This is a genomic window from Pseudomonas sp. IT-347P, assembly GCF_949768005.1.
Lineage (GTDB): Bacteria > Pseudomonadota > Gammaproteobacteria > Pseudomonadales > Pseudomonadaceae > Aquipseudomonas.
In genome coordinates this window covers 1-57671 of record NZ_CATKPQ010000022.1, presented here as the reverse complement: position 1 = coordinate 57671, position 57671 = coordinate 1, and the positions used below count along the sequence as shown (strand labels likewise).

Annotated in this window: 41 protein-coding genes (1 of these 41 running past the window's edge); 17 read left to right on the top strand and 24 right to left on the bottom strand. The window is 58.5% G+C overall.

Annotated elements, in window-relative coordinates:
• Together ACM6IV_RS09060 and ACM6IV_RS09055 are read right to left on the bottom strand one after the other, a co-directional pair.
• Positions 1-25 carry the 5' portion of a DUF4123 domain-containing protein gene (locus ACM6IV_RS09060; RefSeq protein WP_414869667.1) on the bottom strand. 800 nt of this gene lie to the left of the window's left edge, so the window shows 25 of its 825 coding nt (coding positions 1-25); its start codon is at positions 23-25; its stop codon lies off the left edge, out of view.
• Positions 22-2094 (bottom strand): type VI secretion system tip protein VgrG, encoded by a 2073-nt coding sequence (locus tag ACM6IV_RS09055; RefSeq protein WP_414869666.1) that lies wholly within the window; start codon positions 2092-2094, stop codon positions 22-24. The genes ACM6IV_RS09060 and ACM6IV_RS09055 overlap by 4 nt, the downstream gene beginning before the upstream one ends.
• A 374-nt stretch (positions 2095-2468) precedes the next feature.
• Here ACM6IV_RS09055 and ACM6IV_RS09050 point away from each other — a divergent pair, with 374 nt between their 5' ends.
• Complete coding sequence (locus ACM6IV_RS09050) at positions 2469-3770, top strand: OprD family porin (RefSeq protein WP_414869665.1); 1302 nt, start codon at positions 2469-2471, stop codon at positions 3768-3770.
• 143 nt (positions 3771-3913) lie between these two features.
• On the opposite strand, the gene ACM6IV_RS09045 is transcribed toward ACM6IV_RS09050, so the two are convergent.
• From ACM6IV_RS09045 to ACM6IV_RS08985, 13 genes are all read right to left on the bottom strand, one after another.
• Positions 3914-4534 carry a hypothetical protein gene (locus ACM6IV_RS09045; RefSeq protein WP_007912129.1) on the bottom strand — a complete coding sequence of 207 codons (621 nt, stop codon included), beginning with the start codon at positions 4532-4534 and terminating at the stop codon, positions 3914-3916.
• A gap of 45 nt (positions 4535-4579) precedes the next feature.
• The gene (locus ACM6IV_RS09040; protein WP_414869664.1) at positions 4580-5518 is read right to left on the bottom strand and encodes a carbohydrate kinase family protein; all 939 of its coding nucleotides are present in this window, start codon (positions 5516-5518) and stop codon (positions 4580-4582) included.
• Positions 5519-5531: 13 nt separating this feature from the next.
• Complete coding sequence (gene xylB, locus ACM6IV_RS09035) at positions 5532-7028, bottom strand: xylulokinase (RefSeq protein ID WP_414869663.1); 1497 nt, start codon at positions 7026-7028, stop codon at positions 5532-5534.
• 330 nt (positions 7029-7358) lie between these two features.
• Positions 7359-8831, bottom strand: coding sequence for a mannitol dehydrogenase family protein (locus ACM6IV_RS09030; protein ID WP_414869662.1), 1473 nt, complete (start codon positions 8829-8831; stop codon positions 7359-7361).
• Positions 8832-8846: 15 nt separating this feature from the next.
• A complete protein-coding gene (locus tag ACM6IV_RS09025; RefSeq protein ID WP_414869661.1) occupies positions 8847-9950 on the bottom strand; it encodes an ABC transporter ATP-binding protein in 1104 nt (367 codons plus the stop codon).
• A gap of 158 nt (positions 9951-10108) precedes the next feature.
• Complete coding sequence (locus tag ACM6IV_RS09020; protein WP_034154211.1) at positions 10109-10939, bottom strand: carbohydrate ABC transporter permease; 831 nt, start codon at positions 10937-10939, stop codon at positions 10109-10111.
• An 8-nt stretch (positions 10940-10947) separates the two neighbouring features.
• Complete coding sequence (locus ACM6IV_RS09015; RefSeq protein ID WP_414869660.1) at positions 10948-11874, bottom strand: carbohydrate ABC transporter permease; 927 nt, start codon at positions 11872-11874, stop codon at positions 10948-10950.
• A gap of 61 nt (positions 11875-11935) precedes the next feature.
• Complete coding sequence (locus tag ACM6IV_RS09010; RefSeq protein WP_414869659.1) at positions 11936-13246, bottom strand: ABC transporter substrate-binding protein; 1311 nt, start codon at positions 13244-13246, stop codon at positions 11936-11938.
• Between the two features lie 343 nt (positions 13247-13589).
• On the bottom strand, positions 13590-14495 hold the full coding sequence (locus tag ACM6IV_RS09005) for an AraC family transcriptional regulator (protein ID WP_414869658.1): 906 nt from the start codon (positions 14493-14495) through the stop codon (positions 13590-13592).
• Between the two features lie 78 nt (positions 14496-14573).
• Positions 14574-15476, bottom strand: coding sequence for a phospholipase (locus ACM6IV_RS09000; protein WP_414869657.1), 903 nt, complete (start codon positions 15474-15476; stop codon positions 14574-14576).
• Between the two features lie 128 nt (positions 15477-15604).
• Complete coding sequence (locus ACM6IV_RS08995; RefSeq protein WP_414869656.1) at positions 15605-16906, bottom strand: glycosyltransferase; 1302 nt, start codon at positions 16904-16906, stop codon at positions 15605-15607.
• Between the two features lie 174 nt (positions 16907-17080).
• Entirely contained in the window at positions 17081-20971 is a 3891-nt protein-coding gene (locus ACM6IV_RS08990; RefSeq protein WP_414869655.1) for a hypothetical protein, read from the bottom strand.
• A 477-nt stretch (positions 20972-21448) separates the two neighbouring features.
• A complete protein-coding gene (locus tag ACM6IV_RS08985) occupies positions 21449-21808 on the bottom strand; it encodes a response regulator (RefSeq protein ID WP_414869654.1) in 360 nt (119 codons plus the stop codon).
• Positions 21809-22071: 263 nt separating this feature from the next.
• Between ACM6IV_RS08985 and ACM6IV_RS08980 the strand changes: the two genes are divergently transcribed.
• Genes ACM6IV_RS08980 through ACM6IV_RS08960 form a run of 5 tightly spaced genes read left to right on the top strand, consistent with a single transcriptional unit; the run spans position 22072 to position 28616 of the window.
• Entirely contained in the window at positions 22072-25563 is a 3492-nt protein-coding gene (locus ACM6IV_RS08980; protein WP_414869653.1) for a response regulator, read from the top strand.
• Positions 25563-26396 carry a CheR family methyltransferase gene (locus ACM6IV_RS08975; RefSeq protein ID WP_414869652.1) on the top strand — a complete coding sequence of 278 codons (834 nt, stop codon included), beginning with the start codon at positions 25563-25565 and terminating at the stop codon, positions 26394-26396. The genes ACM6IV_RS08980 and ACM6IV_RS08975 overlap by 1 nt, the downstream gene beginning before the upstream one ends.
• A complete protein-coding gene (locus ACM6IV_RS08970; RefSeq protein ID WP_414869651.1) occupies positions 26393-26986 on the top strand; it encodes a chemotaxis protein CheB in 594 nt (197 codons plus the stop codon). The genes ACM6IV_RS08975 and ACM6IV_RS08970 overlap by 4 nt, the downstream gene beginning before the upstream one ends.
• Positions 26980-28194: an ATP-binding protein gene (locus tag ACM6IV_RS08965; RefSeq protein ID WP_414869650.1), complete on the top strand. Its 1215-nt coding sequence runs from the start codon at positions 26980-26982 to the stop codon at positions 28192-28194. The genes ACM6IV_RS08970 and ACM6IV_RS08965 overlap by 7 nt, the downstream gene beginning before the upstream one ends.
• Positions 28195-28238: 44 nt before the next feature.
• Positions 28239-28616, top strand: coding sequence for a response regulator (locus ACM6IV_RS08960; protein ID WP_003225116.1), 378 nt, complete (start codon positions 28239-28241; stop codon positions 28614-28616).
• A 102-nt stretch (positions 28617-28718) separates the two neighbouring features.
• Here ACM6IV_RS08960 and ACM6IV_RS08955 read toward each other — a convergent pair whose 3' ends face one another.
• From ACM6IV_RS08955 to ACM6IV_RS08945, 3 genes are all read right to left on the bottom strand, one after another.
• Positions 28719-30389 carry an ATP-binding protein gene (locus ACM6IV_RS08955; RefSeq protein ID WP_414869649.1) on the bottom strand — a complete coding sequence of 557 codons (1671 nt, stop codon included), beginning with the start codon at positions 30387-30389 and terminating at the stop codon, positions 28719-28721.
• Entirely contained in the window at positions 30386-31888 is a 1503-nt protein-coding gene (locus ACM6IV_RS08950; RefSeq protein WP_414869648.1) for an ATPase domain-containing protein, read from the bottom strand. The genes ACM6IV_RS08955 and ACM6IV_RS08950 overlap by 4 nt, the downstream gene beginning before the upstream one ends.
• A 131-nt stretch (positions 31889-32019) precedes the next feature.
• Positions 32020-33075 (bottom strand): tetratricopeptide repeat protein, encoded by a 1056-nt coding sequence (locus tag ACM6IV_RS08945; RefSeq protein ID WP_414869647.1) that lies wholly within the window; start codon positions 33073-33075, stop codon positions 32020-32022.
• 170 nt (positions 33076-33245) lie between these two features.
• Between ACM6IV_RS08945 and ACM6IV_RS08940 the strand changes: the two genes are divergently transcribed.
• From ACM6IV_RS08940 to ACM6IV_RS08930, 3 genes are read left to right on the top strand one after another with little or no spacing between them, the layout of a single operon-like run.
• Positions 33246-35381: an FUSC family protein gene (locus ACM6IV_RS08940; RefSeq protein WP_414869646.1), complete on the top strand. Its 2136-nt coding sequence runs from the start codon at positions 33246-33248 to the stop codon at positions 35379-35381.
• Positions 35371-35571, top strand: a complete 201-nt coding sequence (locus ACM6IV_RS08935; RefSeq protein WP_414869645.1) for a DUF1656 domain-containing protein — start codon at positions 35371-35373, stop codon at positions 35569-35571. The genes ACM6IV_RS08940 and ACM6IV_RS08935 overlap by 11 nt, the downstream gene beginning before the upstream one ends.
• A 4-nt stretch (positions 35572-35575) precedes the next feature.
• On the top strand, positions 35576-36541 hold the full coding sequence (locus tag ACM6IV_RS08930) for a biotin/lipoyl-binding protein (protein WP_414869644.1): 966 nt from the start codon (positions 35576-35578) through the stop codon (positions 36539-36541).
• Between the two features lie 197 nt (positions 36542-36738).
• Here the strand turns inward: ACM6IV_RS08930 and ACM6IV_RS08925 are convergent, their stop codons facing one another.
• The 4 genes from ACM6IV_RS08925 to ACM6IV_RS08910 all read right to left on the bottom strand — a co-directional run bounded on the left by ACM6IV_RS08925 (position 36739) and on the right by ACM6IV_RS08910 (position 44617).
• Positions 36739-38160: an efflux transporter outer membrane subunit gene (locus tag ACM6IV_RS08925; RefSeq protein ID WP_414869643.1), complete on the bottom strand. Its 1422-nt coding sequence runs from the start codon at positions 38158-38160 to the stop codon at positions 36739-36741.
• Positions 38157-41336: an efflux RND transporter permease subunit gene (locus ACM6IV_RS08920; RefSeq protein ID WP_414869642.1), complete on the bottom strand. Its 3180-nt coding sequence runs from the start codon at positions 41334-41336 to the stop codon at positions 38157-38159. Before ACM6IV_RS08920 ends, ACM6IV_RS08925 begins: the two co-directional genes overlap by 4 nt.
• A gap of 15 nt (positions 41337-41351) precedes the next feature.
• The gene (mexE, locus tag ACM6IV_RS08915) at positions 41352-42605 is read right to left on the bottom strand and encodes a multidrug efflux RND transporter periplasmic adaptor subunit MexE (RefSeq protein WP_414869641.1); all 1254 of its coding nucleotides are present in this window, start codon (positions 42603-42605) and stop codon (positions 41352-41354) included.
• Positions 42606-42877: 272 nt separating this feature from the next.
• Positions 42878-44617, bottom strand: coding sequence for a dipeptidase (locus tag ACM6IV_RS08910; protein ID WP_414869640.1), 1740 nt, complete (start codon positions 44615-44617; stop codon positions 42878-42880).
• A gap of 491 nt (positions 44618-45108) precedes the next feature.
• Between ACM6IV_RS08910 and gcvA the strand changes: the two genes are divergently transcribed.
• The 3 genes from gcvA (at position 45109) to ACM6IV_RS08895 (ending at position 47707) form a co-directional block, all read left to right on the top strand.
• Positions 45109-46014, top strand: a complete 906-nt coding sequence (gene gcvA, locus ACM6IV_RS08905; protein ID WP_414870243.1) for a transcriptional regulator GcvA — start codon at positions 45109-45111, stop codon at positions 46012-46014.
• Positions 46015-46088: 74 nt separating this feature from the next.
• Positions 46089-46916: an EamA family transporter gene (locus tag ACM6IV_RS08900; RefSeq protein WP_414869639.1), complete on the top strand. Its 828-nt coding sequence runs from the start codon at positions 46089-46091 to the stop codon at positions 46914-46916.
• A gap of 29 nt (positions 46917-46945) precedes the next feature.
• Positions 46946-47707: an SDR family oxidoreductase gene (locus ACM6IV_RS08895; RefSeq protein ID WP_414869638.1), complete on the top strand. Its 762-nt coding sequence runs from the start codon at positions 46946-46948 to the stop codon at positions 47705-47707.
• 21 nt (positions 47708-47728) lie between these two features.
• On the opposite strand, the gene ACM6IV_RS08890 is transcribed toward ACM6IV_RS08895, so the two are convergent.
• On the bottom strand, positions 47729-48697 hold the full coding sequence (locus tag ACM6IV_RS08890; RefSeq protein ID WP_414869637.1) for an AraC family transcriptional regulator: 969 nt from the start codon (positions 48695-48697) through the stop codon (positions 47729-47731).
• A gap of 102 nt (positions 48698-48799) precedes the next feature.
• Between ACM6IV_RS08890 and ACM6IV_RS08885 the strand changes: the two genes are divergently transcribed.
• Positions 48800-50050 (top strand): MFS transporter, encoded by a 1251-nt coding sequence (locus ACM6IV_RS08885; protein ID WP_414869636.1) that lies wholly within the window; start codon positions 48800-48802, stop codon positions 50048-50050.
• Positions 50051-50200: 150 nt separating this feature from the next.
• Here the strand turns inward: ACM6IV_RS08885 and ACM6IV_RS08880 are convergent, their stop codons facing one another.
• Positions 50201-51115, bottom strand: a complete 915-nt coding sequence (locus ACM6IV_RS08880; RefSeq protein ID WP_097087432.1) for a LysR family transcriptional regulator — start codon at positions 51113-51115, stop codon at positions 50201-50203.
• 270 nt (positions 51116-51385) lie between these two features.
• On the opposite strand from ACM6IV_RS08880, the gene ACM6IV_RS08875 reads away from it, so the two are divergent.
• The 4 genes from ACM6IV_RS08875 to pgm all read left to right on the top strand — a co-directional run bounded on the left by ACM6IV_RS08875 (position 51386) and on the right by pgm (position 57610).
• The gene (locus ACM6IV_RS08875) at positions 51386-52408 is read left to right on the top strand and encodes a zinc-dependent alcohol dehydrogenase family protein (RefSeq protein WP_414869635.1); all 1023 of its coding nucleotides are present in this window, start codon (positions 51386-51388) and stop codon (positions 52406-52408) included.
• 551 nt (positions 52409-52959) lie between these two features.
• Complete coding sequence (locus ACM6IV_RS08870; RefSeq protein ID WP_414869634.1) at positions 52960-54411, top strand: hypothetical protein; 1452 nt, start codon at positions 52960-52962, stop codon at positions 54409-54411.
• 49 nt (positions 54412-54460) lie between these two features.
• Positions 54461-55861, top strand: coding sequence for a PLP-dependent aminotransferase family protein (locus ACM6IV_RS08865; RefSeq protein ID WP_414869633.1), 1401 nt, complete (start codon positions 54461-54463; stop codon positions 55859-55861).
• A gap of 105 nt (positions 55862-55966) precedes the next feature.
• The gene (gene pgm / locus ACM6IV_RS08860) at positions 55967-57610 is read left to right on the top strand and encodes a phosphoglucomutase (alpha-D-glucose-1,6-bisphosphate-dependent) (RefSeq protein ID WP_414869632.1); all 1644 of its coding nucleotides are present in this window, start codon (positions 55967-55969) and stop codon (positions 57608-57610) included.
• Positions 57611-57671 lie beyond the last annotated feature (61 nt).

Sequence of the window (57671 nt, the reverse complement as noted above, 5' to 3'; positions counted from 1 at the left end):
GCCAGTTGTTGAGTATTTCGCTCATGCTGTGGCTCCCAGATCGCATTTGCCTTCGCGGCAGGCTTCACAGATCGGGCAACGGATGTCACCTGCTTTGCGAGCAGCCTTGGCCAAGGCCATTTGCACTGCTGCCGGAACGAGCAGGGCGCCTGCCTTGTCTTTCGCGGCGGCCCATGGAATGACGGGTTCCAGAATTCCGATGCCGGTCCCCACGCCCGGCGCGCCTCCGGTATTGACCTTTACCTCGGCGCCGCTGATGGTCACACCACCGGCATCCACTTTCACAAAGCTCCCGCCAGCCTTGGCGGTCAGCTCCATGCCACCTTCGATCACCACTTTCTCACCCGCGTGATAGTGAATCTCGGTTCCAGCCTCGACAAACTGCGCCGTACCGACCTTCACGTTCTGCGTCACGCCAACCGTCAGGTGATCATCCGCCCGCATCTCGCTGATTCGATCCAGATGCGTAATCCGATGCTCTTCAACCTTGAACTCACTCAGCGTGTTGGCTTCGACAGTGTCATGCCGTTCATTGCCCACCCGAATCTTCTGATCGTGCTCGATGTTTTCGTCCCAGTCGCGCTGGGCGTGGATGTAGATCTGCTCGGCGCCTTTCTTGTCTTCGATGCGGAATTCGTTGTAGCCCTTGCCGCCCGGTGAGCTCAGGGTTTTGAAGGTGCTGCGGGTTTTGTTTGCCGGCAGGTCGTAGGGGACGACGTTTTCCTTGTGGTACAGGCAACCGGTGACCAATGGCTGATCGGGATCACCTTCGAGGAAGGTGACGAGGACTTCCATGCCAATGCGCGGGATGGCGATGCCGCCGTACGCGGCGCCGGCCCAGCCGCTGGCGACGCGCATCCAGCAGGTGGTTTTGTCGTTGGACTGACCGTCGCGGTCCCAGTGGAATTGCACTTTGATGCGGCCGTACTGGTCGCAGTGGATTTCTTCACCTGCCGGGCCGGTGACGACCGCGGTCTGGCTGCCGAGGACTTTCGGTTTCGGGTGTTCAAGGGCAGGGCGGTAGTGCGCGTCCCACGGGGTGGCGAGGAAGCTGTTGCGGTAGCCCTGGTGGAAATCGCTTTTGTTGTCGGTGACGTCGCTGGTGACGTTTTCGCCGAGCACTTGTGGTTGTTTGCCTTCGTGGAAGACTTCCAGCAGCAGCCACAGGTCGTTCCACTCGGCGCGCGGGTGTTCGGCGAGCGTGAGGAAATGGCCGCTGGTCAGGGTTGGTTCGTCACCTTTGCCTTCGGCGAGTTTGTAGTCGCTGCGATGGCGTTCGAGGGCGCGGGTGGAAAGGAACTTGCCGCGCTCGCGGGTGGTGAAGCGGCCGGGGTAGTCGTAGTCCTCGAGGTCCGGGGCGAACTCGGTTTTGACCGCGCCCTCGGGGAGGATCTTCGGTTTTTCGAAGTCGTAGTCGCGGCGGCTGACGCGGGTGGTGCGGGTTTCCAGGCGCAGGTTGAAGCGTTTGATCACCGGTTTGTCGGCAGCCATGCCGGAGTCTTGCTGGTAGCTCACCGGTTTCAGCTTGCGGAACACGGTCTGGTCGTCGCCGAACACCAGTTTGTGGCCGCTGCTGCTGTGCTGGAAGTGGAAGTGAATGCCTTCTTCCTCGCACAGGCGCTGGATGAAGTGCAGGTCGGATTCGTCGTACTGCACGCAGTAGTCCCGTTCCGGGTATTCGGCGTTGAGCTGGAAGCTGTAGGCGTCGGCGAGGATGCCGCGATCTTCCAGCACCTGGGCGATGATCTTCGGCACGGTCAGTTGCTGGAAAATCTGCTGATCATGGTTGTGCCGCAGGTAGGCCAGTTGTGGCACCAGGCTGAGGCTATAACGGGTCAGGGTCTTGCCGGAGTCGCCTTGCTCGATGCGATAGACCAGACCGTGGATCTTGCCTTCGCCGGTCGGGCCGAAGGTCAGGACGCCGGGCTTGTGCAACAGCTCTTCGAGCTTGAGGTCGGGGCGGGCGCTGACGAGTTCGAGGTCGAAACGGAACGGTTGGTTGAGGGCTTCGCGACCGGTGAAGCTGAGGACTTGCAGGTCGGCGTTGGCGCCTTGAAGCGTGAGGGTGATGTGGGTTGCGTTGGCGTCCAGCATGCCTTGAATTCCGTCCGTTGAATAAGCAGGGGACGGATGATGGAGGATTAAGCGGCACCGTTCAAGGCACAAAAGCCGTAGGTCTGGCAGGTTTGCGGTATAGGGAAAACCCTTAGGTGAGGTGTTTGGCCCAATGAAACCGGGTGTTTAGTGCGAATTGGCGTTGATCGCCGGCAACTTTTCCCACGATCCCGGGTTGAAGAATCCTCAGTCAGATTCAGACTAAAGTCGCCTGTAGCACGTCAAAGCCATCTGCCATCATTGCCGCTCACCCCTGCGTGTTCACTTTCTCCTGGTTCAATCTGACCCGGGACGGGAGCTATTTTTCTGGCTTGTTGCGCGCTTGCGCAAACGCTGCATTGTTGGAGTTTTTCATGCGTCCCCCATTTCCCCTCATCACCCCGCGCCAGTCGTTTGGCTTCGGAGCCTTTGTGCTGTGCGCAGGTTTTACCGCACAGGTTCAGGCCAGCGGATTTCTTGAAGACACCACGGCGAAAATCGAATCGCGCACGGTGTACTTCAACCGCGATTTCCGTGATGGGAGCACCTCGAACGCTCAGGGCGCCTCCAAGCGTGAAGAGTCGGCACAGGGCTTTATTCTCAACCTGCAATCGGGCTACACAGAGGGCACGGTGGGTTTCGGTATCGATGCGCTGGGCATGCTTGGCTTTCAACTCGATTCCAGTCCGGACCGCAGCAATAGCGGCTTGCTGCCATCGAGCGGCAACGACCCGCGCGGCTCGAAAGGCCAATACGCGAAAATGGGCCTGACCGCCAAGGTCAAGGTCTCGGACACGGTGCTGAAGTACGGCGCACTGCTGCCTGATCTGCCGTTGCTGAAATACAACGACGGTCGTTTGCTGCCGACGATGTTCAACGGCGCCATGCTGACCTCTAATGAGGTGAAGGATCTGACCTTCATGGCCGCGCGCCTGGACAAGTACACCGCGCGTGATTCCACCGATTCGCAAGACATCCGCGTGCACTGCAAGAACAAGCGTTACGCGTGCAACACCACCGCCGATCATTTCGACATGTACGGCTTCGACTACAAGATCAATGATCGCCTGACTGCGCAGTATCACTACGCCGAACTGGAAGACATTTATCGTCAGCACTTTGTCGGCCTGTTAGGCAATCAACCGTTGGCTGGCGGTGTACTTAAAGCGGATCTGCGTGTGCTGAAGAGTGCCGACAGCGGTGATGCCAAGGCCGGTTCCATCGATAACCGGGCGTTGAGCGGCATGCTGTCTTATGCGCACAGCGGCCATACGTTCAGCGCCGGTTGGCAGCGCATGAACGGCGACAACTCGATGCCGTACCTCGATGGCAGCAATCCGTATCTGGTCAACTACGTGCAGGTCAACGACTTCGCCGCTGCGCAGGAACGTTCCTGGCAGTTGCGTTATGACTATGACTTCAAAGCCATCGGCATCAATGGCTTGAGTTTCCTGACCCGTTATGTGAACGGTGATCACATCAAGGTATTGGGCAGTGATCAGGAAGGGAAGGAGTGGGAACGCGACAGCGAGTTGAAGTATGTGATTCAGACGGGCACGTTCAAGGATGTGAGTCTGCGTTTGAGAAATGCTACGTATCGCACCAATTATGAGAAGTTTGCCCGGGATGTGGATGAGACTCGGGTGATTGTGAGTTACAACTTTTCGGTGTTGTAGGTCTTGGATGTGTAGTGCTTGATCGGGCGCTATCGCGAGCAGGCTCACTCCTACAATGGATCAATGTTGAAGGCGATATCCGCGTCCGCTGAAGATCCCCCGTAGGACTGAGCCTGCTCGCGATGAGGCCCTTGAAGTCACCGTTACAGCCAATGCCAGAACCGGCTCCAGAACCCGCGATTCAAATCCTCTTTGCATCCGGCATATTGCCGCGCATACACATCCGAACGATTCTGCACTTTGCGCGCCGTTGGCATCAGCCAGGCTTTACTCGCGTAGGTCTTGTTGCGGAATCCGCCCCAGCCTTCGTGGTAGTTGAGGTACTGGTTGTAGGCGTCGTACTTGTAGACGCCGTTGATCGAATAGGTCTTGTCCATGTACCAGCCGACAAAGTCGATGGCGTCGTCGAAGTCTTCGCGGTCGGCGCCGCTGCGGCCGGTGCTTTTCTGGTAGTCGGCCCAGACTTCATCTTTGGCTTGCGCATAACCTGAAGCGGTGGAAACGCGGCCCCACGGGATCACCCAGAGCAGGTATTTGCGCGGGGTCTTGGCGTCGTAGCGGTAGCCGGATTCCTGATACATGATCGCGAAGGGCACCTGAATCGGTACGCCCCAGCGTTTTTGCGTGACTTGCGCAGCGTCGTACCAGTCGCTTTTTTCCCGGAAGATTTCGCAAATGTCTTCCGGCGATCGGGGCGGTGAGGTGCCGCACCCGCTCAGTAGCGTTGCCAGTGTCAGTAGTCCAAGCGTCTGCCTGTAATTCAAAAGCGGTTATCCCGTCGTGCGCAAAAAGGCCGACAGTCTACGCGCTCAGCTCAATTGATGACGATAGGGCAGATCCGGGCCGGTCTTGCTGCAGGTCAGTGCGGCGGCTTGCACGGCGAACTTGAGCATGGCGTCGATCTGCTCGCGAGCGAGTTGCTGCACGCCTTCGATCGAATCCAGGCCGTGCTCGGTCAGCCAGGTGATCAGCGCAGCCTGGAAGGTGTCGCCGGCGCCGACGGTATCGGCGATCGTCACCGAGGCCGCCGGCACTGACCAGTTGCCATGCTGGCGGCTGAACACGCTGGCACCGTCGCCGCCACGGGTGAGGAAGACGACCTGGCAGCGCTGTTCGAGCCAGCCTTCGATCACGCGTTGCGGGTCCTGTTCGGGGTAGAGCAGGCTCAAGTCCTCGTCGCTGACCTTGATCAGATCGGCCAGTGGCACCAATGTGGCGATGCGCTCGCGCCACAGGTCGATGTTCGGCTCGGGGTTGAGGCGTACGTTCGGGTCGAGGGTGATCAGGCGTTTGCCGCTTTCACGCTGCACCAGTGCGAGCAGGGTGTCGCCGATCGGCTGCACCACCAGCGAGAACGAGCCGATATGCAAGCCGCGAACATCCGGCCCCAGCGACGGCAGATGCGCCAGACTCAACTGCCGGTCCGCACAGTCTTCGCCACGAAAGCTGTAGTGCGGCGAGCCATTCGCACCAACCGCGACCATGGCCAGCGTGGTCGGTGCGGCGAAATCCACCAGATAGTCCGGGCGCACACCTTCGTCCTGCAGCACTCGCTGCAAGCGGCGGCCGAGGTAGTCGGTGGACAACCCGCCAAACAAGGCAGAGTCCACGCCCAAACGGCGCAAACCGACGGCGACGTTGAACGGCGAGCCGCCGGCAATCGCCTTGAAATTGACTTTCGAGGCCAGACCGCTGGCGTCGTCTTCACTGAAAAAATCGAACAGGGCTTCGCCACACACCAAATACATGATTGTTTGCTCTTTATAGGGTTGCGACATGCTGTTGATAGCGTTCATAGGCCTGCTGGAATGCCGCGACGTTGGCGGCAATCGGCAGGGTTTCACTGCTTGAATCGAGTTTCACGCAGCGCTGGCACAGGTCGGCGAGGGTGTCTTCGTGGCCGTTCGACCAGGATGTGCACCACGCCGCCTGAATCGCTGCACCGAGGGCGGCGGCTTCGCTTTGTTCGGTGCAGATCACCGGGGTGTTCATGATGTCAGCGACGATCTGCCGCCACACCGCGCTTTTCGACCCGCCGCCGATCAGGCAAATGCTGCGGCTTTGTAAACCATTCTGGCGGAGCAGATCCAGCCCGTAGCGCAAACCGAAGGTGGTGCCTTCGACAGCGGCGCGGCACAGATTGGCCTGGGTCAGGTTATCCAGCGTCAAACCGTGCAGGCTGCCGGTGGCGTGGGGCAGGGCGGGAACGCGTTCGCCGTTGAGAAACGGCAGCATGCTCACGCCGTCGGCGCCGATGGGGGCGTGCGCGACGAGGTCGTTGAACTGCTGCAGATCGAGGTCGAACAGCTCGCGAATCGCGCCGGTAGCGTTGGTCAAGTTCATGGTGCAGATCAGCGGCAACCAACCGCCACTGGATGAACAGAACGTCGCGACCGAAGCGTCCGGGCTGACTTTCGGCACGTCGGAATAAGCGTATACCGTGCCGGAAGAGCCGAGGCTCATGGTGATTGCGCCGGGCTGAATGTTGCCGGTGCCGATGGCGCCCATCATGTTGTCGCCGCCACCGCTCGATACCAACGCGTTGGGGTTGATGCCGAGGTGTTCGGCAATCGCCGGGAGGATGGAGCCTACAGATTGATGTGCATCGATCAGTTCAGGCAGTGCCGCTTGCAGGCGTCCGCTGGCGTCGATGTCGCGCAGCAGTTGCAAGTCCCACTGGCGGGTACGGACGTTGAAATAGCCAGTGCCCGAGGCGTCGCCGTATTCGCTGCAGGCGCGGCCGGTGAGCCAGAAGTTCAGGTAGTCGTGGGGCAACAGAATGCGTGCGATGCGCGAGAACACTACGGGGTGCTGTTCTTTGGTCCAGAGCAGTTTCGACACCGTGTAGCCCGGCGCGATGACCACGCCGAGGCGTTCCAGCGAGCCTTTTTCGCCGCCCAGATGCACCAGCAGACGGTCGTTTTCGGCGCTGGTCTCGGTGTCGCACCAGAGCTTGGCCGGGCGCAGGACTTCACCTTGCTCATCGAGCAGGACCAGGCCATGTTGCTGGCCGGAGACGCCGATGCCGAGGATCGACTGGCCATCGACATTCGCCGCCAGCAATGCCTGGCGGGTGGCTAGGGTGAAGGCTTCCAGCCATTGTTGGGTGTCTTGCTCGCGGCGGCCGTTGGCGCCGCTGATCATCGTGTGTGCGGCGGCGCCTTGGCCGAGGACTTGGCCGGTGGCGGCGTCGAGGATGATGGCTTTGGTGCCTTGGGTGCCGCAGTCGATGCCGAGGAACAGTTGTTGTGTTGTCATGTGTGAACCCGTTGGGTTGCGGTGAAGATCAATAGCTTACCCCCTCACCCCAGCCCTCTCCCCCAAGGGGGCGAGGGGGAAGGGAGCCGATCGGGGCATGTTCAAAACCTGAGTTCGACTCCGGTTCTCTCAAACGAAGCTGTTCAGAGCCTGAGTTCGACTCCGGTTCTCTCAAACGAAGCTGTTCAAAGCCTGAGTTCGATTCCGGTTCTCTCAACCGGAGCTGTTCAAAACCTGAGTTCGACTGCGGACGTTCAGGTCGATGTATTCCGAAAGAACGCCTCGGTCAGTCCCCTCTCCCTCTGGGAGAGGGTTAGGGTGAGGGGCTTTTCAATCCAGAATGCGCTGCAAAGTCCGCGTCACACCCTCTTCGCGCAAGCTGTTGCAACACCACTCAAACGCCGCGACAAACTCCGCCGAACGCGGTATCGCCGTGCCGAAAATCTCCTCGACCGCCAACAACCGCTGAGTCATTAAAGCATCGTCCGCCACCAACGCCTGACAAAACGCCGCGCGCGGATCCGGAATCGAATAGGTGTCACCATTCTCATCCACACCCTTCAAATACAACGCCCACGCCGCCACCACCAACGCCGCACGCTTGGTCTCCTGCCCATCGGCAATCAACCGGTTGATCGTCGGAATGGTGAACTTGGGAAACTTCGACGAGCCGTCCGAACACACCCGCTCCAGTTGATCGGCAATCGCCTGATTGGAGAAGCGCGCCACCAGCGTGTTTTTGTAGTCCGTCAGATCAATGCCCGGCACCGGCGCCAGTTGCGGGGTCACGTCCAGATCCATGTAGGCGCGCATGTAACGCACGAACAGCGGGTCGTTCATGGTCTCGTGAACAAACCGGTAACCCTTCAAAAAGCCCAGATACGTCAGCGCCAAGTGGCTGCCGTTGAGCAGTTTGATCTTCATTTCTTCATAGGGTGAGACATCGTCGGTGAATTGCACGCCGACCTTTTCCCAGGCCGGGCGACCGTTGACGAATTTGTCCTCCAGCACCCACTGCACGAATGGCTCGCAGACCACCGGCCAGGCATCGTCGACGCCGTGTTTGTCGGCCAGTTGCAGGCGGTGCGCGGTGCTGGTCATCGGCGTGATGCGGTCGACCATGGCGTTGGGGAAACTGACGTTGGCGTCGATCCAGCTGCACAGATGGCTATCGCGCAATGTGGCAAAGGCAAGCAGCGCCTTGCGCGTCACGGCGCCGTTGTGTGGCAGGTTATCGCAAGACATCACGGTAAACGCCGGGATCCCCGCCGCCCGGCGTTTTTCCAGGGCGGCACACAAGAAACCGAACACGGTTTTCGGCGCCTCCGGATGGGCCAGGTCATGCTGGATCTGCGGCAGGTGCGCCATGAATTCGCCGTTGCTGTCATCAATGCAATAACCACCTTCGGTGATGGTCAGCGAGACGATGCGGATCTGCGGATCGGCGAGTTTGTCGATCAGCGCCTGAGCGCTGTCCTCGGCCAGCAGCATGTCGCGAATCGCACCGATGACGCGGACTTCGGTGTCATCGCTGTCACCCAGTTCGAACAGGGTGAACAGGTAATCCTGTTCCTTGAGATCATCGCGAGCACGGCGATCTTCGGCGCGCAGGCCAACGCCGCAAATGGCCCAGTCGAGGGCTTCGCCGGTGTTCATCAGGGCGTCGGTGTAATACGCCTGATGCGCGCGATGGAAGCCGCCGACGCCAATGTGGGCGATGCCTTGCCGAGTGTCGCTGAGGCTGTAGGCCGGCAGTTGTACTTCGCTGGCCAGCCGATGGAGGTTCTGTTGGTTGAGTTTCATCGCAAATTCTCGAAATCAGGCCGCAGCGCGCAGCGGACGGGTCAACGCGATACCTTCGGCATCGAATAAATGGCAGTGAGCCGGGGCGAGGTGCAGGTCCAGTTGTTCGCCGTAACGGCTGGCCAGATCACCGCGCACGCGCATGGTCAGGGCTTCGCCGGCGTTGGTGGTTACGTGGCAGAAGGTGTCGCTGCCCAGGCGTTCGCTGACGTCGGCGGTGACTTGCAAGGTGCAGTCACCCGCTTGCGCCAGCTCCAGATGTTCCGGGCGAATACCGAGGGTCACGGCGCTGCCGACGCTCAGATTGCCGGCGTTGAAGGGCAGGGTGATGCGCGTGCCGGCGTCCAGCGAGACTTCGCAGCTCTGGCCGTCGACGCGGGCAATCTTGCCCTTGAGGAAGCCCATTTTCGGCGTGCCGAGGAAACCGGCGACGAAGAGGTTCGCCGGGTTGTGATACAGGTCCAGTGGCGAGCCGACCTGTTCGATCTTGCCACCGTTGAGCACCACGACTTTGTCGGCCATGGTCATCGCTTCGACCTGATCGTGGGTCACGTAGATCATCGTCGCTTGCAGGTCTTTGTGCAGGCGCAGCAACTCCAGACGCATCTGCACGCGCAGCGCGGCATCGAGGTTGGACAGCGGTTCGTCGAACAGGAAAATCTTCGGATTGCGCACGATCGCGCGACCGATTGCCACGCGCTGACGCTGACCACCGGAGAGCTGTTTCGGCTTGCGCTCAAGCATCGGCCCGAGTTCGAGAATCCGCGCCGCTTCGCCGACCTTTTTCTCGACTTCGGCTTTCGACACGCCGGCCAGATCGAGGGCGAACGACATGTTTTTCTTCACGGTCATGTGCGGGTACAGCGCGTAGGTCTGGAACACCATCGCCAGATCGCGCTTGGCCGGGCTGACTTCGGTGATGTCGCGGCCATCGAGTTCGATGGTGCCGTCGCTGACTTCTTCCAGACCGGCGATCAGCCGCAGCAGGGTGGATTTGCCGCAGCCCGAGGGGCCGACGAAGACCACGAATTCCTTGTCGTTCACTTCCAGGTCGATGCCTTTGATGATGGAGAAACCTTCGAAGCCTTTTTGCAGATTCTTGATTTTCAGGTTGGCCATGGGGGCCTCCGCTTAAGTTATTTCAAATGCGCCGGGCAAGCTTTTGGTGGGAGCGGGCTTGCTCGCGAAGAGGCCGTGTCAGTCGGCATCAATGGAGCTGACACTCCGCTTTCGCGAGCAAGCCCGCTCCCACAGGGAATCGCATGAGGGCGCGAGATTCATTTCACGGCGCCAAAGGACAGGCCGCGCACCAGTTGTTTCTGGCTGATCCAGCCGAAGATCAGAATCGGCGCACACGCCAGGGTCGAGACCGCCGATAACTTGGCCCAGAACAAACCTTCCGGACTCGAATACGAGGCGATCAACGCAGTCAGTGGCGCAGCCTTCGACGAAGTCAGGTTCAGTGACCAGAACGCCTCGTTCCAGCACAGGATCAACGACAGCAGCACGGTCGAGGCAAGGCCGCCCTTGGCGATTGGCAGCAACACGCGGACCATTTCCTGCCACAGCGTGGCGCCGTCGAGGCGGGCGGCTTCGAGGATGTCTTTGGGGATGTCCTTGAAGTAGGTGTAAACCATCCAGACCACGATCGGCAGGTTGATCAGCGTGTAGATCACGATCAGCGCGATGCGCGTATCGAGCAGGCCGAAACTCTTCGCCAGCAGGTAGATCGGCATCAGTACGCCCACCGGCGGCAACATCTTCGTCGAGAGCATCCACAACAGCGTGCCTTTGGTGCGCTGGGTTTCGTAGAACGCCATCGAGTACGCCGCCGGCACCGCGATCAACAGGCACAGAGCCGTGGCACTGAAGGAAATGACCACCGAGTTCCAGGCGAAACTGAAGTAATCGCTGCGCTCATTGATGTGCAGGTAGTTCTCCAGCGTCGGCGTGAAGATGAACTGCGGCGGCGTGGCGAAGGCGTCGATTTCGGTTTTGAAACTGGTCATCACCATCCAGAAGATCGGGAAGAAAATCACGATCGCGATGGCCCAGGCCAGGGTGCCGAGCAGCAGGCTTTGCAGCCGGCGGGATTGTTGAAGAGTCATGGCAGGCCTCAGGCTTTGTCAGTCAGGTTTTTGCCGATCATCCGCACCAGAATGATCGCGGCGATATTGGCGATGACCACGGCAATCAAGCCGCCCGCCGAGGCCATACCGACGTCGAACTGCACCAGCGCCTGGTTGTAGATCAGGTAGGCGAGGTTGGTCGAGGCGTAGCCGGGGCCGCCGTTGGTGGTGGTGAAAATCTCGGCGAACACCGACAGCAGGAAGATCGTTTCAATCATCACCACCACGGCAATCGGCCGGGCCAGATGCGGCAGGGTCAGGTGCCAGAAGATCGCGATCGGCCCGGCGCCGTCGAGGCGCGCGGCTTCTTTCTGTTCCTGGTCGAGGGACTGCATGGCCGTCATCAGAATCAGGATCGCGAAGGGCAGCCATTGCCACGAAACAATGATGATGATCGACAGCAGCGGGTAGTGCGCCAGCCAGTCCACCGGTTGCGCGCCGAACAGCTTCCAGACGTAGGCAAGAATCCCCGAGACCGGATGGAAAATCAGGTTTTTCCAGATCAGCGCACCGACCGTGGGCATGATGAAGAACGGCGAAATCAGCATGACCCGCACGATGCCGCGACCAAGGAATTCGCTGGCCTCGAGCAATGCACTGATCAGCACGCCGAAGACCACGCTGATCAGCAACACGCTACCGACCAGCAACAGCGTGTTGGTGGCACCGGGCATGAAGCCCGAATCGGTGAGGAAATAGTTGAAGTTTTCCAGCCCGACGAACTCGTTTTCACCGGGGTAGAGCAGGTTGTAGCGGATCATCGAAAAGTAGATGGTCATGCCCAGCGGCACGATCATCCACAGCAGCAACAGGGCCACCGAAGGGCTGACCAGAAACCAGCCGGGATTGCGCACGCGGATCTTGCGCGCGGGTTGCGACAGGTCGATGTGGGCTTTGGCAGTTGAAGTATTCATGGTGATCACAACCGAGTCATACAGACCTATGGAGATCTAATGTAGGAGTGAGCTTTGCGGGTTACTTGGGATAACCGGCGCGCTTCATCTCGCGTTCAGTGGTTTGCTGCGCAGCAGTCAGGGCCTGATCCACCGTGGTCTGGCCGATCAGCGCTGCCGAAAACAGTTTGCCGACCTGGGTGCCCACCGCTTGGAACTCGGGAATGGTCACCAGTTGAATGCCGATGTAAGGCACCGGTTTCAGCGTCGGTTTGCTCGGGTCAGCCGCTTTCAGCGATTCCAGCGTGACCTTGGCGAACGGCGCCGCGCTCATGTAGGCGTCACTGTAGGTCGAAGCGCGGGTGCCCGGCGGTACGTTGGCGATGCCGTCGGTCTTGGCCACCAGCTCGCCGTATTCTTTGGACGTTGCCCAGGCGCTGAATTGTTTCGCGGCGTCTTTGGCTTTGGAGCTGGTCGGAATCGCCAGCGCCCACGAGTACAGCCAGGCGGAACCTTTGTCGGTGACCTGATGCGGTGCGAAGGTGAAGCCGACGTGATCGGCGACTTTGCTCTGGGTCTTGTCGGTGACGAACGAGCCGGCGACGCTGGCATCGACCCAGATTGCGCATTTGCCGCTGTTGAACAGTGCGAGGTTTTCGTTGAAACCGTTGCTGGAGGCACCCGGCGGGCCGGATTTCTTCATGGTGTCGACGTAGAAGTTCAGCGCGTTTTTCCACTCGGGGCCGCTGAATTCCGGTTTCCACTGCTCATCGAACCAGCGCGCGCCATAGGCGTTGGCGACCGTGGTGATCAGCGCCATGTTCTCGCCCCAGCCGGCCTTGCCGCGCAGGCAGATGCCGTACTGTTCTTTATCCTTTTTCGTGAGTTTTTCAGCGAAACCGGCAATCTCTTCCCAGGTCGGACGCTCGGGCATGGTCAGCCCGGCCTCCTTGAACAGGTCGGTGCGGTAATAAGTGATCGAGCTTTCCGCGTAGAACGGCAGGGCATACAGCGAACCCTTCACCGACAAGCCTTCACGCACCGACGGGAACACGTCGTCGAGGGCGTAACTGGCCGGCAGGTCCTTCATCGGTTCCAGCCAGCCTTTGCCACCCCACAGTGCCGCTTCGTACATGCCGATGGTCAACACATCGAACTGGCCGCCCTGGGTGGCGATGTCGGTGGTCAGGCGTTGGCGCAGGACGTTCTCTTCCAGCACCACCCAATTGAGCTTGATGTCCGGATGCTCGGTCTCGAAGGTTTTCGAGAGCTTTTGCATGCGGATCATGTCGCTGTTGTTGACGGTGGCGATGGTCAGGGTCTGGGCGCCAAGGCTGACGCTGCTGAGGGTCATGCAGGTGAGGGCAAGCAGAGCTTTTGCAGTGGGTTGCATCGTGCACTCCTTTTCTGCACCCGGAGGGTTACAGAAGGACAGTTATTGTTTTTGTGTCTTCCTGTGCAGGAAGAATGTGCGCTGATTACAGCCTTCAAACGCTGGGCTGACAAATCATCCCTAGCACTTTGATCGATACTTTTTTGCACTGGGCTTTTGCGTGGTGAATGCAGGGAAGGGGTTTGCAGCGGGGAAGGGGCAACGAATGCGTACAGGTTTTCGGGAATGGCATCGTACCCTGTAGGAGTGAGCCTGCTCGCGATAGCGGTGGGTCAGACTGCGATTTTGTCAGCCGATCCACCGCTATCGCGAGCAGGCTCACTCCTACAGGGGCGTTGCGTTGTCAGAGGTGATTCTGCTCGGTCAGGCGCTGTACGGCGAGCCGCCGATAATGCGACGGCGTCATGCCTTTGAGCTGCTGAAAGCGTCGATTGAAATTGGAGATGTTGTTGAAGCCGGATTCAAAACACACTTCGGTCACCGGTTTATCGCCGTCGGCCAGCAACTCGCAGGACTTGCTGATGCGCAGGCGATTGACGAACTCGATGAAATTACGCCCGGTGGCCTGTTTGAATACCCGACTGAAATAGGTCGGTGTCATGCCCAAATGTTCGGCAACTTCTTCCAGCGAGATGTCGCGTGCGTAGTGGCTGAAGATGTAATCGACCGCACGGTTGGTGCGATCGATATTGTGCTCATCAGCCAATTGCGGGGTGGTGGCGCCGGACAACAACTGGAAATCATCGCTGGCCGCGAGCAACTCCATCAGGATGAAAAAGTGCCCGAGGCGGGTGATGCCCTTGCTGTCGGCGATCCGCTGCATCAGGGTCATGGCCTGGCGGATGGTGCGTTTGCAGCGAAACTCGATGCCGTATTGCGCGCGTTCCAGCAAGGGTGCCAGGCTTTTCAGTTCGGCGAACACCAAGTGGCCACTTTCGAACAACTCGTCGGTGAAGTTGACCAGCATGTCGCGCTTTTCCACGACTTCATCTTCGGCCACTTGGCTGATCCAGTTATGCGGCAGGTTAGGGCCGGTGAGGAACAGGGTTTCGGGATAAAAATTGCCGATATAGTCGCCGATGAACACTTTGCCGGAGCTGGCGACGATCAGGTGCAGTTCGTACTCTTTGTGAAAGTGCCAGCGCACCAGCGGGCAGGGAAAGCCGTGCTGACGGTAGATGATGGACAAGCCGTTATGGTCGTCCATCAACTCGTAAGAAGGGTCGGTCACGCGGGCGTTTCGAGTCATGGCTGAGCACCTTTTTGTTATCGCCCGCGGATCATGCCTCGTTTGCCGGGTGGCGCGCCAGTTCGCCGTGATCTGTCTTCACGCCCGTTTAATTACCTGGGAACGCGGCGCTATTGCAGACTTTTCGATGGCCTTTTGCAGACTTGCCACTTGGCAGAAACGCACAATGTTCGAGTCTTTAATAAAGTCGAAGTTGATGATGCTGCACTTTTTCGCCCAATCCGTCTTGGCGGGATCGAACCAGTTATCAAGTTCACCCAGAATTCGCGCAGGGCCGCCGATGGTAAAACTGGTGGCAGACAACGACCAGGGCTGCCAGGCACTGACCCCGGTGCTCAATACGTCGGTGATGTAGCGATGCAGAGTTGTCGTACTGACCAATGACTGACCTATCCACTTGTGATTGATTTGCTGATGGAACTTCTCATCCCGGCTGTCCCAGGTCATGGGCGCGGCGACCAGGATACGTTGTATCGGGCTGGCGGCCTTCAGCTCACCAAGCGTCAGGTGCCGATTGTTCTCCGGAATCATCATCTTGCCCAAATGCCTGAGCATCAATGCCTTGAATTCTTCATGATTGAAAGCACTGTCGCCCGCTGCGAGTTCATGAAAATCCAGAATAATGAACTCGTCAGGACTGCTTCCAAGAAAGTCGTACAAGTCTTCTATAAGATGCCTGAGGTTGCGCGAAGAGCGATAGTTGTTGTGCTGGAAACGAAACTTTTTAAAGTCATCGGCATCCTTGTCGTAAAGCAAGCGAAGATCCAGTGCCCTTGCGCCAAGATTCAATTGCGAGAGGAAGGATTTGTCCTGACAGGCCAGCCAGTTTGCGCTTGGATACAGAGGGTAACTCGCGCGCCAGTCACAGCCTGCGTTATGGGTACCCGGCAGTGTCATTTCCCGCAGTGTCAGATTGTCCAGTTCCTTGGTTGCAGTCATCCAGTGTGCGCTGGGAAAATTATCTTTAGTAAAGTTGCTCATTTAATGCATCCTGCGTTTATTAATATTGAAAGTATCCAAAGTGTGCGCGCAGGATGTTTATAAGGGTTAATGTTAAGTGAGCCAATACTTGCTTTGATGCAAGTCGTTTCGTTGTTGCAGGGGTAAGTTTAGTTTGGTTGGATGTTGCGGTTTTTTGCTTCGATCCATTGCGACATATATTGAGTGCTTTTGTGGGAATGATGGCGCAGCATATTGCCGGTAAAGTTACGAATCCGGAGTTCTGTTAAATGCTGTTGGCAATAAAGCAGTTTTTCTATAAGCGCAGGGCCATGCTCGGCTCGTTGATAGCGCTCAGCGAGTAACGTTTTTCCTGCCTGTTGAGCCGTCTGCCAATAGGCCTCGTCTTTATAAAGCTGGACGGCGCGCTCGGCGAGCTCGATTGCGCTGCGCGAGACGGCTCCCGGCCAGGCGGCCTCGCCGTGCATGCCTTCAGCCCCGATCGGGGTGGTGACGCTGGGCGTGCCGCACAACATGGCATCAACCAGTTTGCCCTTGATGCCGGCGCCAAAGCGCAGCGGAGCCAGACACACTCGCGCCGCCGACATGACCTGCAACGCATCTTCGGCCCAGTTCATCACATGAAAGCCCTGTGCCGCGTTGTGCAAGGCCGTGGCTTTGGGCGGCGTATAAGCGCCATAGATGTGCAATTGCGCCTCCGGCAATTGCTGACGAATCAGTGGCCAGACCGCGGATTTCATCCAAAGCACCGCATCCCAGTTGGGCGCATGCCGGAAGTTGCCAATGCTGAGAAAGTGCGCACGTTCGGCGAATGTTTTCGCCGGCGCCGTCGGCAGATCAACCATCAGCGGGCACCAGTGGAGCAATTCACGTGGCACGCCGAACTGCTGAACCAGCAATTCGATTTCCACTTCGGAGATCATCAGATTCAGATCGCAACGGTACAGGGCGGCGATTTCCCGTTTGGCCAGATCGGTGTCGGCCATCAACTGAAACTCTTCGTGCAATGCCGGGGCGAACAGATCGCTGAAGTCATCCTGATCACCGTGGTTTTTCAGGCGATCCTTGAGGCGCTGGTGGCGAGCGTGGCGCAGGCTCTGCAGGTCGGAGGTTTCCAACACACGCAGGGCGTCGGGGCAGTGTTTTTCAACGCGCCAGCCGAACTGTTCTTCCATCATGAACTGGTCAAACAGCACGATGTCCGGTGCCAATTCACTGATGAACGTATCGAAGCTGCTGTTGTTGAGTTCGATCGGCACTTCTCGAATGCCCAACGCAGTCAGATCCGCCTTGTGCTCCCCGGACCCGGCAGGGCTGCTGAAGGTAATGTCCCAACGTTGCTGCAGGAAGGTTTCGAGGATCTGCATGACATGCCCGCTCGCCGCTGAGGAGCGAGGCTCTGGCCAGACGTAGCCGATGACCAGGACTTTAGTGGCGGCGGGTTGAGTCATCAAAAACATTCCTTTACAACAAGCGACGGGGCAAAAGGGTGCAATTAAACCACAGGAACAATGAGCGACGGGCGGTTGCTGACGCAGCCGCGGGCAGAAGGCGAGTGCAAAACAAAACGGTGCCCATGGCGGGCACCGAATTCACGTGTTGTAGCCAGGTTGTTGCCTAAGCAATCAATGAAATGCCTTGCCCAGGTTGATTTCCAGCTTACCGATGAAAGTGTCCGCAGCAGTGTTGTTCAATGCTGTTTCTATCGTTGCCATATTTGTTCCAAACACCGATGGATTCGATTTGATCTGATCAATCAAGGACACGGCAAGCTCATAAGAATCGGCATTGTACAGCGCAGGGTTTTTCTGGATCAGAGGCGGAAGACTGGCGCGTATCGATTCAAACTGATTCAAGTGGGTGAACTTTTCGGTGTCCACGGTCCTGTAGGGGTTCACGGACGACGGGCTGACCATGCCCGGATTGCGGCCCAGATCAATCAAGGCGGCTGCGTCATACTCCACCCGATCCAGCGTTTTCCCGTAATACAGGTCCAACGTGCCAGGCGCACCATGCGACATCTCATGAATCAATACATCGGCAATTCTCGACTCATCGAATTTTGACGAGCGATACAGTTCATTCAGGTTTCCCGGATAAATCTTGATGAATTTTTTGATCGATTCTTTAAATACCGTCTTGTTCACTACGGCCTTTTTCCACAATTTGTAGTCAGGTACATTCAGTGCCGCGACGGCGCGGACAGGTTCGCGTTTAAAAGACACGTTGGAAAGGTTAAAGCTGTCGAGATCCTTGCGCATTTCCCGAAGTCTTCCCGCCACATGTTGCACGGCCTGATCCGTATCGGTTCCGAAAACGTATTTGAAAACCTGCCTGACTTCGCTTTGCCATTCTTGATCGCTCAGTAATTTAACCGTGCTATCAAGTTTTGTTTTGGCGAGGGGAAGGGCTTTCTTCATATAGCCACGGGTGTAGCTGTCCGGTTTCAGCCGTTTGAGCAGGCGTAGCAACGGATTACCGTCGAACAGTTTGAAGTTGTTCAGTCGCGGTCCCCACGGGCCATTTACCTTGAAATGATGAGCGTGCCATACGCCGTTGCGCTCGAAAGCCGCAAGGTCTATTGCCTGCGCGGAGGCATGTGACGCTCGCCAATGACCCTGTTGGATATCGGTGAGTTGAGCAGCCTTTACCAGATCGTATGTTTGAGTTTTACCCGTCAGTTTGCGCAACTGCTGTGTGGCGGTGGAGATCGCATCGGCGCCATGCTCACTTAACAACAAGATGCCACGTCCGGCTTTGCGAAAGCTCTTGATCGCCAATTGCGGCAAGCCGTCAATCGGATTCAACAGCGATGCCGTCGCTCGCGCCACCGCTTTGGCAATGCTTAGCACTTTGACGGTTGTCGAGCCTGTTTTAGCGACGATGTTCGCAATTGTCGCCCCCACGCCTACCAGTAAGCCAATGATCGCCAGGCCATCTAGAATGCAGCCGCCGATGCCTTGTGTAACACGGGGAGCGTCCCCGGATCGTATGTCTTCAATGCACTGCTTGAAGGGGACAAGGGTGTTGATGACTGCCGTTTCAATCACTTCATTAGTGCTGCGCCACTCTTCCAGCTCCGTTTTGCTGTCTAGCGAGGCATACAACTCGGCGCGAGTGGCGACCGGGTGGTACCGCAAGATGCGGTCGGCCAAGGGGTCGAGATGAGAGGAAAAGAACAGTTCAACCGGCTGAGTGGCGCCCGCCTGCAGATGCAAGCGCAAGAGTTTTTCGACGACGACACTGGAAGTCATCCCGGTCCGCGGCTCGCTGCCTTCCTGGTACGCGGCGAAGTCCAGCGGCCATTCCAGCTCAAAGTTTTTTTCCTGAAAATCGGTTTTTTTGCCGACGTACGACAGGCTCGGCGTCGCATCGTTAATGCCGGTGGCGTTTAACATGTCTGCCAGTTCAGGGCGCTCGATCAACAAACCGCGCAAGGTGAAGAATTCATAACAGCGAGTCTTACCGGCATTTTCACTGCAGAGAATAATGCCGTAACGCGCCTTGGCCTCATCCCGGTGCGCTTGAGTTTCACTGTTCGGATTAAGCTTGTTGGCCTCCTTGCGTACGGTGTACAACGCCAACGTGCCATTTGTCAGGGCATAGCGATCACTTTCCGGCATGTTCGCAATGGCCATCTTGACGATGGACTTCAGGCTTCTCTGAACGTTCTGGTAATAATCTTCAAAGGCGTCGTCGAACAGTTTGCGTGCCGATCGCAACTCTGGCAGGCGCAAGAAAGCCCCGGCCGGTGCAGCGAAGGTGGGGTCGGATATCAGTTTGTCCGTAAGCCGGCCAGCCTCGATCAAGTCATCGGACAGGTAAAGATCAAGCAGCGACAAACGCATTCGCAGCAAAGGGGATACCGCAAGATCGGCGGATCCGTACTTGGTGGTAAGTGCATCGTACAGATCGGGAAATCCACCCCCCGGTATCGCATATTTAAATGCTTCAAGCCAACTGCGCTCGGGTAAAGAGCGTATAAAATTGAATCTGAACGCTCGCTCTTCAAGATAGCCACCCGCCGGCAAAACTCTCCTTAGCTCGCCCATCGCGACTTTTCTGCGATCCGGCGGAACGGTCGACAAAGCCGTTTCGCAGCTGTTCAGCGCTTCAATGTAACGATTGAAAAAATCCGATGCTTTGCGAAGGGTTGCAGCGTCGTACTTCTTGTCGACCGAGTAAGTGATGATGTCATTCATTACCGCCCAGTTGATAACAGGCGCAATGGCAGTCGCTTCATGCAGCATGGCCTGCTCGGGCGTGACCGGTGAAAGTGCGGAAAACGCTTTCAATTGGGCAAAGTTCATCAGTCGTGAACTGCCAGGTTCGGCGATTTCAATCAATGCAACGGCCTGTGCCACAGCGACCCAGCCAGGTTTGTCCAGAGTCAGTTCGGCAGGTACATCCTGAATCAGAAATTCGGGCGCTGTTCGCGAAAGCAGGAGATGAGCAGCCAGGGGCGCAACATTTTCCTCGGCCAGGCCCTGTTCAATCAGATGTTGTTCCACTTCCTCGCGCACTTGCGCAGGCGTCAATAATGCGTTCTGCGGTTTATACGGGTCGTAGATCGAGATCAAGTGCTGATCAGGCTTTGCATCCAGATCAAGCAACACCGCTGCGCTGGCCATTTGTTGAAGTTGCGACTCACTGACAGCCTCGTTGTTCAAATCGAGGTGCCACCTGAGTCGTTCATGAATAGCTCGCCCGGCGGCTTTGGCCCATCGGCTTTTGAGGAAGGTGTCGAGAATCTTGTCGGCGCTTTCGCGCTTCGTGGAAGTGGGTTGCAGATTGAAATCTACATCGGCGAGCTTCTGTAACAGGCTTGAACTGCCTCCGGTGATTTGCAGGGTGACTTCCTTGATCTTATGCAGGGCGTCATCGGATAAATGAAAAGGAGAGTCTTCCGTTGTGGCGAGCAGTTCATGGTAATCCCCCAGCGCCGGGCTCTCCGGGAGGTCGAATTGCAAGTAGGCCATCAAGTTGCGCGCTTCGCTGACATTCTGTGGGAGGCTGAAGCCTTCGAAATTTACCCATTGCTCGACGCTGATGTTGTCGCCGGAGTAAATATAGCCACCGATTTGTGCCGCACATTCTGTTAGTACTTCAATCTCTTCCGCCAATTCACCACTCGCGTCAGATTCAATTGATAGCTTGAAACGATGCCGATCCACCATGGAGAACAGATGGCCTTGCTCATCAACGAAAATCTGTACTTCCGCAGGATAGGAATAATGTCTAAGCAGCGCCGCGAAAGCGTCGGTTTTCATCATCTTTTGCATGACGTCATGGACAGGTGCACAGACATCATCAAATGTACTGCCCTCAGTGCGGGGGACGAGCAGCTCCTTGATATCAAAGCTTGCAACAGGTATCAGGGAGGCCGCTGTGGCTTTTGCGACTTCTTCGTAGCGAGCAATCAAATTACGCAGCGCTTCAATGATTCGGTTTTTTTCCTGTTTGTCGGCGTTGGATCGGTCAATAGGGACAAAAAATTCATTGGATGAAAGTTGCATGGTTTCATATCCGGAGTTGGTGTCAGAAGTTAATGTGTCCGCGGTAATGAATTGCGAACGCAGGGTGTTTCCTCAGGATAAGTCTGCGCAGTTGTATCATTGAAGCGTTCGTATGTTGCAAGGTGTGCATCAATATGAGCGGATATTTATGTGGTGCACAGTGATATGTGCAACAAGATAGAAGTATTTATTTTTGGGGTTGAATCGCAGCGTATTTAGTTAGATTAATTGAGGGTCGTGCGGAAGCTATCAGGTGGCTGTCAGCGTTTTGAAGACCTCTTGTTCGCAGAGGCCCTGCAATATTTCCGGCGAAGTTGCAACGCCTTCTCAAGAGTCGAGCCGCATTCGGATGTTCTAATCAAGTATTGCTATGTAAGCGCATATTCGACTGAGAAAGATTTGTTGTTGTTCCAAGGGGCCGGGTACTGGCAGTACTGCCCCTTCTTCTTTGTTAGCGGGCGCTCGATATATCGCTGTTCAAGCCAAAATTGCTTTAACTTTATCGCGTAACTGATCGATCGAAAACGGCTTGCCAATTACATACATGTCACCAGGGACGTCGATGGTCTCGGCATATCCACTGGCGAACAGAATCGGCAAGGCGGGGCGCAATTCGCGAGCTTTGGTTGCCAGTTCACGGCCGTTCATGCCCGGCAGACCGTGATCGGTCATCATCAGGTCAATTTGATTATTCATGTCCTCGAGAAGCTCCAGTGCAGCGTCGCCATCTTCCGCCTCAAGCACCTTGAACTCCAACTCCTCCAGCACATCGGCAATCAGCATGCGCACGATGTCGTCGTCTTCTACGACTAGGATGGTGGAGGGGGTGGTAGACATAATAAGGCTCTCGAAAGTCAGTTCAGGGTCGCCGGTCGATCAAAAGTGCCGGGCTCTTGCATCAGTAAGTGGCGCAGTGCCACAAGTTCCCTGCCTGCAACAAAAAAAGCATAGCTGCAGACGGGGGCGCAAGGATAACTGTTCAAGCCTGAAAACGTGTCTATGTGCGTAGGAATTTGCTGCGAAAGGTGTGAGAAAAATGGATCCATGCCGTCGTTTTGGGGCAAACTGCCTGTTTTTCAACAGTTCGACAAGGCTGCCCCATGTCCTCTCCGTCTACGGTTGATGAGCAACGGTTTCGCAAACTCCTGAGTCGCAACATCAGTCTGCCCTTGGGCGTTGGTGTGCTCAGTGCCGTGTTCTTCGTGTCGCTGATCACTTATCTGCTGTCGGTTATCCAGTGGGTGGAGCACACCGACCGGGTGATCAATAACGCCAATGAAGCGGTGAAGCTCACCGTGGACCTGGAAACCGGTATGCGCGGTTTCCTGCTCAGTGGCGACGAACATTTCCTTGACCCTTACGAGACAGCCAAGCCGCGCATCGCGGTGGCGCTGAGTACTTTGCTGGATCTGACCGCCGATAACCCGGTGCAAACCGATCGCTTGCGCCGTTTGCAGGCCTTGCAGATCGAGTGGGCCAATTACGCGCAATCGATGATCGATCTGCAGCGCTCCAGCGGCGATTACCGGGGTGCGGTCAAGGCCGGTCGCGGCAAGCGCCTGACGGACGAAATCCGCAAGCAATTCGAAGACGTCATCGAAACCGAACAGGTTCTGCGCACCACGCGCAATGAAGAGGTGCGCCGTACCACGATCTGGAGTATCAGCCTTTATCTGCTGTTCATTGCCGGTATCAGCGGCTTGCTGGCCTATATCGGCCGGCGTGACCTGGTCAATCTCTCCGACAGCTACAGCGCCACGCTGGACGCTCAACAAGCCAGTGCCGAGCGTCTGGAGCAGCAGGCGTGGTTGCGCAATGGCCAGACCGAATTGGCTGAGCAGGTGCTGGGGCAACTGACGCTGAATCTGTTGGGGCGCAATATTCTGCAGTTTTGCGCGCAATACCTGGGCAGCGCCGTGGCCGCGCTATATGTGCGTGAAGAACATGGTGGCCTCAAGCGTGTGGCCACTTACGGTTTCTCCCGCGAGCAGGAGGAGCAGGCACAGTTGATCTACAGCGGCGAAGGCATTGTCGGGCAAGTTGCGCAGCAGGCGCGCCTGATCCGTATGGATTCGGTGCCGGCCGATTACTTCAAGGTCAGCTCCGGGCTGGGCGAGGGCTTGCCACACAGTGTGCTGGTGGTGCCGACCAGCGATGACGACCGAGTCAACGGCGTGATCGAACTGGGTTTCCTGCGTCCGCTCTCGGATCGCGATATCGAATTGCTGGAACTGATTGCCGGCAACATCGGCACCTCCATTGAAGCTGCGCGCTACCGTCAGCGTTTGCAGGAAGTGCTGGCCGAAACCCAGCAACTCAACGAAGAGTTGCAGGTACAGCAGGAAGAGTTGAAAACCGCCAACGAAGAACTGGAAGAACAATCGCGGATTCTCAAGGAATCCCAGGCGCATCTGGAAACCCAGCAAGTCGAACTGGAGCAGACCAACGAGCAACTTGCCGAACAGGCGCAGACCCTGGCCGAACAACGCGACGCCATGGACCTGAAGAACACCGAACTCAATCAGGCCCAAGTGCAACTGGAAGAGCGCGCCGAAGAGTTGCAGCGCTCAAGCAAATACAAGTCCGAATTCCTCGCCAACATGTCTCACGAACTGCGCACGCCGCTGAACAGTTCGCTGATCCTCGCCAAGTTGCTGGCGGAGAACCCGCAAGACAACCTCAGCGCCGAACAGGTCAAGTTTGCCGAATCGATCTACTCCGCGGGCAACGATTTGCTCAACCTGATCAATGACATTCTGGATATCTCCAAGGTCGAGGCGGGCAAGCTTGAAGTCATTCCGGAGAACACCAGCGTCGCGCGTCTGGCCGATGGCCTGCGCAGCATGTTCGAGCCTTTGGCGGCCGACAAGCAGCTGATCTTCAGTGTCGACATGCAGCCCGGCGCACCGGGCATGCTCTACACCGACCGCCAGCGTCTGGAGCAGGTCATTAAAAATCTGCTGTCCAACGCGGTGAAGTTCACCGAGAAGGGCACGGTCAGCCTGACCATCGCTGGCCAGCCTGATGACCGGGTGGCGTTCATCGTGCGCGATTCGGGTATCGGCATTGCTGCTGACCAGCAGGAGAGCATCTTTGAAGCCTTCCGCCAGGCCGACGGCACCACCAATCGCAAGTACGGCGGCACCGGTCTGGGCCTGTCGATTTCGCGGGATCTGGCAACCTTGCTCGGCGGTTCGATCAGTGTCAGCAGTACGCCGGGGCAGGGCAGCGTGTTCACCCTGGTGTTGCCGCAGAATTTCGACGAGTCCGGCGAAACGCGCTTCGAACCGTTGACCTTCACGCCGCCAGCGGCGGTGGTCAGCGCGCCATTGCCGCCGGTGGTTTCTCCGCTGGCACCGGTGCACATTCCGCGCTTCGCCGATGACCGCAACAAGGCGCCATTCGACACGCGCTGCATTCTGGTGGTCGAAGACGAGCCGAATTTTGCGCACATCCTCTACGATCTGGCGCATGAACTCGGCTATCAGTGCCTGGTGGCCCATGGCGCGGACGAAGGTTACGACCTGGCGAAAGAGTTCGTGCCGGACGCGATCCTGCTCGACATGCGTCTGCCGGATCACTCGGGCCTCACCGTGCTGCAACGCTTGAAAGAACACGCCGATACCCGCCATATTCCGGTGCATGTGATCTCCGTCGAAGACCGCGTCGAAGCCGCCATGCATATGGGCGCGATTGGTTATGCGGTCAAACCGACCACTCGCGAAGAACTCAAGGACGTGTTCGCCCGCCTTGAAGCGAAGCTGACCCAGAAGGTCAAACGCGTGCTGCTGGTGGAGGACGACGATTTGCAACGCGAAAGCATTGCACGACTGATCGGCGACGAAGACATCGAAATCACCGCCGTCGGCCTTGCCCAGGATGCCCTTGAGCGGCTGCGCACAACGATCTATGACTGCATGATCATTGATCTGAAACTGCCGGACATGCTCGGCAATGAGCTGCTCAAGCGCATGTCGACCGAAGATATCTGTTCGTTCCCGCCGGTCATTGTCTACACCGGGCGCAACCTGACCCGTGATGAAGAGGCCGAGCTGCGCAAGTATTCGCGCTCGATCATCATCAAGGGTGCACGCTCACCGGAGCGCTTGCTGGACGAGGTCACACTCTTTCTGCACAAAGTCGAATCGCAGTTGTCCCATGAACGGCAGAAGATGCTCAAGACAGCGCGCAGCCGCGATAAGGTCTTCGAGGGTCGCAAGGTGCTGCTGGTGGACGACGATGTGCGTAACATCTTCGCCCTCACCAGCGCCCTGGAGACCAAAGGCGCAGTCGTGGTGATCGGCCGTAACGGCCGTGAGGCGATTGAAAGACTCAATGAAGTCGAGGACATCGATCTGGTGTTGATGGACGTGATGATGCCGGAAATGGACGGTTTCGAAGCCACCATTGAAATCCGCAAGGATCCGCGCTGGCGCAAGCTGCCGATCATCGCGGTGACGGCCAAGGCCATGAAAGACGATCAGGAGCGCTGCCTGCAAGCGGGCGCCAATGATTACCTGGCCAAGCCCATCGACCTGGATCGCCTGTTCTCGTTGATTCGCGTGTGGTTACCGAAGATGGAACGCATTTAGTGGAACGCAGTACACCAGCCGAACGAAACAGTGAAATCGAACTGCGCTTGTTGATTGAGGCGATTTACCTCAAGTACAGCTACGATTTTCGCGATTATTCCGGCGCTTCGATCAAGCGTCGGGTACAGCACGCGCTGAGCCAGTTCGAGTGTGCGACCATTTCTGCATTGCAAGAGAAGGTCCTGCACGATCCGACCGCGTTCATGCAGTTGCTGCAATTGCTGACGATTCCGGTCAGCGAGATGTTTCGTGATCCGTCGCACTTCCTCGCCATTCGCAGGGAAGTGGTGCCGCTGCTGCGCACCTATCCGTCAATCAAGATCTGGATCGCCGGGTGCAGCACGGGCGAGGAGGTCTATTCGATGGCGATTCTGTTGCGCGAAGAAGGCCTGCTCGATCGCACGATCATCTACGCGACCGACATCAACCCGCGCTCGCTGGACAAGGCCAAGCAGGGGATTTTCTCGATGGAGAATGTCCGCGCGTATACGGCCAACTATCAGCAGGCCGGTGGTCAGCGCTCGTTTGCCGACTACTACACGGCGGCGTACGGTTACGCGATCTTCGACAAGAGCCTGTGCGAGAACGTGACCTTTGCCGACCACAGTCTGGCGACGGACAGCGTGTTCTCCGAAACCCAATTGATTTCCTGCCGCAACGTACTGATTTATTTCAACAAGAAACTTCAGGATCGTGCCTTCGGTCTGTTTCACGAATCGCTGTGCCACCGCGGCTTTCTGGTGCTGGGCAGCAAGGAAACGCTGGATTTCTCCGGTTATGCGACCCAGTTCGAGGCGCTGGTCAAACAAGAACGGATCTACCGCAAAACATGAACGAGGCCGTGGATTTACCTCGCGTCGAGGCGATTGTGGTCGGGGCTTCCGCCGGTGGCGTCGAGGCGCTGCTGAGCCTGCTCGGACCGCTGCGCCGCGGCTATGTGCTACCGATCATTATCGTCCTGCACCTGCCCGAAGAGCGCCGCAGTCAATTGGCGGAGGTCTTCTCCCGACGCGTGACCATGCCGGTACACGAAGCGGCCGACAAACAGGACATCGTCGCCGGCAACGTGTATTTCGCGACGCCGGGTTATCACCTGTCGGTGGAGCAGGATCGCAGCCTTTCGCTGAGCCTTGAGGAGCGCGTGCATTATTCCCGGCCATCGATTGACTACCTGTTCGAATCGGCGGCGGACGCCTACGGAGAATCACTGGCCGCTGTATTGCTCACCGGCGCCAATCACGATGGCGCGAGGGGCTTGGCACAGGTCAAACGCCGCGGCGGTCTGACCATCGTTCAGGATCCTGAAGAGGCGCAAGTCGCCACCATGCCTCTGGCTGCGCTGAAGGTTCAGCAGCCGGATCATGTCCTAACCATTAACGGCATCGGCCGTCTGCTTGTCGAGCTGGAACGAATCGCATGCTGAGTAATATCCAAGCCAAACTGCTGATCGTCGACGATCTGCCGGAGAACCTGCTGGCGCTCGAAGCGCTGATCAAGCGCGAAGACCGTACTGTCTACAAAGCGTTGTCGGCGGATGAAGCCCTGTCGTTGCTGTTGCAGCACGAATTCGCCATGGCCATCCTTGATGTGCAGATGCCGGGCATGAACGGCTTCGAACTCGCCGAATTGATGCGCGGCACAGAAAAAACCAAGAACATCCCGATCATTTTCGTCAGCGCTGCCGGCCGCGAACTCAATTACGCCTTCAAGGGGTACGAGAGCGGGGCGGTGGACTTTCTGCACAAGCCGCTGGATATCCATGCGGTCAAGAGCAAGGTCAATGTCTTCGTCGATCTGTATCGCCAGAGCAAAGCGCTCAAACAACAGCTCGAAGCGCTGGAGCAGGCCCGTCGCGAACAGGAAGCGCTGTTGCAGCAACTGCAAAGCACTCAGCTGGAACTGGAGCAAGCGGTGCGCATGCGCGATGACTTCATGTCCATCGTCGCCCATGAAGTGCGTACGCCGCTCAACGGCCTGATCCTCGAAACCCAGTTGCGCAAGATGCACCTGGCCCGTGACAACGCCGCCGCGTTCACCCTCGACAAGATGCACGCCATGGTCGACCGCGATGAGCGGCAGATCAAAAGCCTGATCCGCCTGATCGAAGACATGCTCGACGTGTCGCGTATACGCACCGGCAAGTTGTCGATTCGACCGAGTCGCTTCGATCTGGTGCAACTGGTGAGCAACCTGTTGCAGAACTTCGCGCAACAGATCGAGGCCGCGGAAACCGAAGTGTCGTTTACCGCACCCGCTCCGGTGGAGGGCAACTGGGACGAGTTCCGCATTGAACAAGTGGTCACCAACCTGCTGACCAATGCTCTGCGCTACGGCGGTCGCAGCCCGATCCAGGTGCGCGTTTACCGTGAAGGTGAGGAGGCGCGCATCGAGGTGCAGGATCATGGCATCGGCATCAGCAAGGAAAACCAGAAGCGTATTTTCCAACAGTTCGAACGGGTTTCCGCCAAGACGGTAGTGGCCGGGCTCGGGCTGGGTCTGTTCATTTCCGAGCAGATCGTCGCCGCCCATGGCGGCTCCATCGTCGTCGAGAGTGAAATCAACGAAGGCGCCCAGTTTCGCGTTTGTCTGCCAATCCAGGAAAACGGCACATCCGACGCAACCTCTGATTGACCGTACGGTCGTATCAGCAGCTATTGACCGAACAAAGGCTTCCCATGAGCGTAGATGCACAAGATGTAGTACTCGTCGTCGAGGACGAACCGGTTATCTTGATGGTCCTGACGGATTACCTGTCAGGCCAGGGATATCGCGTGTTGCAGGCCGAAAACGGCGAGCAGGCGTTCGAGATTCTTGCGAGCAAGCCGCATCTGGACATGTTGATCACCGATTTTCGCTTGCCGGGCGGGATCTCCGGCGTGCAGATCGCCGAGCCGGCCGTGAAACTGCGCCCGGACCTCAAGGTGATTTTCATCAGCGGTTATCCGCAGGAAATCCGCGAAACCGGCAGCCCGATCACGCGTAAGGCGCCGATCCTGGAAAAACCATTCGATCTGGACGTGTTGCAGGAAAAGATTCAGGAATTGCTCGCGTAACAACGTTCAGGAGCTGCCGAATGCTGCGATCTTTTGATCTTGTTCTTGATCATCAACATCAAAAGATCGCAGCCTTCGGCAACTCCTACAGTTTCAGCGGTTTCAGCTTTTGATCATCTCCCGCACCTTGGCGGTCAGCAGGTCAAACGTGAACGGTTTGGTGATCATCTGCATCCCCGAATCGAGAAATCCTCCGCGTACTGCCGCGTGTTCGGCGTATCCGGTGATAAACAGGACTTTCAGACCTGGTCGGTATTGGCGGCCAACTTCCGCCAGTTGCCGGCCGTTCATGCCCGGCAGACCGACATCACTGATCAGCAGATCGATGCGCTGCGTCGAGTTCAGAATCGGCACGGCGCTGTCGGCATCCCACGCTTCGACATAGGCATAGCCCAGCTCACCGAGCACCGCGCAAACCAGCACGCGCACGGCCGGGTCGTCTTCGACGATCAGTACCGTTTCGCCGTCCAGCGCGTCCGGCAGTTGTTGAACATCGGGGGCGGGGCTGACCCGTTCTTCACCGCGGAAGCGCGGCAGGTAAAGCCTGACGGTGGTGCCCTCATCGATCTCGCTGTCGATCGACACATGTCCCCGTGATTGCTTACTGAAACCATAGATCATCGACAGGCCAAGTCCGGTGCCCTGGCCAATCGGTTTGGTGGTGAAAAACGGATCGAACGCACGACTGATGACACTTTGCGGCATCCCGCTACCGTTGTCGGTGACACTGAGCATCACGTAATCACCGGGTTCGAGGTTGCTGTAGGCTTCGGTAAACTCGCGCTTGAGCACCTGATTACTGGTTTCGACCACCAGTTTGCCGCCGTCGGGCATGGCATCGCGGGCATTGATCACCAGATTGAGCAGGGCGCTTTCCAGTTGATTGGGATCGGCTTCTGCGACCCACAGTTTTTCGTCCAGACGCATTTCCAATTGAATGCTTTCGTTGAGGCTGCGTTGCAGCAGCTCACCCATGGACAGCACCAGGCTATTCATCTGCACGGCTTTGGAGTCGAGCGACTGCCGGCGGGAAAACGCCAGCAAGCGATGGGTCAGACCGGCGGCGCGATTAGCCGAGGTCACGCCCAGATCAATCAGGCTGTCGAGGTCTTCCGTGCGACCACGGGCCAGACGTCGACGCAACAACTCGAGGCTGCCGATAATGCCGGTGAGCATGTTGTTGAAGTCGTGGGCGATACCGCCCGTGAGTTGGCCGACCGCTTCCATTTTCTGCGACTGGCGTAGCGCCTCTTCATTGTGGCGCAGTTGCGCGGTGCGCTCTTCGACCTGTTGCTCGAGGGTTTCCAGGGTCGACTGCAGACGCCGTTCGCTTTCACTCAGATCGATCAGCCGGTCGCGAGCTTCGTATTGTCGTCGGCGGCCGCGCAATGCAGCGGAAACCATACTGACCAGGGTCGCGGGATGAAACGGTCGTTCAAGAAACGTCACGTTACCCAACAGCTCGCTCAAGCGTGAAGAGGGGCCTTGTTCCTGACCGCCGTGATGGGTCAGCAGCACGATCGGCAGATCGGACCAGGCGGGTTGCTGTTCCAGATACAGGAACAGCGCCTCCAGTTCCGGCCCGCGCAACGCTTCGGCGGCGACCAGCAGCAGACCGGCACCGATGTCGAGTTCCGTACATAGCGAACTCAGATTGGGCGTGACGAGTCCGCCGTAACCCGCCTCGTTGAGAATCATCAGCGCAATCTGACTGTCGCGACCCACGGGCGCCAGAATCAGCGCCCGTTCGGCCAGCGGAACCTGAACCGTCACAAGTTTCCTTCCTGCAGCAACGGATTACTGGCACCGAGGTAGGTGGGGACGCCTCGCAATACACCTTGGAAGGCTTCCAGCGGTTCGCCGATGGTCATGCCTTGCGTGGAAATGCGGTATTCACGAATAGTCGATTCGTGGCTGCCGGTGCGCTTCTTGATGATCGAGATCGCGCGGCGGACCTTGCCCAGTGCTTCGAAGTAACGCAACAGAATCACCGTGTCAGCCAGATAAGTAATGTCGACCGGCGCTTGCATGTCGCCGACCAGACCATGCTGGGCGACCGTCATGAACGTCGCCGCGCCTTTGCGGTTCAAGTACAGCAACAGTTCGTGCATGTGCAGGACCAACGCGTTTTCTTCCGGCATTGCCGCCTGATAGCCGTTGATGCTGTCGATGACCACGGTTTTGATTTGCCCGTCATCGACGCAGCGCCGCACGCGATGGGAGAACTCGCCCGGCGACAGTTCGGCGGCGTCGACCTGTTCGATCAACAGATTGCCGGTGGCCTGCAATGCCTTGAGGTCGATGCCGATGTTTTTCATGCGCTCAAACAGCAGGCCCAGCTCTTCATCGAAGATAAACAGCGCGGCTTTCTCGCCACGGCCCACGGCAGCAGCGGCGAAGATCATCGAGATCAGCGATTTACCGGTACCGGCCGGGCCGAGAATCAGCGTACTGGAGCCGGTCTCGATGCCGCCGCCGAGCAGGGCGTCCATTTCCTTGATGCCGCTGGTCAGTTGCAGGCGCGCATAGTCGCCGCGATGTTCAGCCGCGACCAGACGCGGGAACACATGCACGCCGTCACCCATGATGGTGAAGTCGTGGAAACCGCCGCGATACTTTTGCCCGCGGTATTTGACCACCCGCACACGGCGTCGCTCGGCGCCATAGTTGGGTGTCAGCTCTTCGAGACGAATCACCCCGTGGGCCACACTGTGCACGGTTTTGTCGAGGGATTCGGTAGTCAGGTCGTCAAGCAGCAACACCGTCGCGTTGTACCGCACGAAGTAATGCTTGATGGCCAGAATCTGCCGGCGGTATCGCAACGAACTCTGCGCCAGCAAACGAATCTCCGACAGGCTGTCGAGCACTACCCGCGTAGGTTTGAAGCGTTCGACCGCTTCGAAAATCTGCTTGGTGGCTTCACCCAGTTCAAGGTCGGAGGAGTACAACAGGCTCTGCTGGTGCTCGGCATTGAGCAGGCTTTCCGGAGGCGTCAGCTCGAAAATCTTGATGTTGTCATCCAGCGTCCAGCCATGGGACAACGCCCCTTGCCGTAATTCGCGCTCGGTTTCCGAGAGCGTGATGTACAACGAGCGCTCGCCGGCTTTCGCGCCGGCCAGGAGAAAATGCAAAGCGACTGTGGTTTTGCCGGTTCCGGGTTCACCCTCCAGCAAAAACACATGACCGCGAGACAAACCACCGGCCAGGATGTCGTCCAGACCCCCAATGCCGGTAGCGGCTTTCGCACTGATCAACTCGTTAGAAGTAGACAAAAAATGCCCTCTCATGACTAAGGGAAGCGAGGTCGTCAACTAATCGAACGGCCTGTATCACTTGACCTTATGGCGTGATGGCAGTTCCGAACTTCCTTTCCGGATGTGTCAAACGAGCTGTCGAAAGTGCTTCAGAGGCCTTGCTGCAACGCGGGATCATCAGGGTTGAGTTGCTCCAGTTGCGCCAGCAGAATCTGTACGTTCTGCAATTGCCCGCTTTCCTTCCAGTAGTTGATCAGCAAGACCCGCGCCTTGCGGTCGGCGGGGTGGCGCTGGACGATCTCCTGCAATTGCTTCTGCGCCGCTTCCAGTTCCTCGGCGCTATGCAGGGTGGTGGCGAGGTCGTAGCGGTAATCCTTGTTGTCCGGCTCGAGTTCGACGGCTTTGGACAGGCCGAGCAGGGCGTATTCGCGCTGATCATGGTGCAACAGCCAGAGACCCAGGGCATGTTGCAGATAAGCAGAATCAGGTTGCGCCTTGAGTTGCTGGCCCAGCAGTTGCCGGGCGGCATCAGTCTGGCCCTGGCGATCAAGGACATCGATTTGCATCACCAGCGCCTGCAGATTGCCGGGTTCCAGACGCAGAGTATTGTCGAGCGCGACCTGTGCCTCTTTGAGTTCGGCATTGTGCAGATGCAGTCGGGCCAGTTGCGCGTAGTTGGCGGCGCTCTCCGGTTGCGCCTTGAGCGTTTGTTCCCAACCATCGATGGCTTGTTGCAACGGCGCGAAGTACAAGCCCAGTTCATCCGGGCTCAAGCCGAGCAGGGCGTTGATCGCGGCGAAGCGCACCGTTTGATCCTCATCATCGAGCATTGGCCCGAGCAACAGGCTGCGTTGCCCGCCCGGCACCAGGCCCACCACGCTTTTGATCGCCGCCAGCCGCACGGCGGGGGATTCGTTTTGCAGGTCCGTGTCGGCCAGTTTCAACGCTTGCGGGCTTGGATAATTAGGCAACTCCCCATGCAGCCACACCCGCCGTTTGACTGAGATGTCCGGCCGACCCAACTGTTGATACAGCTGGCGCGCCGCACCCGGTTGCCCCTTGCGCGCGGCATCCAGCGCTTCGCTATAGCCGTGCTTGATCGCATCGGGGATGACCGGGGCGGTGCTGCGCAGCGACAACCACGCCACGAGGGCGACAAGCACAAGGCCCAGGCTGATAAGCAGGTAACGGCGAGACTGAGGCATGCAGGTTTCCGAAACAGGCGTTCTTGAGCAGAGCGGCAAGCTTCGGTCAGCTCAGGCCATGAGTCAAACCCTTGCATGCGAATCGCCCTACAAACTGCGTCGACTCAGTTACCCGTCAGGCTTTCGTTGCAGTGTCTACGCTTGCAGAAGTCGTTTTGATGAGTGCGCCCATGCAAGCCCTGTTCAATTATTTCAAGGCCGTGATCCACCCCGGTCAGGCTGTCCTGCTGTTTGCCCTGCGAACCATTGCGGCAGGGCTGTTGACGCTGTATCTGGCGTTTCTGTTCGATCTCGATCAGCCCAAGTGGTCGATCATGGCGGTGGTCATTGTCAGCCAGCCGCTGGCCGGGATGGCACTGGCACGCAGTTTCGGCCAGGTGATCGGCACGACCCTCGGGGCGGCGGTGGCGGTGTTGATCATGGCGATATTTCCCCAGGCTCCGCTGCCCTTCATTACCACCCTGGCCCTGTGGCTGGCGTTGTGCACCGCCGCTGGTACGCTGTTGCGTTACACCAGTTCGCAGGCGTTTGTGCTCAGTGGCTACACCGCCGTAGTCGTGGCGTTATTGGCCATCCCGGATCAGGACGGCACGTTTCTGTTGGCGGTAACCCGTGTCACTGAAACCTTGCTGGCCGTGGCGTGCGTGTGCGTGGTCAGCCTGCTCACGGCGCGCCCGCAAGCCGTGGCGAAGGGCTATTTCGCCAAGGTCGATCAGGTGATCAAACTGGCCGCCAGCCACGCCGCCGCAGTGCTTCGTACGGAAGAAAGCGAAGCCGGGTTCCAGCGCCGGCAAATGCAGTTGCTCGGTGAGATCAGTGCCCTTGAAGGCTTGCGGCGGCACTTGTATTTCGATACGCCACGGTTGCGCAGCGCCAACCAACTGGTGCTGCTGTTGGGCAATCAACTGATGTTGCTGACCTCGCGATTGACCGCGTTACGCCATCAGCGTGAGCTGCTCACCGAGCGCTGGGAGGGTGATCTGCCGCTAGATATCCAGCGCTTGCGCGCCGAAGAACTGGCCCTGCTCGACCAGTTGGCGGAGCAGGGGCGATCACTGCCCGAACCCGCACGCCAGCACTTCGTCAAGCTGCAGCAACAGTTCGAGGCGTTGGCGTATCAGGCTGAGCAGTTGACTGAAGACATGAGCGCCACCTTGCGTTCGCTGGCCTGGGCGCTGCGCTGGGAACAGGCGCGGCTGTTGCAGCAACTGGAACAGATCCTCGAATTGAGCGATGCCATTCAGGAAGGGCGTGAGGCCAGTTGCCTCTATCGCGGACAGGTCAGCCCGCTGCATCTGGATTTCACCTTGGCGTCGATGAATGCGATCCGCGCGTTCACGGCGTTGCTGGTGGCCGGGTTGATCTGGATCGAAACGGCTTGGGACGGTGCACGTGGCGGCATGATCCTGGTGGGCATCCTTTGTTCGCTGATGGCCACGTTTCCCCGTCCACTCATGGCAGCGCAAAGTTATGCCCGAGGCCTGGGACTGGCACTGGTGGTCTCGGCGTTCTATCAATTCATGCTGGTGCCGGCGATCAGCGACTTCGAACTGTTGGCATTGCTGCTGGCGCCGCTGCTGTATGTGATCGCAGTCGGTCTGGCCAGTCCGGCAACCACGGGTATCGGCATGGGCCTGGGATTGTCAAGTTTCCTGATGCTCGGTCCACAGAATTTTGGCACCGGGCAAAACACCGCCATTCAATGGTTCGAGTTCGCCGGTGCCTATGTCAGCGCGGCCATGCTTGCCCTCGTCGTCTATGCCTGGATTTTCCCGTTTCGCCCGGCATGGCGCCTTCGCCGTCTGTATAACGAAGCGCGCGAGCAGGTGTATGCGCTGACCAAGACCCCCGCTACCGATGAGCAACAGTTTGCTTTCGAAAGCCGCATGGTCGATCGCCTGACCAGCATGCTCGGCCTGCTGCCAGCGGCGGACAGCCGGCCCACGCAGCAACTGTATGAAATCAGCCTCGCTTGTGTGGCTCTGGGTGTAGCAATGCATCAGTTGCGGCTGCAGGCACATGACAACGAGCTGCTGACGGACGCCTTAAATCAGCGCCTGGCTTCTGCGGTGCGCAAGACCGGGCGCTTTGTCGCCGGTCGGCAAGACGTTCAACTGTCGCCATTGTTGGCGACCCTGCACACATTGGGCGACGAGCTGGATGAGCTGCACGTCGCCAGCCATGCGCATGTGTGGTCACTGTTTCGTATGCGCGTCGCCTTGCTGATTGTCGTGTCATTTCTGCAGCGCCACGGTGACGCTATCCAGCGTTCTGTTCCGGAAGGAGAAGCAGCCCTTGCCCATTGATTTCGAGATCGGCGGTGTCTATCTGCCGCCCATTGCCCAGGCGTTATTGTTGGCTATCCCGATATTCATGATGCTGGACTGGGGATTGCGACGTCTGGGTGTGCTGCGTCTGGTCTGGCATGAGGCGCTGTTCGAAGGTGCCTTGTACGCCTGCGTCTGTGCCGCATTGATTTTGCTGATGGGAGCCTGATGCCTTGAAACTGCTATTCACGCGATTGATCACATTGGCGGTGGTGCTGCTGGCGATCGTGCTCGGCTGGTTTGCGTGGGAACATTACACCCGCGCACCGTGGACTCGGGACGCCAGGATCAGGGCAGATGTGGTGACGCTGTCGGCGGATGTCTCCGGGCGCATTGTCAGTCTGGCGGTGCAGGACAACCAACATGTCGACAAGGGCCAACTGTTGATGGAAATCGACCCGGCGCGCTATCGCCTCGCGGTGGAGCATTCGCGCCGCTCGGTGGAGGTGGCGAAGGCAACGCTGGGCCAGTCGCAAGCGGCGATCGTTGCCAGCGAAGCCTTGCTCAAGCAGCGGCAAAGCGAAGAGCGTCGGCGGCGTACGCTCAAACAGGGGTTTGCGATTTCCGGGGAGGAGTGGGAGAAATCCAGTACCGATGTAGCGGTGGCCCAGGCGGACCTGTTGCGCAATCAGGCCAATCTCGGCCTGGCCGAGGCCAACGTGCAGTTGGCGATTGCTGCGTTGACCCAGGCCGAGCTGGATCTGCAGCGTACCCGCGTCGAGTCTCCGGTCAGTGGCTACGTCACAAACCTGCTGACCCGTCAGGGCGATTACGCGGTAGCCGGTGGCGCGCTATTGGCCCTGGTCGACAGTGATTCGTTTTACGTCAGTGGCTACTTCGAAGAAACCAAATTACCGCGGATCGAAGAGGGTGATCGGGTACGGGTGCAATTGATGAGCGGTGAGACTTTCGGCGCCACCGTGCAGAGCATTGCCTTCGCCATTGCCGACCGGGAAAACGCGCCGGGTAGCCGACTGCTGGCCAACATCAACCCGAGTTACACCTGGGTAAAACTCGCGCAACGGGTGCCGGTGCGGATCGAAATCGATGCCGACTATGCCGGCAAGACCCGTTTGCGTGCAGGCACCACGGCAACCGTCACGGTGCTGGAAAACCCCCAATCTGAAGAACACCGTTAAACCTGAAGGAGCGAGCCTGCTCGCGAAAGCATTGGATCAGTCCCGATGGTGTCGCCTGACACAGCGCATTCGCGAGCAGGCTCGCTCCCACAAGAGTTCATTGATCAAAAATCAAAAAAAAGCCCCGCGACCGAATGATACGCGGGGCAAAAAAATTGGTTGGTTGCGGCCAACCAAAGGAGCTCTTTAACAATCGGTTATTTGCTGGCGACTGTCTCCGGTTGCCAGCCACCGCCAAGGGCCTTGTAGATCGCAACAATGCCGCGATACAGGTCGACTTCGGCCTGGGCCTGGCTGTCTTCGGCGTTCAGACGTTCACGCTGTGCGTCGAGCAGCACGAGGAAGTCAGTAGTGCCTTCGCGATAGCGGATTTCAGCGAGGTCGGCAGCCTTGCGGCTTGATTCACTCTGACGGATCAGCGAGATCAGGCGTTGCTGACGCTTGCCGTAATCGCTGAAGGCGTTTTCCGATTCTTCCAGTGCCAGCAGCACTTGTTGCTCGTAAGTCGCCAGTGCGCCTTCGGCTTCAGCATCGGCGCCACGCAAACGGGCGCGTACGCTGCCAAGGTCGAACGCCGCCCACGTGATGCTCGGGCCGAGTGCCCAGGCGTTGGCCGCCGAGGAACCGATCTGCGAACCACGCCCGGCCGTCCAGCCGAGGAAGCCGCTGAGGCTGACCCGTGGGAACAGATCGGCTTTCGCCACGCCGATACGCGCCGTGGCTGATGCCAAGTTGCGTTCAGCGCTGAGAATGTCCGGACGACGTTGCAGCAGTTCACCCGGATCGCCGATCGGGAGCGCTTTGGCAATTGCCGGCAAGTCTTTCGGGCTCAGGTCGACGGTCAGCTTGTCCGGACGCTCGCCGAGCAGGGTGGCGATGCGGTTTTTCTGCCGTACCTGTTCCGCCTGCAGTTGCGGCACGCTGGCTTCAACGTTGGCCAGACGCGCATCGGCGCGCTCTACATCGAGCTGATCACCGACACCGGCATCACGCAGGCTTATGGTGATCTTGCGCGACTCCTGCTGATTGTTCAGGTTGGCCACAGCGATCTTCTCGCGCAGTTGCGCACCGCGCAGTTGACCGTAAGCGTCCACCAGTTCGGCAATCATGGTGACTTGCAGTTGATACAGATCGGCTTCGGCGGCTTGCTGGTCGGCGTCACTGGCTTCCAGATTGCGCTGGATGCGACCAAACAGGTCCAGTTCCCAGGCCATGTCCAGCCCGAGGTCATAGCGTTCGCTATTGACCCGGTCGGTGGTCTGGCCGGGAATCTGCCCCTTGCCAAGGTCACTGCTGGCGCGGCTGGTGATGGTCGGCATCGCATCGTTGCTGGCGTCGTCGCGGATCGCCCGGGCGGCTTTCCAGCGGGCGAATGCCACGCGCAGTTCACGGTTGCCTTGCAGCGATTGGGTCACCAACTGGTTGAGGGTCGGATCGTCGAATTGCTGCCACCAGATGCCTTCGAATTTTGAACGGTCGAAGTTCTTTTGCCCGGCGGCGCCGTCGGTGACGGCCGTGATGTTGGCCGCCTCCGTGGCTGGGGTCTTGTAGTCGGGGCCGACGGCGCAGGCACTGAGGGCCAGCACCAGCAGACTCGGCAGGAAGACTTTCAGACTCATTGTTGCGCCTCCAGTTTCATGGCCTTGGCCGCTTTGCGGGCCTCACCGCGTTCGACAAAGTTACGGATCAGTACGTAGAACACTGGCGTCAGCAGCAGACCGAAGAAGGTCACCCCGAGCATCCCGGAGAACACCGCCACACCCATGGCGTGACGCATCTCGGCACCGGCACCGCTGGAGAACACCAGTGGCACCACACCCATGATGAACGCAAAGGAGGTCATCAGGATCGGCCGCAGACGCAGACGGCAGGCTTCCAGTACTGCCGCGAGCGGGTCGAGGCCTTCCAGCTGTTTATCCTTGGCGAACTCGACGATCAGAATTGCGTTCTTACAGGCAAGTCCCACCAGTACGATCAAGCCGATCTGGGTGAAGATGTTGTTATCACCGCCGGAGATGATCACACCAGTGATGGCTGACAGCAGGGTCATCGGTACGATCAGGATCACCGCCAGTGGCAGGCTCCAGCTTTCGTATTGAGCGGCGAGCACCAGGAACGCCAGCAGTACGCAGAGCGGGAACACGAACAGCGCCGTGTTGCCGGACAGAATCTGCTGGTAGGTCAGGTCGGTCCACTCGTAGGTCATACCGTTCGGCAACTCATCCTTCAGCAGTTTTTCGATGGCTTTCTCGGCCTGGCCGGAGCTATAGCCCGGGGCAGCCGCGCCGTTGATTTCTGCAGTGATGAAGCCGTTGTAGTGCATCACGCGATCCGGACCCGAGGTGTCGCTGACCTTGATAAAGGTCGCCAGCGGGATCATTTCGCCTTTGTTGTTACGCACTTTCAGCTGACCGATCTGATCGGATTCGAGGCGGAACTGTTGTTCGGCCTGAACGTTGACCTGATAGGTGCGACCGAAGCGGTTGAAGTCGTTGGCATACAGCGAACCCAGGTAAATCTGCAGGGTGTCGAAGATGTCGCTGACGGCCACGCCGTGAGTCTTGGCTTTTTCACGGTCGATGGCGGCATCGACCTGCGGCACGTTTACCGTGTAGCTGGTGAACAAGCCCGCCAGTTCCGGCACGTTGTGGCTCTTGTTGATGATGTTCATGGTTTCTTTGTACAGCTCGTCGTAGCCCAGGTTGCCCCGGTCTTCGATTTGCAGGCGGAAACCACCAATGGTGCCCAGACCTTGTACCGGCGGTGGCGGGAAGATCGCCATGTACGCCTCTTGAATGTTCGCGTACTGGCCGTTCAAGGCACCGGCAATCGCACCGGCGGACATGCTCGGGTCTTTACGTTCGTCAAACGGTTTCAGGGTCACGAACACGATGCCGGCGTTCGGGCTGTTGGTGAAGCCGTTGATCGACAGGCCCGGGAACGCCACGGCGCTTTCCACACCTGGCTGTTTCAGGGCGAGGTCGGACATGCGCTTGATCACGTCTTCGGTGCGGTCCAGGCTTGCGGCGTCCGGCAATTGCGCGAAGGCCACCAGGTATTGCTTGTCCTGGCCGGGTACGAAACCGGTCGGCGTGCTGGAGAAACCGAAGAAGGTCAGCACCATCAGGCCTGCATAAAGCAGCAGGGCGATGCCGCTGCCACGGATGACCCGGCGCACGGTGCCGACGTAGCCATGGCTGGCACGGTCGAAGAAGCGGTTGAACGGACGGAACAACCAGCCACCGAAGATCTTGTCGAGCACCCTGGAGAAGCGGTCTTTCGGTGCGTCATGGCTTTTCAGCAACACAGCGGCCAGCGCTGGCGACAGGGTCAGCGAGTTGAACGCCGAGATCACGGTCGAGATGGCGATGGTCAGTGCGAACTGCTTGTAGAACTGCCCGGTCAGGCCGGAGATGAACGCTGCCGGTACAAACACCGCACACAGCACCAGTGCCGTCGCGATGATCGGGCCGGTCACTTCACGCATCGCCCGTTTGGTCGCTTCGACCGGTGTCAGTCCCAGCTCGATGTTCCGTTCGACGTTCTCCACCACCACGATGGCGTCGTCCACCACGATACCGATTGCCAGCACCAGGCCGAACAGTGACAACGCGTTGAGCGAGAAGCCGAACAGGTGCATGACTGCAAACGTACCGATCAACGATACCGGCACCGCCACCAGCGGAATGATCGAAGCGCGCCAGGTCTGCAGGAACAGGATCACCACCAGCACCACGAGAATCAGTGCTTCGAAGAGTGTGTGAACCACCGCCTCGATCGAGCCGCGCACGAAGATCGTCGGGTCATAGACGATGCTGTAGTCCATGCCTTGCGGGAAGCCTTTCTTCAGCTCTTCCATCTTGCCGCGAACTTCGTTCGAAATATCGATGGCGTTGGAGCCTGGACGCTGGAAGATCGGGATCGCTACAGCGGGCTGGTTGTTCAACAACGAACGCAGGGCGTATTGGCTGGAGCCCAGTTCAACGCGAGCGATGTCCTTGAGGCGAGTGATTTCACCGTTGTCGCCGGAGCGAATGATGATGTTCTCGAACTCTTCCTCGGAGACCAGACGCCCTTGAGTGTTGACCGACAGCTGGAAGCTCTGGGCATTCGGGGCAGGGGGCGCGCCGAGTTGACCGGCCGCGACCTGGCGGTTCTGCTCACGAATCGCGGTGACCACATCGGTCGCAGTCAGGTTGCGCGACGCCGTCTTGTTCGGATCGAGCCAGACGCGCAGCGAGTAATCGCCCATACCGAACAGTTGCACGTCGCCGACACCACCCAGACGAGCGAGCTCATCCTTGATGTTGAGGATCGCGTAGTTGGACAGGTAGAGCATGTCGTAGCGCTTGTCCGGGGAGGTCAAGTGCACAACCATGGTCAGGTCGGGCGACGCCTTGTCGACGGTGATACCGATGCGCGTCACTTCCTCGGGAAGCTTCGGCTCGGTTCGGGTCACCCGGTTTTGTACCTGCACCTGCGCGTTGTCCAGGTCAGTGCCCAGGGCGAAGGTGATGGTCAGGGTAATCTTGCCGTCGGCGGTCGACTGCGAGGACATATAAAGCATGTTCTCGACGCCGGTGATGGCCTGCTCAAGCGGAGCGGCCACGGTTTCACCGATGACTTTTGGGTTGGCGCCCGGGAAGTTGGCACGTACCACCACGGTTGGCGGCACGACTTCCGGGTATTCGCTGATCGGTAGCTGGAACAGCGAGATCGCACCAGCGATCAGGATCAACAGCGACAGCACCGCTGCGAAGATCGGCCGTGAAATGAAGAATTGGGAAAAATTCATCGGAGTTGTCGTCCCTTAACCGCGTGGGGTCGTAGCAGCCAGCTTCACAACCGAACCAGACGCGCCTTTGGCAGGGGCGACTTTGGGCAGGTTGCTGGCTTCCAGCGCTTGACGTTGTTGAGCGAGTGCCGCGATGGTCTGTTCGCTGGCCATCGGCACCACTTCAGGAGTGACCGGTGAGCCAGGACGAACCCGTTGCAGACCCTTGACGATGATCGTGTCGCCTTTGTTCAGGCCGGTACGGACGATGCGCAGGCCTTCGATTTTCGGACCCAGTTCGACGGCGCGATACGCGGTTTTGTTGTCCGCATCCATCACCAGCACGAATTTCTTGCCGAGGTCAGTGCCGACCGCTTCGTCGTTGATCAGCATGGCGTTGTAGGTGCCGCTGCCGACCAGTTTCAAGCGGGCGTAGAGGCCCGGGGTATAGGTGCCGTCGCTGTTGTCGAACACTGCACGGCCACGGATGGTGCCGGTTTTCGGGTTGACCTGGTTGTCGACGAAGTTCATCTGACCGAGGTGCGGGTTGCCGTCTTCGTTGGACAGGCCCATGTACACCGGAGTGGTGGCGCCGCGCTGGCCGTTGCGGGCGAGTTGGGTGTATTTGAGGAACACACGCTCGTCGGCGTCGAAGTAGGCGTAGACCTTGTCAGTGGAAACGACACTGGTCAGCGGCGTGGTGTCGGCTGTTACCAGGTTACCGGCGGTGATCTCGGCACGGCTGACGCGGCCACTGATTGGCGCGGTGACGCGGGTGAAGCTGAGGTTCAGTCTGGCCAGGTCCAGTTGCGCTTGCAGGGCACCGACGGCGGCGCGGGCTTCCTGAGCGGCGCTGGTGCGCGAGTCGGCCAGTTCGGCGGAGATGGCGTTGCTGGCACGCAGGCGTTCCCCTCGGCCGGCTTCGTTTTCACTGCGGGTGGCGTTGGCGCGAGCTTGGGCGACCAGAGCTTCGAGGCGGCGTACCTCAGCCTGGAACGGACGCGGATCGATCTGGAACAGCAAGTCGCCTTTCTTGACCAGGGCGCCTTCAGTGAAAGCCACCTCGTCGATCTGGCCGGAGACCCGTGGACGGATTTCAACGGTTTCCGGCGCTTCGAGGCGCCCGGTGAATTCGTCCCACTCGTTGACCGGTTGTTCCAGCACTTTGGCCACGCTGACTTTCGCAGCAGGCATCGTGGCGGCAGTCTCCGGAGTCTTGCCGCAGGCGCTCATCACCAGCACGGCCAACAGGGCCAAGGGGAAGCGCAAATGTTTGAGTGACTGTTCCATGGATGCATCCGCCAATGTATTGAAGATGGGCGGATGATGCTCGGCGGGGTGTGGTGGCACGAATCGAATGAAGCAAAGGTAAATATCACTCGGAATGATATAAGGCCCGACCGAGCTCTCTAGCATGCACCTTTCGTTAGGTGGCTATCAATCTCTCTGAAGGCAATTCTGTGTTGCCCTGTGTGCAAAAGTCAGGGGCGAGGCTGCGCGGCGGGGATTATGCGGAGATTAAAAATGCCGAACCCGCCATGGCGGCGGGTTCGACAATACGATCAGAGCTTCGGCAACTGGCCGATGCGGCCAATCATTTCAGTCACGATCTGCAGATCCAGCTGGAATTGCTCCACGGTCTTGAACTCGCCATCGGTGTGCCCGGTGTACTTCACATTCGGCATGGCCAGACCGAATTGCACGCCATTCGGCAGTTCATGCACCGAGGTAGCGCCGGCGGAGGTGCCGAACTCGTGTTTCATGCCGAGGTTTTCCGTCGATACCGCCAGCAGCGCCTTCACCCACTCACCCTCGGGGTTGCGGTACATCGGTGCGGCAACTGAATAGTCGAAGGCAACGGCGACGTGGCTCTTCTTGCTCCACTCTGCCAGTTTCTCAGCGATTTCAGCCTTGAGCTTCTCCGGCGACTTGCCCTTCGGAACGCGCAGATTGACCGCAAGTTTGAAGGCTTTTTCGTCCATGCCGACGTAGGTTGGTGACGTCGTCAGCGGCCCCATGAAAGCATCGGAAAAACCGACCCCCAGCTTGTTGCCGAGGTAATCCAGGCCCCAATTGTCGGCAGCGTAACGCGCAGCATCGGTGATGTGGTTGTGCTTGAACGCGACTTTGCCATCAAGGCTATTGATAAAGACCAGCATCCGCGCGACCGGGTTGACCCCGGATTCGGGCTCGGAGGAGTGCGCAGATACGCCAGTCACGGTCAGTTTGACGTCTTTGCCGTCGACCTTTGCGCTGACCTGGAAGTCGCCACCGTTGCGCTTTGCAAACTCGTCACCAGCCTTTTGCAGGCTGGCAGCCAGTTCGGCAGGCTTGTCGGTGACCAGGGTGGCGACCGACGCCGACGGAATCTGGTTGGTCGCCAAGCCACCGGTCATCGAGGTGATCTCCGCACCTTTGCCTTCACCTTTGCGCTTGGCAAAGTTGGCCATGACGGTGCCGTAGCCTTTCTCGGCAATCACCACCGGGTAACCGCCGTCCAGCGCCAGATTGTAGTTCGGCGTCGGATTGCGTTCGAAATAGTAGGGGATCGCGTCGCCGCTGGTTTCTTCGGTGGTGTCGACCAGCAGCTTGAAGTTGCGTACCAGTGGCAGCTTTTCCTCTTTGATGACTTTCATGGCATACAGCGTGACCACGATACCGTTCTTGTCATCCTCGGTGCCGCGACCATACATGCGATCGCCGATCAGGGTGATCTTGAACGGGTCGAGGCGGGTACCATCCTTGAGCACCCAGTTTTCCGGCGTCACCGGCACCACGTCGGCGTGCGCATGAATGCCCACCACTTCATCGCCGCTGCCGTCGAGGGAGATCTCGTAGACGCGGTTGTCGATGTTGCGGAATTTCAGATTGAACGACTCGGCAAGGCTCTTGATCTTCGCCGCAATCTTGATGAATTCCGGGTTGTCGTGCTGGGCAACGCCGTCCTTGCGAAAAGTCGGGATTTCCACCAGTTCGCGCAGGGTTTCGGTGGCGGCAGCGCTGTATTTCGCTCGCGTGTAGATACCCAGCAGACGATAGATTTCGTTCTGCTGATCGGCAGTCAAAGTCTTGTTGTCGAGGTAAGCACCCATAGCCGGGCCAATGTCGGCGCTCTTCGCCAGATCGCTCTTGCCCAGATTGTCGAGGAACTGGCGGAAGTCGGTGGCTTTGTCGGCGCTGTAGGTCTTGAGAATTTCAGCGCTCTGTTGCGGGGTGATATTGGCTTGCGCGGGTGCAGTGAAGGCGGCAAGGCCGGCCAGCATCAACGTGGTGGCAGCCAGTTGCTTGAAAGGGAAATTCATTGAGAAGGGCATTCCTTTGCAGGGCAGTGAGTCAGGCGTGTCTCAAGGTTGAGACACATACACTTACAAACTAACACCGTGCCAGAGCGTTGCGGGAGTCCTTAAACGGGATCTGTCGCACAGAAATGCAAAAGAGGCGCACAAATGAAAAACTATTTCGAGGTTGATCTACCCGTGGACGGAGTCATTTACTCAACCTTTGCCTGTATTCGACTTTACGAGTTCGAAAGAATTGAAGCTTTGGGTTGTGCCGTTTTGTATAAAAAGCCGCAAGTTGTTACTCCCCGAGACATCACCTTTGGGTCGGTGTCTGTATGGCAGTGAAACTCGCGAATTTTTGGAGCGGGACCGATTCCAGGCGGAGCTGAAAGAGTGGAGGCCGCTTACGCTGATTTGATGGCTCCCTGAGTGATGTCATTAGTGAGTTTGGTTCTATCATGAGACAGCGCTCATGCATGCGCTTTTCTGATAACTCGCTGGATACTGCTCTTATGAGAGACCTGCCGCCCACCGCGACCTTGCGCGCATTTGAAGCTGCCACCCGGCACTTGACCTTCACGTCGGCGGCACAGGAGCTACACGTGACTCAAAGCGCGGTCAGTCATCAGCTCAAGCATCTTGAGGCCCTTTGGGGAGTGCAGTTGTTTGAACGTGGCAAGGCGTTGCGCCTCACGGCAGCGGGAGCTGCGCTGGCGCCCATCGTGCGGGAGTTTTTCATCAGTCTGGAGGCGACGTTGGGTGATCTGCGCGAGCAAAAAGACAGGGTTCGACTCAGCGTCAGCACCACCTATTCCTTCGCGCTCAAATGGCTGCTGCCACGTTTGCCGTGTCTCTCTCGTCAGCACCCCGAGCTGCTGGTCTCGCTGGACACCACGGATAAAATAATCCACTTCTCTCACGGCCAGGCTGATGTTGCGATCAGGCTCGGCAAGGGCGATTACCCCGGTCTGTATTCCGAGTTCCTGTTTGGGGAGCAGGTATTTCCTGTGGCAAGCCCCGAACTGTTGCGGCGCGTCGGAACTCCGCAGAACCCCGCAGAACTGTTGCATTTCCCGCTGCTGACGCGGGAGGGTGCCGAACTGGTGCCAAAATGGGAGGTATGGTTTCAAGCCGTCGGGCTGGCCTATTTGCCGCTCAAGGAGAGCGTCAGATTTGGAGATACCAACATGACGGTCGAGGCAGCTTTGCTCGGCCAGGGCGTTGCATTGGTGCGCAGCGGGCATGTCGAGAACGAAATCAGCGATGGCCGTTTGGTGCGGCTGTTTGATGTGCCATTCCCATCACCACTGGCGTACTACTTCGTCTGCCCCAAGGGCATCGAATCACAACCGCACATCGCCAGCTTTCGCCAATGGCTGGTCAGCGAAGCACTGAAAGTCCAACGACTGGATGAGTGAATCATGAGTATTTGCTCATGCTGTGATGAGGAGGCTTCGCTTTAGTCCCAGTGTCGCATTGCCTAAAGTGGCGCATGCCTGTCCATATCATCTTCCTCGTACTTTTCGCCGCGCTCCTGCATGCCAGCTGGAATGCGCTGCTGCGCAGCGGTGCCGATCGGTTGTGGTCCATGACGGTGATGTGCATTGCCATCGCCATCACCAGTGTCGTCGCCGCAATGTTCATGGTGCCCCCCGCGATTGAGAGCTGGGGCTATGCGGTGCTGTCGGGGTTGCTGCATGTCGGCTACAACCTGTTTCTGGTGCGCAGTTACCGGGTCGGCGACCTGGGGCAGACCTATCCGATTTCACGGGGATCGTCACCGGTGCTGATCACCTTGGGGGCCGCTGTGTTTGCCGGAGAAAGCATCACGCCTGGCGTGTTACTCGGTATTGCGCTGGTGTCAGGCGGGATTATTTCACTGGCCTTCCGAGGGCGCAGTCTGTCGGTTCCCAGCCTGCCTTATGCGCTGGGAACGGGCGGCTTTATCGCAGCCTACAGCGTGGTCGACGGCATCGGCGCCAGGCTCTCCGGCGCGCCGCTTGCCTACACGGTGTGGATGTGCGCCCTGTGGGGCGTACTGATGCCAGTGGTCTACATCGGCCTGCGCGACACCCGCAGCTTGTTCTCCATCCGGCCCGGAACAGTGACCGCGTTGGTCGGCGGGCTGGTCTCTTTGCTCGCCTATGGAATGATCATCTACGCCATGAACGAAGCGCCTCTGGGCGCGGTGTCGGCATTGCGCGAAACCAGCGTGCTGTTTGCGGCGTTGATCGGCTATGTGTTTCTCGGCGAGACGCTCACCACCCGCCGGATACTGGCGTGTGTAGTGATCGCCAGCGGCACCCTCATCATCGGCTGATACAGCCAACGGCTCAGGAGTTGTGTTTAATGATCAACGTCTCGCAGGCACCGCTGATTCTGATAACGGGTGGAAGTCGTGGAGTAGGGGCAGCAACGGCCCGGTTGGCGGCCGCAAGAGGTTATGACGTTGCGATCAGCTACGTTGCCAACGAGCCCGCAGCGCTGGCCGTGGCTGCGGATGTGCAAGCATTGGGGCGCCGGGCGTTGGCGGTGCGGGCCGACAGTGCTGATCCCCAACAGGTGGCCGATTTGTTCGCGGCCATCGACCGCACGTTCGGACGCATTGACGTCCTGGTCAATAACGCTGGGATGCTGGCGCCGCAGTCACGCTTGGAGGGCCTCGGCTTCGAGCGGATGCAGCGCATCTTTGCGGTCAATGCCATTGGGCCAATTCTGTGTGCCCAACAGGCGGTGAAGCGCATGTCTTACCGCCACAACGGCCCGGGCGGCGTGGTGATCAATGTCTCATCGGCCTCGGCGCGCCTTGGCAGCCCCAATGAATATGTCGACTATGCGGCGTCAAAGGGCGCCTTGGAGACGTTCACCATTGGCTTTGCAAAGGAGGTTGCACGGGAAGGCATACGCGTTAACTGTATTCGCCCCGGACATATCTATACCGAAATGCATGCCAGTGGCGGTGAGCCGGGGCGGGTCGATCGTGTCAAGGACTCGATCCCGATGGGGCGGGGCGGACAGCCTGAAGAAGTGGCACGCGCGATTCTATGGTTGGCGAGCGCGGAGGCATCATTCGTGACCGGTACTTTCCTTGATGTAACGGGGGGTAAATGAGTCGGTGGCACGGATCATCGACTACCTGCGTTCGGTTTGCTTCACCTTGCGGCTCAATCCAGGCGTCTTGCCCGTAATGCGCTTGAATGCACGACTGAAAGCGGCCTGGGATGTATAGCCCAAACGTTGCGCCACCTCTTCAATCGGTAGCCTTTCGAGGGTCAGCCACTGGCTTGCAAGCCGCATTCGCAGTTCGGTGACATAGCGCAGCGGGGCCATGCCAATCGTCGCCTGGAAGCGGTCCGCGAAGACCGAGCGTGAGGTGTTGCAGTGCTCTGCCAACTGCGCAACAGTCCAGTCGCGGCCCGGTTGTTGATGGAGCGCAAGCAATGCACCGGCCAAGCGGGGATCGCGCAAAGCGGCGACCAGGCCAGAAGCATTCCCGCAGGCGCACTCCACCCAGCCGCGAACGACCATGGCAGCCACCACGTCGGCCAAACGCGCGAGGATACCTGCGTAGCCGACGCGTGCGGCGCTTACCTCGCGTTCCATGGTGGTCAGGATCGGCACCAGCCCGGGGTAGCGCTGGCCGCCGGCATCGATCAGCATCAGGCCCGGCATCAACCGGCCAAGGCCATGGATACTGCCCAGTTCAAACTCCATACAAGCACTGAACAGAATAGTGCTCGGAGTGGGGCTGGCATCGGTTCCGGTATCCACCGCGCTGACGGTCTCACCCAAGGGCGCACCCTCTAGACGATCGATGTCCTGGACAGGTGCGCCCTGGTGGGAAAACAGTTGATGGGCCGCGCCATGGGAGATGAACACGGCATTGCCGGCAGACAGCGCGTAGGTGCTGCCGTCTTCCATTCGCAGTACCGCATTGCCGAGGGCCATGAAGTGGAACCAGGCGTGCCCAGGTTTTTCCGCGAAACCCAAACCAAAGGCAGGGCCGGCCTGAATACGCCGGTATTCAACGCCACGCAGGCGCATGCCGCGCAACAGCTCGTTGATGAGGTCCGAGGATAGGGCAAACTGATCTACAGGCATCGTTCAGGTGTTTTGATCAAAAAGTAGAGACTGTGGATCATAGATCATCCGGATTTCGGCGCCTAGACTTCGGCTCTTAATGAAGATTGAGAGATCCGTGCAATGACTGACTGTGTATCTAACACCGTATCCGACCGCCATTGCGGCGTCGGCGCGGACGTAGAACCTGCAACCCCCGCGTGGATGGCAGTATTTTCGTTGGCAATGGGTGTGTTCGGATTACTGACCGCTGAGTACCTTCCGGCCAGTTTGTTGACCCTGATGGCTGCCGAGCTGGGAGTGTCCGAAGCGCTGGCTGGCCAGGCGGTAACGGTGACAGCCGTGGTAGCACTGTTCGCTGGTTTGTTGGTGCCAGGCCTGACCCGCAGCATCGACCGACGTTGGGTGTTGTTGGGTTTTTCCATGTTGATGGTCGCCTCCAATCTGTTGGTCGCCGTTTCCTCCAGCTTCGCGGTGCTGTTATTGATGCGCATCTTGCTGGGCATTGCCCTTGGCGGGTTCTGGAGCATGGCGGCGGCGGTAGCGATGCGCTTGGTGCCGAGTGCCCTGTTGCCCCGGGCGCTGTCGATCATTTTCAGCGGCATCGCCATCGGCACGGTAGTGGCAGTACCGTTGGGCAGCTATCTGGGCGGGTTGTATGGCTGGCGCAGCGCGTTCTTTGCTGCGGCGGCGGTAGGCATGGTGACCCTGGCTTTCCAGTCGTTCACTCTGCCGCGCCTTGCGCCGCGCCGGCCGGCACGTCTGCGCACCGTACTCGAGGTGCTGCAGCGCCCGGGCATCGCCATGGGGATGTTCGGTTGTGTGCTGGTGCACAGCGGGCACTTTGCGATGTTCACCTATGTTCGGCCATTCCTTGAAGGGACTACCGGCATCGGCGCGCAAGGGCTGTCCCTGATGCTGTTGGGGTTCGGTGTGGCGAACTTCGTCGGCACGCTGTTGGCCGGCAGGCTGCTGGAGCGTCATCCGCTGGCGACTCTGGTGCTGATGCCCGCGCTGGTCGGCGTTGCAGCACTGGCGTTGGTGCTGTTGCCGGCCTCGGTGCCGGGGCAAGCGGTACTGCTGGCGGTCTGGGGCATGGCCTTTGGTGGTGTGCCGGTGGCGTGGTCGAACTGGGTCGCCAGCGCAGTACCTGATCAGGCGGAAAGCGCCGGAGGCATGGTAGTGGCATCTGTGCAGTCAGCCATCGCCACTGGCGCCGCCGCTGGTGGTGCAATGTTCAGCCTCGGTGGCAGCGCAGGCGTATTCGTAGCGGCAGCCGTGCTAATGCTGCTGGCCGCGTTGCTCATTGCTCTGCGTGTCCGCGTCCCTTCTGTCCATGGTATTCGCCAGCCCAAACCCGCGATGCACCTTTGAGGGTTGATGGCGGCGACACTTGCCTGGCTGCTGGGCGCGCAGGCCTGGGGTGACGACGGCTGAAGGATTGAAAAAGAGGTTATGGCTTTGGCATACCGTCAAGTTGCTGCTTTGTTTCAAGGGTGAAACGAACAGCCTGCCCGACGCCCCCTAGAGACTGTCCGGATCGCCGAAAAACATCTGAATCCGCGACCGTAACCAGCGCTCACCTGGATCATTATCCTGAGACCCACGCCAGGCCATGTGCAGCTCAAACGTACGCGTCGGCAGCGGCGGATCTTCCGCGCGAACACCGCCGGCCGCCGTCAACGCATCCGCCGTGTAATCCGGCACGGTCGCCACGATGTCAGTACCTGCCAGCAACGTACTCAACCCGTTGAACTGCGGTACGGCCAGCACCACATGGCGTTTGCGCCCGAGTTTCTCCAGCTCTTCGTCAATAAAACCACTGAGATCACCGGCAAACGACACCAGCGCATGCGGACGCGCGCAGTAGTCATCCAGGCTCAACGGACCGGGCACGGTGTCGGCACGCAGCAGTTTCGGCTGGCTGCGCCGCAACACTTTGCGCTTGGCGTTGGCCGGCAGGTCGGTGGTGTAGCTGACGCCGATCGAGATTTCGCCGGAGGCGAGCAAACCCGGCATCAGGATGTAATTGACGCGGCGCACCACCAGCACGATTCCCGGTGCTTCCGCGCGCAGGCGCTTGAGCAGCATCGGCAGCAGGGCGAATTCGACGTCGTCGGACAGGCCGATGCGAAATACCGAGGTGCTGGTCGCCGGGTCGAATTCGGCGGCACGGCTGACGGCGGTCGAAATCGAATCGAGAGCAGGTGAGAGCAGGGCGAAGATTTCCACCGCGCGGGCGGATGGTTCCATGCTGCGCCCGGTGCGCACAAACAGCGGGTCATCGAACAGGCTGCGCAAGCGCGAGAGCGCCGCACTGATGGCCGGCTGACCGAGAAAGAGCTTTTCTGCCGCCCGGGTCACACTGCGTTCGTGCATCAATGTTTCGAATACGATCAACAGGTTCAGGTCGACACGACGCAGGTCATTACGATTCATCTGGAGTCCTGGCAGAGTCATCAAGCTTGACGAGAGCGGCCATATGAGAACAATGGCCGGCATGAATATTACGGGGAAAGGCTGGTACTCTGCACCGCTAAATTCAGCTTTACTGAGACAGTGGCAGCAGTTTTTTCATGGAATTTGCCAATGCCGCCCCTGGTGCGGAATCAATGACAGGCATGTCGACTATTAATAGCCACTGATAGTCTTGGGTCAAAAGCCCAGATAGAGTTCAGGGCATTAGAGGTTACTTTGACGAGGTTTGCGATGTCCCGCACGATCCGTTTTCACAAGTTTGGTCCGGCCGAGGTGCTCAAATGCGAAGAGCATGCGGCCGCTCAGCCAGGTCCTGGCGAAGTGCAGGTGCGTGTCGAGGCAATCGGCATCAGCTGGTACGACACCCTCTGGCGTCAAAACCTGGCTTCGTCCCAGGCACGTCTGCCATCGGGCCTCGGCCATGAAATGGCCGGTGTGGTCACGGCGGTCGGTGCCGATGTCGAGGACCTGTCCGTCGGTGACAAGGTTGCCAGTTTCCCGGCTGAAAGCCCGAACGACTATCCGGTCTACGGCGAGTCGATCGTACTGCCGCGTACCGCGCTGACCCGTTATCCGGATGTGCTCAGCCCGATCGAAGCCAGCGTGCACTACACGCCGCTGCTGATCGCCTACTTTGCCTACGCCGATCTGGCGCGGGTCAAGCCGGGGCAGTTCGCGCTGGTCACTGACGCCAGTCATTGCGCCGGTCCTTCGTTTGTCCAGTTGGGCAAGGCGATGGGCGTGCGGGTGATTGCCGCAACCAAAGAAGCCGGAGAGCGCGAGTACCTGCTGTCCCTGGGCGCAGAGAAGGTCATCGTCACCGAAGAGGAAGATCTGTTGATGCGAATCAACAAGATCACCGACAACCGTGGCGTCGACGTGGTGTTCGACGGTCTGGGTGGCCCGCAGATGTCGTTGCTTGGCGATGTGCTGGCGCCGCGTGGCAGCCTGGTGCTGTACGGCCTGCAAGGCGGCAATCAGACGCCGTTCCCGGCCTGTGCAGCGTTCCAGAAGAACATCCAGTTCTTCGTACACTGCATCGGCAACTTCACCGGTAAGCCGGAGCTGGGCATCACTCAGGACCACGTCGCCTTGCAACGTGCGTTGCGTGACATCAACCAGTTGACTGCTGACCGTGTGTTGCTGCCGCTGAAAACCCGGGTATTCCCGTTCAACGAGTTCGTCGAAGCCCACCGCTACATGGACGAATGTCCTTGCCGCGAACGGGTGGCCCTGCAAGTCGAACCGGCGTAAGCCCTGTCATCAGAGTCCGTGGCCCCACGGACTCTTGTGTGTTTACCTTCCTTTCTGAAAAAACAGAGTGACCTGGTGTTTTGCCCGGGACCGTTCAGCAACTGAACTGGTTTTTACTCTTGATCTGTATCTTCTAATCACAAACCAGTTCCTGATAATTGAATGATTACTTTCATCTCAAGGAATGAGCCATGTCTGTGCATTCAATTTGTCCTGCGCAATATAAAACGGCTAGAAAGCTTGTTTATGCCAACTTCTGTTTAAATGTTGTAGGGCTATTCGGAAACTGCTTCTCTTTTTCTTGTACTCAATTGTCGTGGGACCTTGTGGGAAGTTTCCTAGGACTTCGTTCAGAAAAAAATAGCTCAGCAATTACAGGGGGTTGAGGGTGTTGGTCAGCGGTTGAAGGGCTTTTTTCAGCTCAAGTGTTTCAAATAACTACAAACCTGTAAGTGTTAGCATCTGAACGTCTATTACTTATTGATCAATTGTCGCCTGACTGATGTGGTCACTCCGCGCGGCATGAAACTTTCGATACCGGGTAAATACCGATGAGCACGATCCATGATCAGGCAATGAACTATGTCTACCAGCAAGTATTGCAACGTTTGCTGAGTTTTTTCTCGCGGGCAGAACGCACAGCGCTGCAGTTGCTGATCCAGCGACTGGCCGTGGCTGCTGGCGGCATGGAGAACATTGGTCATTTCAAGGTGCTGGTGAACCAGTCAGGGTCGCGCGACAGTTGTTATACGCTCGCCTTGCTAAGAGCCGCGCAATTGAGCATCGCCGGGCGTTCACCGGCGACCTTTCAGTTGCGCGTTGCCACGCTGCGCTGGAACGGCAACAGCGAGGCGTCCCTGCAAAACATTCACCGCAGTTACAGTGCACTGTTTCTGTATGACGATCCTCGAGTCGAACTGGTGATGGTCGACCATCGCGAGGTGGTGCCGTTTGATCATCAGCTACCCATAAGCGCAGCCGGTCGCGAAGCCAACCGTATCAACCTGCTGCTGATCGGGCATCGTCGAACCTGGAACGAAGCGCTCGAACTGTGGGATGACGCTTATCTGGCCACCGCCGAGTTCTATGGTCAGGTGGCCCGCTGGAACAATGGCGTCGATGCCATGATCGGCAGTGAGTCGACGCGCCGTCAGCGGCACTTCATCGATGGGCTGGAGCGCGCTGCACACAAGGCCGCGATTGCCGTGCCGCAGGTCGGTTCCGTTGGCTTTGAAAGGCTGTTTGCGTTGCTCGACGGGCTGGGTGGCGATTATTACCGCGAGTTTTACCCCGAAGAGGAGCGGGTGGCCTGGCGTCCGGAAGGTCAGTTCGAGGCTTGTCGGCGCACCAGTTTTATCAATATCAACGACATGATTGTCGGCAAACTCGAAGAGCGCTGGCCTTTGCTGAGTGACTTCTTGGGTTTTCAGGCTGATGACCTGACGCTTTATCAGGGAGATGATGAACACGTAGAGCCTATGGTGGCTGCGCATCTGCGCGGTTTGCAGGCGAAATTCATTGAAGGCCGAACCTACGAGGCCGGTGTCGGTGATTACCTGGCAAGCAGCCTGCTGACGATGCGGCAAAAGCAAGTCCCCGAATCGGTCTGTGAGCAATTGCTGGCGAGCTTCGGCGATCTGCAGGAAACCGATCATTTGCGTACACAGGCAGAGACCACCCTGCTGGCCAATTTCGAACTCAATGAAATCCAGCTGACGTGTCTGTTGTTTGCACCCTTCATTGACAGTGGCGCCGGGCTTGAGCGGTTCCTGCGTAACTGCCACCCGGGCATGTTGGTGGCATTGCCGGATCTGCACAGGGCCATGCAGGGGCTGCATGCGCCCGAACAGGTCATGAAATGGATGACGGATGTCAGCGGGCTGCCGGTCAGACTGATTGTACGTCTGTATGCAATGGGGCCGGTTCGTATGCCCGTCGCTGGCGAAAAAATCTCGCAGGATGCGGTCGTCGAATCCGCAGTCGATCGATCGGCAGAAGGTTGATCGTGAGCTACTTGCCTGGAGATGAAACCATGCCCATGGATGCGGGTTCGTGAAAGCCTCGAGGGAGAATGACTTCGTTTATCAGGCGGTTTATCGATACCTGACGCTGTTGATAGAGGAGGCGGGAAGTAGCTCGGCGGTACGCTTGCCCTCGCTGCGACAACTGGCTGATCGGCTCAATGTGTCGATCTCGACGGTCCAGTACGCGTATTCCCTGCTGGAAAAGGAAGGCCGGGTCTATTCGATTGCCAAATCCGGGTACTACGCGCAAGCGCTGCATGTGATGGATTCACCCGACAGCGGCAGTGATTTGCTGGAAACCGTATACGTCAATGCCAGGCGCCCGGGCATGTGTGTGCTCAGCGCCGATGAGCCTGCTTCACTGCAACCGCTGGACAGTCCATTACTGATGCTGGAGCGGGAGCTGCTTCGCCAATATCCGCGTCAGCCGCAAGCGCTGGTGCAGCCATGCGGCGAACTGGAATTGCGCACGGTCTTGGCCGCGCGTTACACCTCGTCAACGGCCAATTACTGGCGTGCGGACGACGTTTATATCGGTGCCGACCTGCGTGGCGTGCTGGAAATTCTGATTTCGGTACTCGAATTGCGCAAGGCTACCGTGGTCGTTGAATCGCCTTGTGACTGGGTGATTTTGCGTCTGCTGGAAGCCGCCGAGGTACGCGTTATCGAGTTGCCGCTGCTCGTCGGCGGAATTATTGATCTGCAGCGTCTGGAGTCGCTGCTCAAGGATGAGCCGGTACGATTGATTCTGTTGTCGTCGGTGTTGAGCATGCCCCGGGGCAGCTCGCTGCCGTTGAATAATCAGCAGGCAGTCGCGCATTTGCTCGGCCGGCATGGGACGTGGGTGCTGGAAAACGATTGTTACAGCGAGCTTTATGAAGGAGATGAAGCCCGGCGGCTGCGCGACTGGCTGGACCCCGATCGTTTACTGGTGTTTTCCACGTTCGAGAAGTTCATCGGTGCCGAGGCGCCTTTCGGCATTCTGCTCTCACGTCATTGGCGCAACGAGTTGCAGCGGCATTTTCTGTTGCGCGCGTTTCGCTTGTCGCCGATTCGACAGAAGGCGATTGCCAGATTGCTTGGGGGAGGCCGGGTGGATCAGCATCTGCTGGTACTGCGACGGATGCTCAAGGAGCGTCGCACGAAATTGATCGAGTTGTTGCGTGAGCGCCTCGGCGATGCATTGCAGGTGATCGAACCCCAAGGCGGCGCGACCGTTTGGACGCGTTCGCTGCGTCCGGTGAACATGGTGCATGTATTCCAGCGTCTGCTCAGACAGCAGATCATCATTGCGCCCGGCGAGTTGTTCAGCCTGCACGGCCTGCATGCGCAACATCTGCGTCTGAGTTCGCTGAGTCATGGCGATCATGACCTGGCCGGCGTCGTCGGGTTGCTCGGTGACGCCTTGCGTCTGGCCCCGGCTGACTAACGTTAAAAAACATCGGGAGTGTTCCGGATAGATCCCATCGCACAGCGGTCAAACTGCCAGTAAACTGCGCTCTATTCCTGAACCACTCTATTTCAGAGGTTTTGCATGACACTCAGTCCTTTTGCGGGCAAACCGGCACCGGCAGAATTGTTGGTCGATATCCCGCGACTGGTAACGGCTTACTACACCGGGCAACCCGATGCCTCGATTTCCACTCAACGTGTGGCGTTCGGTACATCCGGGCACCGGGGCAGCTCGTTCGACTTGAGTTTCAACGAGTGGCACGTTCTGGCCATCAGCCAGGCAATCTGCCTGTATCGCGAAGCCCAAGGGATCACCGGGCCGCTGTTTGTCGGTATCGACACGCACGCACTGTCGACCCCGGCCGGGGCCAGCGCTCTGGAAGTACTGGCGGCCAACGGTGTAACGGTGATGATCGCCGAAGGTGATGAGTACACGCCAACACCAGCCATTTCCCACGCCATTCTCTGCTACAACCGCGGCCGCACTTCGGGCCTGGCGGACGGGATCGTCATCACACCGTCGCACAACCCGCCACAAAGCGGTGGGTACAAGTACAACCCAACCAACGGCGGGCCGGCCGATACGCACATCACCAAGTGGATCGAAGCCAAGGCCAATGAACTGCTCGCGGCCAGACTGGCCGGTGTGAAGCGCATCAGCTACGAGCAGGCACTCAAGGCCGGCACCACGCATCGTCATGATTACGTGAACACCTACGTCGCCGACCTGATCAACGTCATCGACTTCGATGCTATTCGTGACGCCAAGCTGCGCCTGGGCGTTGATCCGCTGGGCGGAGCAGGGGTGCGCTACTGGTCGGCGATTGCCGAGCATTACCGTCTGGATCTGCAAGTGGTGAACAAGGAAGTCGACGCGACTTTCCGTTTCATGACTGTCGATTGGGATGGCCAGATTCGCATGGACCCGTCGTCGAGCCACGCGATGCAGGGGCTGATCGGCCTGAAAGAGCGTTTCGACGTGGCCTTCGCCTGCGATCCGGATCACGACCGCCACGGTATCGTTACGCCGTCCGGTGGTCTGCTCGCGCCGAACAACTATCTGGCCGTTTCGATCGATTACCTGTTCCAGAACCGCCCGCAATGGCGTGCGGATGCCGGCGTGGGTAAAACCGTGGTCAGCAGCGGTTTGATCGATCGCGTTGCCAAGCGCTTGGGGCGTCGTCTCTACGAAGTCCCGGTCGGTTTCAAGTGGTTTGCAGACGGCCTGTTCGATGGCTCGCTGGGTTTCGGTGGCGAAGAGAGCGCCGGTGCATCGTTCCTGCGCAAGGACGGTGGCGTATGGAGCACCGACAAGGACGGTCTGATCCCGGCGTTGCTGGCCGCCGAAATGACCGCCCGCACCGGTCGCGATCCGAGCCAGGCCTATAAGGCATTGACCGATGAGCTGGGCGAGCCGTTCTCGGTACGTGTCGATGCCAAGGCCAATCCGGAGCAGAAAGCGTTGCTGAGCAAATTGTCCCCTGCACAGGTCACCTCGACCGAACTGGCAGGCGAGAAGATCCAGAGCATTCTCAGCCACGCACCGGGCAATGATCAGGCGATTGGCGGTCTGAAAGTGATGACGGAAAACGGTTGGTTCGCCGCGCGTCCGTCGGGCACCGAAGACATCTACAAGATCTACGCCGAAAGTTTCATCGGTGACGACCACCTCAAGCAATTGGTCGTCGAAGCGCAGACGCTGGTGGATGGCGCCATCTCCGGCTGATGATGTTGGCGAGCGCATGAAAAAAGGGGCAACCATAATGGTTGCCCCTTTTTTTGCCTGC

Bases quoted from the DNA above. Each gene is read 5' to 3' on its own strand.
- ACM6IV_RS09055 (WP_414869666.1), bottom strand. From the start codon at position 2,094: ATGCTGGACGCCAACGCAACCCACATCACCCTCACGCTTCAAGGCGCC.
- ACM6IV_RS09050 (WP_414869665.1), top strand. From the start codon at position 2,469: ATGCGTCCCCCATTTCCCCTCATCACCCCGCGCCAGTCGTTTGGCTTC.
- ACM6IV_RS09040 (WP_414869664.1), bottom strand. From the start codon at position 5,518: ATGTATTTGGTGTGTGGCGAAGCCCTGTTCGATTTTTTCAGTGAAGAC.
- xylB (WP_414869663.1), bottom strand. From the start codon at position 7,028: ATGACAACACAACAACTGTTCCTCGGCATCGACTGCGGCACCCAAGGC.
- ACM6IV_RS09030 (WP_414869662.1), bottom strand. From the start codon at position 8,831: ATGAAACTCAACCAACAGAACCTCCATCGGCTGGCCAGCGAAGTACAA.
- ACM6IV_RS09025 (WP_414869661.1), bottom strand. From the start codon at position 9,950: ATGGCCAACCTGAAAATCAAGAATCTGCAAAAAGGCTTCGAAGGTTTC.
- ACM6IV_RS09020 (WP_034154211.1), bottom strand. From the start codon at position 10,939: ATGACTCTTCAACAATCCCGCCGGCTGCAAAGCCTGCTGCTCGGCACC.
- ACM6IV_RS09015 (WP_414869660.1), bottom strand. From the start codon at position 11,874: ATGAATACTTCAACTGCCAAAGCCCACATCGACCTGTCGCAACCCGCG.
- ACM6IV_RS09010 (WP_414869659.1), bottom strand. From the start codon at position 13,246: ATGCAACCCACTGCAAAAGCTCTGCTTGCCCTCACCTGCATGACCCTC.
- ACM6IV_RS09005 (WP_414869658.1), bottom strand. From the start codon at position 14,495: ATGACTCGAAACGCCCGCGTGACCGACCCTTCTTACGAGTTGATGGAC.
- ACM6IV_RS09000 (WP_414869657.1), bottom strand. From the start codon at position 15,476: ATGAGCAACTTTACTAAAGATAATTTTCCCAGCGCACACTGGATGACT.
- ACM6IV_RS08995 (WP_414869656.1), bottom strand. From the start codon at position 16,906: ATGACTCAACCCGCCGCCACTAAAGTCCTGGTCATCGGCTACGTCTGG.
- ACM6IV_RS08990 (WP_414869655.1), bottom strand. From the start codon at position 20,971: ATGCAACTTTCATCCAATGAATTTTTTGTCCCTATTGACCGATCCAAC.
- ACM6IV_RS08985 (WP_414869654.1), bottom strand. From the start codon at position 21,808: ATGTCTACCACCCCCTCCACCATCCTAGTCGTAGAAGACGACGACATC.
- ACM6IV_RS08980 (WP_414869653.1), top strand. From the start codon at position 22,072: ATGTCCTCTCCGTCTACGGTTGATGAGCAACGGTTTCGCAAACTCCTG.
- ACM6IV_RS08970 (WP_414869651.1), top strand. From the start codon at position 26,393: ATGAACGAGGCCGTGGATTTACCTCGCGTCGAGGCGATTGTGGTCGGG.
- ACM6IV_RS08965 (WP_414869650.1), top strand. From the start codon at position 26,980: ATGCTGAGTAATATCCAAGCCAAACTGCTGATCGTCGACGATCTGCCG.
- ACM6IV_RS08960 (WP_003225116.1), top strand. From the start codon at position 28,239: ATGAGCGTAGATGCACAAGATGTAGTACTCGTCGTCGAGGACGAACCG.
- ACM6IV_RS08945 (WP_414869647.1), bottom strand. From the start codon at position 33,075: ATGCCTCAGTCTCGCCGTTACCTGCTTATCAGCCTGGGCCTTGTGCTT.
- ACM6IV_RS08940 (WP_414869646.1), top strand. From the start codon at position 33,246: ATGCAAGCCCTGTTCAATTATTTCAAGGCCGTGATCCACCCCGGTCAG.
- ACM6IV_RS08925 (WP_414869643.1), bottom strand. From the start codon at position 38,160: ATGAGTCTGAAAGTCTTCCTGCCGAGTCTGCTGGTGCTGGCCCTCAGT.
- ACM6IV_RS08920 (WP_414869642.1), bottom strand. From the start codon at position 41,336: ATGAATTTTTCCCAATTCTTCATTTCACGGCCGATCTTCGCAGCGGTG.
- mexE (WP_414869641.1), bottom strand. From the start codon at position 42,605: ATGGAACAGTCACTCAAACATTTGCGCTTCCCCTTGGCCCTGTTGGCC.
- ACM6IV_RS08910 (WP_414869640.1), bottom strand. From the start codon at position 44,617: ATGAATTTCCCTTTCAAGCAACTGGCTGCCACCACGTTGATGCTGGCC.
- gcvA (WP_414870243.1), top strand. From the start codon at position 45,109: ATGAGAGACCTGCCGCCCACCGCGACCTTGCGCGCATTTGAAGCTGCC.
- ACM6IV_RS08900 (WP_414869639.1), top strand. From the start codon at position 46,089: ATGCCTGTCCATATCATCTTCCTCGTACTTTTCGCCGCGCTCCTGCAT.
- ACM6IV_RS08895 (WP_414869638.1), top strand. From the start codon at position 46,946: ATGATCAACGTCTCGCAGGCACCGCTGATTCTGATAACGGGTGGAAGT.
- ACM6IV_RS08890 (WP_414869637.1), bottom strand. From the start codon at position 48,697: ATGCCTGTAGATCAGTTTGCCCTATCCTCGGACCTCATCAACGAGCTG.
- ACM6IV_RS08885 (WP_414869636.1), top strand. From the start codon at position 48,800: ATGACTGACTGTGTATCTAACACCGTATCCGACCGCCATTGCGGCGTC.
- ACM6IV_RS08880 (WP_097087432.1), bottom strand. From the start codon at position 51,115: ATGAATCGTAATGACCTGCGTCGTGTCGACCTGAACCTGTTGATCGTA.
- ACM6IV_RS08875 (WP_414869635.1), top strand. From the start codon at position 51,386: ATGTCCCGCACGATCCGTTTTCACAAGTTTGGTCCGGCCGAGGTGCTC.
- ACM6IV_RS08870 (WP_414869634.1), top strand. From the start codon at position 52,960: ATGAGCACGATCCATGATCAGGCAATGAACTATGTCTACCAGCAAGTA.
- pgm (WP_414869632.1), top strand. From the start codon at position 55,967: ATGACACTCAGTCCTTTTGCGGGCAAACCGGCACCGGCAGAATTGTTG.